This is a genomic window from Nostoc sp. 106C, from assembly GCF_002154725.1.
Lineage (GTDB): Bacteria > Cyanobacteriota > Cyanobacteriia > Cyanobacteriales > Nostocaceae > Aulosira.
On record NZ_MTAW01000106.1, the window covers coordinates 57,672 to 112,215 of the forward strand.

General features: G+C 41.4%; 41 protein-coding genes (1 of these 41 running past the window's edge). 10 read left to right on the plus strand and 31 right to left on the minus strand.

Features of this window, described 5'->3' with window-relative positions:
* The 20 genes from BV375_RS14580 to BV375_RS14675 form a co-directional block, all read right to left on the minus strand.
* Nucleotides 1–1,235 carry the 5' portion of a glucose-6-phosphate isomerase gene (locus BV375_RS14580; RefSeq protein ID WP_086761627.1) on the minus strand. It extends 196 nt beyond the left edge of the window, so 1,235 of the gene's 1,431 nt are visible here — the first part of the coding sequence; it begins with the start codon at nucleotides 1,233–1,235; its stop codon lies off the left edge, out of view.
* Nucleotides 1,236–1,367: 132 nt separating this feature from the next.
* Nucleotides 1,368–2,303 carry a glycosyltransferase family 2 protein gene (locus BV375_RS14585; protein ID WP_086761628.1) on the minus strand — a complete coding sequence of 312 codons (936 nt, stop codon included), beginning with the start codon at nucleotides 2,301–2,303 and terminating at the stop codon, nucleotides 1,368–1,370.
* On the minus strand, nucleotides 2,221–3,423 hold the full coding sequence (locus BV375_RS14590; protein WP_086761630.1) for a glycosyltransferase family 4 protein: 1,203 nt from the start codon (nucleotides 3,421–3,423) through the stop codon (nucleotides 2,221–2,223). The genes BV375_RS14585 and BV375_RS14590 overlap by 83 nt, the downstream gene beginning before the upstream one ends.
* A gap of 209 nt (nucleotides 3,424–3,632) precedes the next feature.
* The gene (locus BV375_RS14595) at nucleotides 3,633–4,589 is read right to left on the minus strand and encodes a glycosyltransferase family 2 protein (RefSeq protein WP_086761632.1); all 957 of its coding nucleotides are present in this window, start codon (nucleotides 4,587–4,589) and stop codon (nucleotides 3,633–3,635) included.
* A gap of 144 nt (nucleotides 4,590–4,733) precedes the next feature.
* Nucleotides 4,734–6,572: a heterocyst formation ABC transporter subunit HepA gene (gene hepA / locus BV375_RS14600; RefSeq protein ID WP_086761634.1), complete on the minus strand. Its 1,839-nt coding sequence runs from the start codon at nucleotides 6,570–6,572 to the stop codon at nucleotides 4,734–4,736.
* A gap of 63 nt (nucleotides 6,573–6,635) precedes the next feature.
* Nucleotides 6,636–7,580: a hypothetical protein gene (locus tag BV375_RS14605; protein ID WP_086761636.1), complete on the minus strand. Its 945-nt coding sequence runs from the start codon at nucleotides 7,578–7,580 to the stop codon at nucleotides 6,636–6,638.
* 108 nt (nucleotides 7,581–7,688) lie between these two features.
* Nucleotides 7,689–8,429: a heterocyst development glycosyltransferase HepC gene (gene hepC / locus BV375_RS14610; RefSeq protein WP_086761638.1), complete on the minus strand. Its 741-nt coding sequence runs from the start codon at nucleotides 8,427–8,429 to the stop codon at nucleotides 7,689–7,691.
* Between the two features lie 1,106 nt (nucleotides 8,430–9,535).
* Nucleotides 9,536–11,761 (minus strand): polysaccharide biosynthesis tyrosine autokinase, encoded by a 2,226-nt coding sequence (locus BV375_RS14615; protein WP_208095761.1) that lies wholly within the window; start codon nucleotides 11,759–11,761, stop codon nucleotides 9,536–9,538.
* A gap of 149 nt (nucleotides 11,762–11,910) precedes the next feature.
* The gene (locus BV375_RS14620; RefSeq protein ID WP_086761640.1) at nucleotides 11,911–13,011 is read right to left on the minus strand and encodes a glycosyltransferase; all 1,101 of its coding nucleotides are present in this window, start codon (nucleotides 13,009–13,011) and stop codon (nucleotides 11,911–11,913) included.
* Between the two features lie 266 nt (nucleotides 13,012–13,277).
* Nucleotides 13,278–14,591, minus strand: a complete 1,314-nt coding sequence (locus tag BV375_RS14625; protein WP_086761642.1) for a Gfo/Idh/MocA family oxidoreductase — start codon at nucleotides 14,589–14,591, stop codon at nucleotides 13,278–13,280.
* Between the two features lie 131 nt (nucleotides 14,592–14,722).
* Nucleotides 14,723–15,277 (minus strand): dTDP-4-dehydrorhamnose 3,5-epimerase, encoded by a 555-nt coding sequence (rfbC, locus tag BV375_RS14630; protein WP_086761644.1) that lies wholly within the window; start codon nucleotides 15,275–15,277, stop codon nucleotides 14,723–14,725.
* A gap of 54 nt (nucleotides 15,278–15,331) precedes the next feature.
* Nucleotides 15,332–16,183 carry a phytanoyl-CoA dioxygenase gene (locus tag BV375_RS14635; protein ID WP_086761646.1) on the minus strand — a complete coding sequence of 284 codons (852 nt, stop codon included), beginning with the start codon at nucleotides 16,181–16,183 and terminating at the stop codon, nucleotides 15,332–15,334.
* A gap of 43 nt (nucleotides 16,184–16,226) precedes the next feature.
* A complete protein-coding gene (locus BV375_RS14640; RefSeq protein ID WP_086761648.1) occupies nucleotides 16,227–17,243 on the minus strand; it encodes a glycosyltransferase family 2 protein in 1,017 nt (338 codons plus the stop codon).
* 207 nt (nucleotides 17,244–17,450) lie between these two features.
* On the minus strand, nucleotides 17,451–18,479 hold the full coding sequence (locus tag BV375_RS14645; protein ID WP_086761650.1) for an SDR family oxidoreductase: 1,029 nt from the start codon (nucleotides 18,477–18,479) through the stop codon (nucleotides 17,451–17,453).
* A gap of 78 nt (nucleotides 18,480–18,557) precedes the next feature.
* Nucleotides 18,558–19,499: a glycosyltransferase family 8 protein gene (locus tag BV375_RS14650; protein ID WP_086761652.1), complete on the minus strand. Its 942-nt coding sequence runs from the start codon at nucleotides 19,497–19,499 to the stop codon at nucleotides 18,558–18,560.
* Between the two features lie 200 nt (nucleotides 19,500–19,699).
* On the minus strand, nucleotides 19,700–20,911 hold the full coding sequence (gene lhgO / locus BV375_RS14655; RefSeq protein ID WP_086761654.1) for an L-2-hydroxyglutarate oxidase: 1,212 nt from the start codon (nucleotides 20,909–20,911) through the stop codon (nucleotides 19,700–19,702).
* 74 nt (nucleotides 20,912–20,985) lie between these two features.
* Nucleotides 20,986–21,759, minus strand: a complete 774-nt coding sequence (gene rfbF / locus BV375_RS14660) for a glucose-1-phosphate cytidylyltransferase (RefSeq protein ID WP_086761658.1) — start codon at nucleotides 21,757–21,759, stop codon at nucleotides 20,986–20,988.
* A gap of 597 nt (nucleotides 21,760–22,356) precedes the next feature.
* The gene (locus BV375_RS14665) at nucleotides 22,357–24,543 is read right to left on the minus strand and encodes a tetratricopeptide repeat protein (RefSeq protein WP_086761660.1); all 2,187 of its coding nucleotides are present in this window, start codon (nucleotides 24,541–24,543) and stop codon (nucleotides 22,357–22,359) included.
* A gap of 58 nt (nucleotides 24,544–24,601) precedes the next feature.
* Nucleotides 24,602–25,384, minus strand: a complete 783-nt coding sequence (locus BV375_RS14670; RefSeq protein WP_086761662.1) for a PP2C family serine/threonine-protein phosphatase — start codon at nucleotides 25,382–25,384, stop codon at nucleotides 24,602–24,604.
* Nucleotides 25,385–25,433: 49 nt separating this feature from the next.
* Entirely contained in the window at nucleotides 25,434–26,108 is a 675-nt protein-coding gene (locus tag BV375_RS14675) for a VWA domain-containing protein (RefSeq protein WP_086761667.1), read from the minus strand.
* Between the two features lie 725 nt (nucleotides 26,109–26,833).
* Here BV375_RS14675 and BV375_RS14680 point away from each other — a divergent pair.
* On the plus strand, nucleotides 26,834–28,237 hold the full coding sequence (locus BV375_RS14680; RefSeq protein WP_086761671.1) for a response regulator: 1,404 nt from the start codon (nucleotides 26,834–26,836) through the stop codon (nucleotides 28,235–28,237).
* A gap of 44 nt (nucleotides 28,238–28,281) precedes the next feature.
* Nucleotides 28,282–28,644, plus strand: coding sequence for a response regulator (locus BV375_RS14685; RefSeq protein WP_086686943.1), 363 nt, complete (start codon nucleotides 28,282–28,284; stop codon nucleotides 28,642–28,644).
* Nucleotides 28,645–28,712: 68 nt separating this feature from the next.
* Here the strand turns inward: BV375_RS14685 and BV375_RS14690 are convergent, their stop codons facing one another.
* The 3 genes from BV375_RS14690 to modA form a co-directional block, all read right to left on the minus strand.
* Nucleotides 28,713–30,014 (minus strand): response regulator, encoded by a 1,302-nt coding sequence (locus BV375_RS14690; protein ID WP_086761673.1) that lies wholly within the window; start codon nucleotides 30,012–30,014, stop codon nucleotides 28,713–28,715.
* Nucleotides 30,015–30,162: 148 nt separating this feature from the next.
* Complete coding sequence (locus BV375_RS14695) at nucleotides 30,163–32,652, minus strand: ATP-binding protein (protein WP_086761675.1); 2,490 nt, start codon at nucleotides 32,650–32,652, stop codon at nucleotides 30,163–30,165.
* Between the two features lie 16 nt (nucleotides 32,653–32,668).
* A complete protein-coding gene (gene modA / locus BV375_RS14700) occupies nucleotides 32,669–33,454 on the minus strand; it encodes a molybdate ABC transporter substrate-binding protein (RefSeq protein WP_086761677.1) in 786 nt (261 codons plus the stop codon).
* 102 nt (nucleotides 33,455–33,556) lie between these two features.
* Between modA and BV375_RS14705 the strand changes: the two genes are divergently transcribed.
* From BV375_RS14705 to BV375_RS14725, 5 genes are all read left to right on the plus strand, one after another.
* Nucleotides 33,557–34,603 carry a DUF6745 domain-containing protein gene (locus tag BV375_RS14705; protein WP_086761679.1) on the plus strand — a complete coding sequence of 349 codons (1,047 nt, stop codon included), beginning with the start codon at nucleotides 33,557–33,559 and terminating at the stop codon, nucleotides 34,601–34,603.
* A 216-nt stretch (nucleotides 34,604–34,819) separates the two neighbouring features.
* Nucleotides 34,820–37,255: a phenylalanine--tRNA ligase subunit beta gene (pheT, locus tag BV375_RS14710; RefSeq protein WP_086761681.1), complete on the plus strand. Its 2,436-nt coding sequence runs from the start codon at nucleotides 34,820–34,822 to the stop codon at nucleotides 37,253–37,255.
* Between the two features lie 352 nt (nucleotides 37,256–37,607).
* Nucleotides 37,608–38,717 carry a hypothetical protein gene (locus BV375_RS14715; RefSeq protein WP_086761683.1) on the plus strand — a complete coding sequence of 370 codons (1,110 nt, stop codon included), beginning with the start codon at nucleotides 37,608–37,610 and terminating at the stop codon, nucleotides 38,715–38,717.
* A gap of 395 nt (nucleotides 38,718–39,112) precedes the next feature.
* Nucleotides 39,113–39,382 (plus strand): YciI family protein, encoded by a 270-nt coding sequence (locus tag BV375_RS14720; protein WP_086761685.1) that lies wholly within the window; start codon nucleotides 39,113–39,115, stop codon nucleotides 39,380–39,382.
* A 230-nt stretch (nucleotides 39,383–39,612) separates the two neighbouring features.
* Nucleotides 39,613–40,023: a hypothetical protein gene (locus BV375_RS14725; protein ID WP_086761687.1), complete on the plus strand. Its 411-nt coding sequence runs from the start codon at nucleotides 39,613–39,615 to the stop codon at nucleotides 40,021–40,023.
* Nucleotides 40,024–40,165: 142 nt separating this feature from the next.
* Here the strand turns inward: BV375_RS14725 and BV375_RS14730 are convergent, their stop codons facing one another.
* Nucleotides 40,166–40,360: a hypothetical protein gene (locus BV375_RS14730; protein WP_086686953.1), complete on the minus strand. Its 195-nt coding sequence runs from the start codon at nucleotides 40,358–40,360 to the stop codon at nucleotides 40,166–40,168.
* Between the two features lie 503 nt (nucleotides 40,361–40,863).
* Between BV375_RS14730 and BV375_RS14735 the strand changes: the two genes are divergently transcribed.
* Nucleotides 40,864–43,392 carry a mannose-1-phosphate guanyltransferase gene (locus BV375_RS14735; protein ID WP_086761688.1) on the plus strand — a complete coding sequence of 843 codons (2,529 nt, stop codon included), beginning with the start codon at nucleotides 40,864–40,866 and terminating at the stop codon, nucleotides 43,390–43,392.
* A gap of 113 nt (nucleotides 43,393–43,505) precedes the next feature.
* On the opposite strand, the gene BV375_RS14740 is transcribed toward BV375_RS14735, so the two are convergent.
* From BV375_RS14740 to BV375_RS14755, 4 genes are all read right to left on the minus strand, one after another.
* The gene (locus tag BV375_RS14740; RefSeq protein ID WP_086761690.1) at nucleotides 43,506–44,651 is read right to left on the minus strand and encodes a metallophosphoesterase; all 1,146 of its coding nucleotides are present in this window, start codon (nucleotides 44,649–44,651) and stop codon (nucleotides 43,506–43,508) included.
* 627 nt (nucleotides 44,652–45,278) lie between these two features.
* Nucleotides 45,279–46,139: an alkaline phosphatase family protein gene (locus BV375_RS14745; RefSeq protein WP_086761692.1), complete on the minus strand. Its 861-nt coding sequence runs from the start codon at nucleotides 46,137–46,139 to the stop codon at nucleotides 45,279–45,281.
* A 380-nt stretch (nucleotides 46,140–46,519) separates the two neighbouring features.
* Complete coding sequence (gene cofG / locus BV375_RS14750) at nucleotides 46,520–47,491, minus strand: 7,8-didemethyl-8-hydroxy-5-deazariboflavin synthase subunit CofG (RefSeq protein WP_086761694.1); 972 nt, start codon at nucleotides 47,489–47,491, stop codon at nucleotides 46,520–46,522.
* A 174-nt stretch (nucleotides 47,492–47,665) separates the two neighbouring features.
* Complete coding sequence (locus tag BV375_RS14755) at nucleotides 47,666–48,313, minus strand: helix-turn-helix transcriptional regulator (RefSeq protein ID WP_086761696.1); 648 nt, start codon at nucleotides 48,311–48,313, stop codon at nucleotides 47,666–47,668.
* A gap of 282 nt (nucleotides 48,314–48,595) precedes the next feature.
* On the opposite strand from BV375_RS14755, the gene BV375_RS14760 reads away from it, so the two are divergent.
* Complete coding sequence (locus BV375_RS14760) at nucleotides 48,596–49,627, plus strand: hypothetical protein (protein ID WP_086761713.1); 1,032 nt, start codon at nucleotides 48,596–48,598, stop codon at nucleotides 49,625–49,627.
* A 22-nt stretch (nucleotides 49,628–49,649) separates the two neighbouring features.
* Nucleotides 49,650–50,435, plus strand: a complete 786-nt coding sequence (locus BV375_RS14765; RefSeq protein ID WP_086761698.1) for a hypothetical protein — start codon at nucleotides 49,650–49,652, stop codon at nucleotides 50,433–50,435.
* Nucleotides 50,436–50,486: 51 nt separating this feature from the next.
* On the opposite strand, the gene BV375_RS14770 is transcribed toward BV375_RS14765, so the two are convergent.
* The 3 genes from BV375_RS14770 to BV375_RS14780 all read right to left on the minus strand — a co-directional run bounded on the left by BV375_RS14770 (nucleotide 50,487) and on the right by BV375_RS14780 (nucleotide 54,444).
* Nucleotides 50,487–51,671 (minus strand): NAD(P)H-quinone oxidoreductase subunit H, encoded by a 1,185-nt coding sequence (locus BV375_RS14770; protein WP_086761700.1) that lies wholly within the window; start codon nucleotides 51,669–51,671, stop codon nucleotides 50,487–50,489.
* A 504-nt stretch (nucleotides 51,672–52,175) separates the two neighbouring features.
* Nucleotides 52,176–52,745 (minus strand): hypothetical protein, encoded by a 570-nt coding sequence (locus tag BV375_RS14775; RefSeq protein WP_086761702.1) that lies wholly within the window; start codon nucleotides 52,743–52,745, stop codon nucleotides 52,176–52,178.
* Nucleotides 52,746–52,860: 115 nt separating this feature from the next.
* A complete protein-coding gene (locus tag BV375_RS14780; RefSeq protein ID WP_086761704.1) occupies nucleotides 52,861–54,444 on the minus strand; it encodes a TrbI/VirB10 family protein in 1,584 nt (527 codons plus the stop codon).
* Between the last annotated feature and the right edge of the window lie 100 nt (nucleotides 54,445–54,544).

Below are 54,544 nucleotides of genomic sequence, written 5' to 3' on the forward strand. Positions count from 1 at the left end.
AACAAAATCAAACCGCCTAAATAAGGGATAGCGCCAAACCAGCCCAAGGTGAAAAACATATCTAAAACGCCACTGTCAATGACAAATACTTCAATTTGTCCTGTTTTTTCATTTACCTTCCAAATATTTCCTAAACCGTTACCTAGCCCATTAGAAAGAGCAACACTGAGATTTCTGTCATAACTTCCCGATCTATCTTTAAAGCTACTGTCTTTTTCTAGATTAGAAAAAGTTTCAAAACGAGTAGCCACAACTTTAGAAATAGGTTCGATAGTTATTAAGGGTACAACACAAAGTGCCATTACCAAAATAATGGTAATTAGACGTATTTGAATTCTAGCTTTGACTGAACCTAAAATGATAATTACTCCTAATAACCAGCCACCCCAATTAGTCCGGGCTTGTGCTAATAAGAATGATAAATAACCAACAGCTGAAGCAGGAAAAATTAAAAATCCAGTTCTGGTAAATAACAACAATAAACCAGCTTGCATCACAGAGCCAAAAGGCCCGACTGAGTGCAACGTACTCCAAACACGCATCCCAAACGGTACAGGATCTCCAGAACTGCTAAACATTTTTGACTCTATCAGCCAGTATCTGTCCCACTCTGGAGCTACTACAAATTGATAAACACCGTAAGCTCCAAGAATTAACACGCACCAAAGAAATGTGCGCTGAATATGATCGCGATAGCTAGGATAATCTCGCCAATTTGTGAATAAATGAAAAGCAAAAATAATCGGACTGAGCCAATCTAAAAGACCTCGTGCTACAGGAACAGGCGCATTATAAATTAGACCAACTAAAAAACCATAAAATACTCCAATAAAAGCTAAAAGAAAAGGTAAACCTCCTTGGCGTAGGGTACTAGGAAGGTAGCGTAAGAAGGTTCCTATAGTCACAAACACTACTAAATAGGGTGTAATCAGTATCTGGCGGGTTGCATCCCAGCCGACTCGGTAGTCTATTAAGCGAGAAACTAAGGGTGTGAGAAACCAAATCCACCAGGTAAACCCGATGTAGAGAATTGGATGGCGTAAATAGAGAAATAAACCTACTAGTAAAGCTGTTGCTGGAAAAACTAGGCGCAAAATTGCAGCTGCACCAGCAAAATAGCAAACTATTGTTAATAGTATGAAACCCAATATTACCATCCAAGCCTGTGCTGCTCGATCCTGGGGAGAAAAGTTTTGTTGTAAAACACTATTGAAGAGTATCTGCTTAGAAGTCATTCAATTTTAGATTTTGGATTTTTGATTATAGAAATTATTCTTTGCGCCTCTGCGTGAAATTCTTTTAAGCTTGTTGAATACACGAAAGAATTATGGAACCACAGATGAACACAGATGAATTGTAGTGAATTTTTAATTTTGACTTTTGAATTGCCGATGTGTTTGCCATCCCTGCCAACGACCGCGCAAAGATGCCCAGCATTTTTTACCTGCCAATTGACCTTGACTAGGCAAAAGTCTCAGCCATTGCACTAAGCCTAAGCTATCCCTTGTGCCTACTAATATTGCCCATAATAAAAAGACCACACGGCGTAAAAGCGGCAAATATTCTAATAAAACTAAAGTTTCATTATGAACTAAGTTAATAAAGGCAATTTCATTAAAATTATTGCGCTGGTCTTCATCAAAACGTTGTGCTGGGTAGTGATCTACTGCCACTTGTGGATCGTAAATTAGCTTCCAACCAGCCTGCTTTAACGCTAGGGTAAATGCCATTTCAAAATGTACTTGTGCCCCTGTACCGCGCATCCGTTCATCAAAACGCAATTGTGCGATTGCTTCTTGGCGAAAACTCATGTTCACGCCTTTGAGAACATCGACTTCACGAGGTTCTCCCACTCCTAGATGATGGTTACCTATCACCCGTCCAAACCATTGCAATTTACCAACTATCTGCCGGGAGTCATCTATTACCTTGTTTCCTTGATGTACCCAATCACGCCCACCAACACCACCAATGCGGCTATCTGAGATAAAATGAGCGTTGATTTTCTCTAACCAATCAGGATGGGGGGCTGCATCATCATCTGTAATGGAAACAATGTCTCCTTCTACTGCGGTTAGTCCGGCGTTGAGGGCTGCTACTACCCCAGGTTTGGTAACTTTGATGGTGTGCAGAGGTAGGTTGTGCGGTGGCGATTGGGCGAGGAATTCCCAAGTTTGAGCATCTGTATCGCGGACAACTACTATTACTTGATCGACTGGTTTAGTTTGCGCCTGTAGTGCTAAAAGGCAGCGAGATAGATCTAGAGGACGGCGATAGGTGGGGATGAGAACAGTGTTCTTCATTCTTGATTAACTCCTCAAATAGATCTACATAGGTTTGTGCCATCGTAGTCCAGCTATGTTGTTCAGCGACAGAACGAGCTGCTTTTCCCATTTGCTGCAACAAAGTGTCATCGTCTACTAAAGACAACAAGGCTGCTACTAAAGCATCGATATCATCTGAATCGGACAAAACTACCCCGCATTCTGGTGTCACCAATTCTGCACCCCCAGTGGCGGTGGCGGTAATGACAGGTAAACCAGAGGCGAGGGCTTCTAATAATACGAGGGTGCAAGCCTCATAACGGGAAGGAAATACAAATAAATCTGCAACCCGCATAATTGCGGCGATATCACGTCGATACCCTAAAAAATGCACTCGCTCACTTAACCCCAGAGAGGCTGTCAATTGAGGGAAGGGGCTACCCTCTGTGTTACCAACCACCGCTAAATGTAAATCGGGAACTTTTGCTAAGGCGTATAGTACTGTATCTAAGTTCTTTCTGGCGGTGCGAATATCGCCAGCAAACAGAGCTAGAGGAACATTTTCTGGTAAACCCCATGTTTGGCGGTCGTCTACACCAGGAGTAAATTCTTCTAAATCTACACCGTTGACAATTACCTGAATTCGAGAACGCGGTACGCCAATATTGACTAATTCCTGAGCTACTTTCTCAGATACGGCGATGACTACTTTCGCTTTTTGAAAAGCCTGTTTCTCCCAGTGAGCATTCAACGCAGTGTAAAGCCACTGATAAAATCCGTAAGCATCCCGACGAGTGCGGGAAATATGCACAGGCGATCGCAGCCAAGAACTGTGGACAAAATGTACAGCATTCACATCTGCTGATGTGTTGGTAATCGCGCCATTGACTTTGACTAAATCAATATCAGCGCGATTTTTTTGCAACCAATCTGCACTTTTTTTTGCAAATACGAAATTCCGAATAAATTCTGTAGGAAACTTTTGGACTGGAATCTCAATCCAGTTAACTTGGCTATTCTCTTTTAATTCAGGTGCTACTTCGCTTGCTAATAATGTGAGGTGATGACCACGACGGATTATTTCCTTGGCTACCTCATAATTGACTCGTCCTTGACCATCACCTTTTTTAACTGTGTGGGTAACAATGCAAAGTTTCACACACCACCTCCTTAATAAATTAGTTAATTAGTAGGCTTCTAATAAGTATCCAAGATAAAGATATTTGGAACCACAAATAAACATAGATAAACACAGATAATTTATTAGTGTAAACTTGTGTATTTCTATGATTTTTTCTCATAAAACAAAATTTTGTACGAGGCTTAATTCTAGAATTTAGCTCATTCTAGTAATTGCTTGACTAAGATTCAAATAATGAAACTGAGAGTCAGAGCAGCTAGAGTCCGCAAATTAAATTTCTGTTTGCTCAGTGCTTGCCAAAGATAAGGACGTGCTGCATCTGTCTGTTTATTTCGTATTAATCCAATCCCCAAAGTTGTATTAGCTTCTAACCATTTATTTTGAAAGTATGGCTTAAATTCTTGAAGTTTAGGATCTGCCATCAAGATTTGATAACAAAATAATTCGCTTTTAGCTTTACGAATTTTTGCTTGAACATCTTGAGAGCCACTGAGCATTGTATCAGTTTGCTCATGGGCACGATATCGCGTCAATCTTTCTGGAGAATAGTAAGCTGCATAACCAGATATACAGCAAAGATAGGTTAAATATAAATCCCACATTCCACCAGCTTCTGAAGGAATATTATCCCAATCCAAAAGATTATTGCGAATTACACAAGCTGCGGCTGTGGGTATACTTTTATCTACTAACCCAATCTTAGCGAAAGATTTATAAACACCTTTTACTAGTTTGTGACGCTTGAAACCTCGTGTATTTTCTTCTGTACCAGAATAATTAATATTGCCTTGAGCGTCTATTATATATTGGTCACAAAAAGCGATAATCAGTTCGGGATTTTCTTCTAATGGTGGTACAAGCTTGGCTAAAAAGTTTTCGTTCCACACATCATCATCATGCAAGCTAGCAACATATTTACCCCGCGCCATTTTAAAACCATGCATCTGATTAGCAATCATCCCTATATTTTGCGGATGTCGCCAAAATTGGATACGTGAATCTCCAAAAGATTCGACAATCGGTAGGGGATTTTCGGGACTACAATTATCAGAAACAATAATTTCAATATTTTGATAAGTCTGTTTAACCGCGCTGGCGATCGCTTGCTTAAGATACTCTGGTCGATTATAGGTAGGAATAATCACACTGACCAGAGGTTGTACTACTTCAGAGGTGCTAGACATAAGTTTAAGACATTAAATTTTCATGTCTGTAAATAGAATGGGTTGTCAAGATATCTGTCATTTGTCATTGGTCAATAGTCAATAGTTATTGGTCATTTCTCCCTTGTCCCATTTCTCCCCACACTCCCCATATCTCCCTTGTCCCTACTCTGCTTGGCCAATTTGGTACTGTGTCTGGTGATATCTCCACAGCTTGCCTTGACGAGCGAGTAATTCTTGATATTTGCCTTGTTCTACGATCCGCCCCTTTTCAATTACTACAACCTTATCTGCTTGAGCAATAGTTGAAAGACGGTGAGCAATAACAATCACTGTTCGTCCTACAGCAAAATTCTCTAAAACCTCTTGAATTGACTGCTGTGTGATTGCATCTAAAGCACTAGTGGCTTCATCTAAAATCAAAATTTCTGGTTTGCGCACCAAAGCACGCGCGATCGCAATTCGTTGTTGCTGTCCACCAGATAATTGAATGCCGTTAGCACCCAAAATTGTATTAAAACCCCCAGGCAATTTTTCGATAAATTCTAGTGCATTCGCTTGGCGGGCTGCTTCGTAAATTTCTGCTTCAGTGGCTTCAGGAGTACCGTAAGCAATATTATTCCGAATAGAGGTGTTGAAAATAAATGTCTTCTGACTAACTACAGCCATTTTGCGACGTAGCGAGTCAATGTCAAAATGGCACAAATCAACTCCATCTAAAAGAATTTGCCCTTCTACAGGATCGTGAAATCTGGGAATCAAATCAGCAAGTGTACTTTTACCGCCACCAGTTTCTCCTACTAGAGCGATCATTTTTCCCTGCTCCATACTCAGGGTAATATTGTGTAGCACTAGACTGCCAGGTTCATAGCCAAAATCTACAGATACTATATCAATTCCTTGTTGCAATCCAGGGAACCGGACTTTGCCATTATGGAAGTAATCTTTATCCTCAGTTCTTAATAACTGTTTGATATTTTCTACTGCTCCGGCTTGGGTACTTAAAAAGGCGATAACTCCATTTAAATCTTGAATCATCGGCACCAAACGAAACAGTACAAAGAAGAATGTCAACAATGAGGCAATCTTCATTAAGCCAGTTGTCAGCGCCACAATAATCATCGCTACAAGAATTACTGTGGAGATACTTTCAGCAATTGGCCTGACTATTAAAGACAACCAATAAACATTTTTCCAAGCATTAACTACATTATGGCTCGCTTGATAATACAGTTTTCGTTCAAAATCTATCGTAGAAAATGCATGAATTGTGCGGATGCCATCAATAAACTCTAGCGACCTAGAAGTAAAATTGTCGTTCGCTTTGGTGACAGCAAAACTGCGCTCACGAATATGTTTATTGAGAGTTGTCAGCCCTACAGCTAAAAAACTAAACAGTAAAATTGAAATTATTGAAAGCTGCCAAGAGAGGACAAATAAGGATAGAGAGTAGACTGCAATTGTTAAAGTTCTTGTGATCACAAAAGCCATCCCTCCAAAAATCTGCCTAATCCTCTCCATCTCACTAGTGAGGCTATTAATTATTTCACCTGAGTTTTTCTTGGCAAAATATTTTAGACTTTGAGCCTGTAGTTGTTCAAATATCTGTTTACGAAGATGATCTACTAAATTAATTTCGCTAAACTGAATACAAATTTGTGCTAAGTAGTTAAATCCTGCACGTATACAAGTTATAATTACAATTAATGTAGATACTCGAAATAATCTCTCATTAGCTGAACGGTTAATACCTAAAATAATAATATCAAACCATTCAATTCCGGTTTTTACTGGTTCAGCATCGGGAGTAGTCAGGCTTTGGAGAAATGCCAATAAAAACCCAAGCCCAAATCCCTCAAAGGTAACAGCAAAGAGGGATAAAACTATCGCTAAAATTGCAATACGAGGAAACTTTTTAAACTCTCGTAATATTAAGTAGTTATTTTGCCAAAAACTACTAGCTTGTAGAAATCTCCAAGTTGTTCGAGTGAGCTTGAAATACATAAAATGAGTTACAAGAGTCTTTCAATAAAACAAAGTCCAATCAAATTACACTGGAAAAGTGTCTTAAATTGGATGGCGATAGATGAAGCGACCAATAGCAGATCCACAAAGGATGGCAAATTGTTGTTGGAAAAATTTGGCTGAAGAATACAGTTGAATTGGTGTTTGACTGTGCCGCCAAAACAATTTATCTGTAATGGTAGGACGGCTACCTTCAAGAGCACTCATAATTAGTTTCTTGCGCCAGGGCTTAACGCTGGGTACGGTTGCATGAGACATAATCGTGCCACCAGGGACAAAATCCATACCATCAGGCCCCACCGTACTCAAGGGATGAGTAGACACCATGAGCGCTAAGTTAAGGTAAGTCTGATCTCCATAGAGATAGGGGTAATCATGAAAACTGTTCTGGGCATACAGATCGTCGAAATCTGAGTATCCTGCCATCTCACCTAGTTCTATAAGCTTTTGCCAAAGTAAAAGAATAGACTTGCAATTTTTATTCACACCAATAAAGCCACTATTAAAGTGGTAATCTAATTGGCGATCGCAAACTAAGCCGTTACTTTCTGCAAATTCCTTCCAAGCCAAGCGTCGAGGATGATTAGCTGGTACCTGATACCACGAGTCCCCACACAGCGCAATTCCCCGATTCACCCACTTCTCGTAAAAATCCCAGCTACACTTATTGACAATATCAGGGTCAAAGTAAAATAGCGCATCCACATCTGGGCAGTAACTTTCCCATAATAGGGACATAAAATCAGGCTTGTAAAAACCTAGATGCTTTCGGGTATTGAGTTTCACAAACCGAATTGCACAATCCTCAGCTATAGAAAACTCTTGATAGCCTTTGCCATCTTTTAAAGACTTAGCCCAAGGTGGTAATTCCCCACGATATCCTGCCCAAAACACACCACGAAAACCGTGATGATATAAAGAATTTGCCAAAACTCCCACACCATAGTGGTAGTCTTTTTCAAACACAGTACAGATAGCCGTATTCATAGTCCTAGCGATCGCGTTAAATTAAATAAGTTTTTAGCGCTCTTCTTTGCGCCTTTGCGCCTCTGCGCGAAATAAAAGCAAGATGACAGCCTCCTCCTGCCTTCTTTTCTAAGATCCAGCAGGCTTAAATGTAGCTTCTACCTGCCATGAACCGATAATTTCTGGGACTGAGAGGCCGTTCTCTGAACTTAAGCGCACCAGATCTTCTAAAGTCCAACAATGCGATCGCACTAATCTCCTGTCACCTTGCACTACATTCAATAACTGTGGGAAATTGTGTAGATTATATTTACCCATCCAACGCCCTAGAGGTGTAATGTTGTGCTCCTCAGTTGTGCGAAACTTGATTGCTCGAAACAGTTTACCGCGTTCTCCAACCTGCCACTCATAGGAGAAAAGTGAACCAGGCGAATCAACCTGCATCAGCAAAACCAGCCCCAGCATAACTGGACTTATCAACAGTAGCAACACTAAAGCAACAATCCAATCAATTACTCGCTGCAACTGTTTGCTAAAAGTGTTAGCTTGTTTTAGCCGCTGATTGCCAGAGGGTAAGCGTAGAAATATTGGCTTATTAGCTTGTTCGCAGGCCTCAGCCCAAAATCTCAGCCAAGCCTCATCCAGCTTTGAATCTATGCTCACCAATTTGATTGGGGAATGTTTTAAACAGTCTACTAACAATTCTTCGTTATATAGAGAAGGCAAATATGGCTGTTTTACTTGTCCGGGAGACTTCACCAACAGCTGATCTCGTCGCCACAAAAGTTTGCAGTATGGGGAGCGATGATCTTGGTCTTGCTCAGGTAGCGTGTAGTGATTCTGTAGAATCGGAATTATTGACGTAGTCATAGGTCTTGAGAATTTGTAGAGTAGTAGATTCTTGACCTGATATCAAAGGCTATCTCCGCCAAAAGCGCTAATCTAAATTATTTGTAGAAACATCTTGCAATGGCAAACTTAGTGAGGCGATCGCACATTTTAGATGTACAAAAAGCCATGATACTCAGTAGCTACGCAGAATATAGATATCACTAGCGAGGTTGGAGACAAGGGTAATTAAATCTGTGTAGAAAACATCTACCCTATCACTCCATATTTATTTATACTCAGCAGCTTCACGTTTTGATAAATCTGTCAAAATCAATCGACGCTTATCTTTTGGCTTTTGTGAAGGAGGTTTGATATCTAGAATATAAGAGACTTTAGAAATAAATCTTGGTCAGAGAAATTCTTTATTTAGTCTTTAAAGAGTACTTGATTTTCCCTGGCAATTATTAAGTTATCGTAAACTCGCTTTTCCACCGACACCCGCGCCTGGACTCACCGTAGAATGGTGCTGTCATTGCCCAAATCTCCCGCTTCGTTGTTATCTAGCCTTGGAATCAATTCCAAGGCTAATAGCTCAAGTCTACGGAAGTAGACTAATACCAATTTGAAAAATGATTGCGACAGATGGAAATCTAAAATCCAAAATGGTATAAGTTGCATATTTCAGTCCACTTAACGCTCTTTAATCACTCTCGTGAGATAAAAATCTACAACCCTTATTATGCCGAACTTTTATAAATTTAGGCGTAGGTTGGGTTGAGGAACGAAACCCAACATCCTTAAACCTTGATCTAGTTGGGTTTCACTGCGTTCAAACGCCACTTCACTCAAGTCGGGAAACCCGCCCACGTGAGTGGCTCCCCAACCTACTAGCGCGGCAAGTCTAAAATGTTGGGTTGAATCATCAGAGACTATTTTTATTGTTTGGGATTTTCTAGATTTTTTGAACCCAACGTTTTACGGTTGACGCGCTACTACATTTATTTTCTCTCCCCAAAGTGACGGAAGAGCGTTAAGTGGAGTTGGGCTATTAGCCCAGAACTTCAGTTCTGGGCGGAATGACGGTCAGTGCGATATCACTGTTACAAAAATTTGGGTAATCACAAGGACTGAGCCTGAGGGCTGTTCTATTTTTCTACAGCTTGTTGCAATGCAAACGTTTGTGACTTTGCATAGGGTACATATGTGCTGTGGGAGCTTGATACCCCATTGGCTACCACCCCAATCAAATTTAACTTGCTCAACATCGCTGTAGCTTGGGCAATTTGGCTACGAGTTACCCTTCCAATGCTTGCCACCATAACTACACTGCGGCAAGATGAGGCTGTTAGCATGGCATCTACTAAGCCAAGAACTGGAGAAGCATCCACGAGTATCAGATCGTAATTCTCTTCAAATGTTGCCATCAATTGCATCATGCGTGGGGAACTTAAGAGATTAGCTGCATCAGCAGGGATTGGTCCAGCAGTCAAAATATCGATGTAAGACGAGCCTGAGTACTGAATACTGATTTGATTCGGTAGGCTGCCTTCATTTGTTAGTAGAGTTGAGAGTCCCTGATCGTTAGGAAGATTTAGCTGATTATGGAGACTGGGAGCGCGTAAGTTGGCATCAATCAGTAGTACCTTTTTGTGTAACCGAGCAGCACTCATTGCTAAACCTAATGCCAAACCTGACTTACCCTCATCGGGTAAAGCTGAGGTGATCATCAAAGATTTCAAATTGGTAACAGAATTTAGTAGCTCAATATTTTTATAAATCAGATCTAGCGATTCCCAACGTGGTGGGGATTGCAATACCTGGATTGTCCCAGGAGCAGAAACTTCTGGCTTACCAAAAGGCAACTTAATTGTTGATTCTCTGGGTTTGGCAGGCGGTAACTTGGGAGTTATTCCCAACAATGGTAGAGCGACATGCTTTTCTAATTCCGCAGTGGTATGAACAGCATCATCAGATGCTTCTCGCATAAAGACAGCAATACCTCCCAACATTAACCCAACCACTGCACCCAACAAAAGATTCTGCTGGAGATTGGGACCCATTTGCAAACCTTTTTGAGGTTCTTCAACAACCTCCCAGTTAAATCCGCCTTTAGAAAGTTCTTGGCGCAACTGCTGTTCTGCTCTCAACAGTTGTTCCAATCTTTCACGGCTAAATTGTAACTGCGGTAATATGCGATTGTAATAAGCCAGCAAAGGCGGGAAGCGTTTGAGTTCAAACCGCAAGTCGTTCTCTTTTTGAGCCAAAGTTTGATCGCGAGCAGCTAATGCAACTATATTTGTCTGTGTTTCTACTAACTGACCAGCAAGGTTGAGGTCAATTTGGCCGAGTTGTCCTTGTTCTAGAAGATTTTCTCCAGCAACTGCACCAGCAGGTAGCCCACCTAAAGTTCTGCTAACTTCTTGTTGTAATAATTCCTTCTGTCCCTGAAGTTGTTCTTGCAACTTTTGCACGTTAGGAGTTTCGTCTGTAAAGCGCAAGCGTTCTTGGGATAGAGCTAGCTCCGTTTTTTGAATTTCGTTGAGTAAACCTTGATAGCGAGTAGATTGGCTCAGGCGAGAAGAAACGAGGGCATTCTGTGGAGAACGATTAAGTTGTTCTTGCAAAGATCGTTGACGAGCTAAAGCTTCTTCATATTGAGAACGAGTAGCGCGTCGTTCTTCTTGAAGTTTGTTTAAATTGTCTTCTAGTGCTTTTGCCTGTGTTTCAGGATCGATTAAATTCTGATTTCTGCGAAATCTTTGGAGATTAGTTTCAGAAGCATTCACTTCATCACTTGCCTTCTTTAACTGATCTCTAATAACTTGCAGACCTTTTTGTAAGCGTGAATCCTGTTGCTGCTTGTTATATTCCACATACACTTGGCGAATGGCAGCCAGAACTTTTTGCGTTTTGTCTGGGTCTTTACTGGTATATTCAACTTGGAAAATTTTAGTCAAGACATTATCTTCTTTTGTCTTGATTTGATTTAAAACTAAAGAACTTTTAATCTCAGCTACAGTTATGTCTGGATAGTCTTGCTGAAGTTTATCAACTGCTTTTTGCAAAAGTCCAGAACTCTGCATCACATTAAGCTGAGTCGCTGTGTCTATTTCAATGCTAGGTTCGGTAAATTGATTTTCTGTTGCTCCTGTTCCTGGTTTAACTTGATAGTTGGGTTCTATTAACAACTGCATTGAACTTTTGTAGGTAGGCTTTGTTTTTGTAGTGATCAAACCCGCAAAAGTTAGAGAAGTCAAAAATACAAGTAAAAACCAAGGAAATCTGCGTACAAGTACGGCAAACATCTGTCCGTAACCCACTTCATTGTCGGGAGCCGGATTGAGGCTGGGATTTAGACTAGCTTGAACCACGTTTATTATCCTTCTCCTAAGAAATTACCGAAACAGTTCTGAGTAATGAGTGCTGAGTGTTGAGTAATATGATGTCCGGTAAATTACCGTTAATATGTCATTGCGAAGTTATAGGGTTTTACTCGTTACTCATAACTCTCTAATCAGCACTACTGAATTGATTGATGCATTCTCCAAGCTTGGTCAATAATTTGCTCGACTTTACTAAAGAATGCGGTTTCTGAAAAATTTGTCACTGCATGATTACGGATATTTTGATAATCCCAAGTTATTTGTCCAGCTTCAAATAATGCAGCTTGTAAGGATTCGGGTGTTTGTCTTTTAAAAAATACTCCTGTTTCTCTAGGTACTTGAGTATCTAATACACCACCTGCTCCATAGGCAATGACTGGAGTACCACTAGCATTAGCTTCTACTGGAACTAGGCCGTAATCTTCTAGGGCTGCAACAATGACAGACTTAGCTTTAGAAAACAAGTCTTTACGTTGGCGATCGCTTACATGTCCTAAGAATTCAATATTATCTAATGCTTTGGATTTTAAGCGTTCTTGTTCTGGACCATCGCCTGATATTAATAATCGCCAACCCAGCCAATTAAAAGCTTCAATTATTATATCCAAACGTTTATAACTGATCATCCTAGCTGATGCCAGATAATATTCATCTTTGCTATCAGAAAAAACAAACTTACTGGTATCAATAGGGTAGTTGACAACAATTGCTTTCTTGTTGTAAATATCTTGAATGCGGCGAGAAACAATGCTGGAATTAGCAATATAAAGGTCTGGTTCCTGCGCGTATTGCAGGTCTACATCTCTCATTAATTGGAAGACTTTCTCAATTAATGGTGCAAAATATCGATAATCTCCATATTCCCGTAAATAAGTTTCTGTATCCCATAAGAAACGAGTGACATTATGACAAAAGCAAATGTGAAGTGCATCTGGATGTTTTCTTACTGCTTTAGCAAAACTAGTGCTACTACTAATGATTAGATCGTAGCCTTGTAAATTTAAAGCCCGAAAAGCGGGAAAATATAAGGGAGCTATCAATCGAAAATATCTGACTGCACCCGGAATTTTTTGTAAGAAAGTTGTATTAACTATCCGCTCACCCAAATCAATTGTTTTTTGATGATTATACAAAGAAGTATAAATATCGGCTTCTGGGTAGCGCTTACAAAGCAATTCAAATACGCGCTCTGCTCCACCGCGCTGGGTTAAGTAATCATGGACTAGAGCAATTTTCATAAGTTAAATTTCAAGTTCCTCTAAAGTTTGGTTGAATACTTCCCAGCAAGTTACTAGTAAAAACTTTAGTGTTTAGGAGTATAATCAGGACGATTTTTGAGCTTTTGGCTCTGTCGAATATTCCCCTACTCTGCGCAAAAAGAGGGGGAAGTTTTCTATATTAGATTCGTTTTGTTTTTGTGGGGATTACCCTAAATATTCGTTGTACTAAAAAATGGGTTTGAAAAGTACGTAGTAAGGACTTTAGTCCTTACTACAAACTTAATTTAGCCAATAGCAACTAGAGCTTTTTCTGTAGCGAAATAAGCGTTTTGCTCGGCTCGTAGTTGATCGCAAAGTCTGCCTGCGGGTAATTCTACATCATCGTAAGTTAGCACCTGATCCTTGGGAACATCGCGTTTGAGGCGACATCCTTCAGCTAATCCCATTGGTAGGAGGTTTTGCTGTTGAGCGATCGCAGAATTTTCACATTGACCGTATGTCATGTAGTGGCCAATACCATCCAAGGTTTCCCCGGCTTGCAAGTCAATTTTGGCAGTGGTGACTACATCTACTACTGGGCCTGCTAAGGGAGACATCACCGCATCTTGGAAGAGAACAGCACGAGCTACCGATAGCGGAACTTCAAAATGACACAGGTGATAGGGGGTGTAGAAGCTGTAAAGTGGCCCTTCACCTAGTTTGTATAAGTTGAGGTAGTGTTGTTGTTTGGGGTCTTCGTGAGTTGCAAAGACAAACACACCAGGCCCTGGTTTTGCGCCTACTACATAATCGACAATCCCGCCTAGTTGCTTAAGCTGTTCAACGTCATACATATTGGTCATCTCATCCACATGACCGCTGAAGTCATATCCCAGCATTCCCCGTTTAGCAACTTTCATTCCTGTGGCGTTTGCAACGATCGCCTGTTCAAAGGAAATTTTACTACCGTCAGCAAAGCTAGTTACCATGTGGGCTTTCTGACCCCAACGCTTGGCAAATGCTTCTTGGGTGGTGGGATTGCGATAAGGGTCTTGAAGTCCCTTAATGTTACCGCACAATAGTGGAGTCAGACCAATGCTTTTGACAAAACGGTAGAGGTTCATTTCTACCCCAGGCTGATCGCCGTCGCAAGCGCTAAGAATCACCCCTGCTTTGTCAGCATATACCTTGAGGATAGGGCCAATTGTGCCGTCGAGTTCGGCATTCATCATAATTACATGCTTGTGATGAGCGATCGCACTCATCACAATATGCGCGCCAAATTCCACCGCGCCTGTGACTTCGATTAAGGCTTCGATACCCTCAGCATGGCAGAGTAATTCCGCATCTTCTGTGACTGCATATTTACCCTGAGCGATCGCATCTTCGATTTCAGTAATATTTGCAACAATCTGAATATCTGCAATCCCTGCTTCTATATAAGCTTGCTTGGCAGCATCAATTTGGCGGTTGGAGATAGCAACTAACTCCATTCCGGGGACTGAGTTAATAATTTGATTTGCAATTCCTCGACCCATAAATCCTGCACCAATCATTCCTACTTTGATGGGTCTACCTAAGGCTGCGCGGGCTTGCAAAGCGCGATCAATAATAATCATGAGTTTTTAATTCCTTTATTAATTTTATGTCTTCTGTTGTGAGCGATCGCTGTTTAATAATTACTGTTTTGGCAAATGATTAATGACCAAGCACAGAGTTAACGAAAAATCTCACAACTCCCATCGGATTTTTATAAACTCGCACTCCCAACTGGCATCATGCTTAATAGGGGCCAATTTAAATCTTTCTCCGAAATTTCGGCAACTTCTAAAGGCCATTCAATGTTGAAAAATGGGTCATCATAACGTAGACCACGCTCATAACCCGGTGTGTAAAATTCACCAACTTGATAGACAACCTCAGCGTCATCTGTCAGCGCTTGATAGCCATGAGCAAACATTTCTGGAACATACAAGGCGCGGTGATTGCCTGCGGTTAGTTCCACACCAATATGTGATAAGAAGGTGGGAGACTCAGGACGCATATCAATAATCACGTCATAAATAGCGCCTTTCGTACAGCGAATTAATTTTGTTTCTGCTGCTGGAGAAAGTTGATAATGCATCCCCCGTAGTGTACCTTTTTTGTAATTGAAAGACACATTACACTGGGCGACTTTTGGCCTTAAACCGTGTGTCATAAATTCTTGAGCGCAAAAACTCCGGGCAAAAAAACCACGGCTATCTTGCTTTTTTTCTAATTCAATGATGAATGCGTCTTTCAGTTCGGTTTGGATGAAATTCATATACAACCTCAGAAGTAATTTTTATGTCAGCAGGAACTAGCTATTTTCTGATAGTTAGCTATGGGTTTGAACGAGATCTGGTGACGAGCTAAACTCTGGCTTGGGATAAGTATCATCCCAATATTGGGTACAAAGTTCTGGTCGTTCTGGAGGATTAGCGGTGTAACAGAAGAATAGAGTTACTCGTTCTTCTGTACGTACAGTTCCGTGATGCAAAACATTTTTTGTATCTGCCAAAATTACAGTGCCTGCTGGACCTTTACAAGTTTTCCAAGCTGATTTAGGTATGACTTTTTTTACTATTTCATCATCAATACCCATATAGCTCCCTTGCCAAAGTTTGTAATAAAGCCAATAATATTGCCATCTTAATAAAGAAGTTAAAGAGCGCGGAATGTACTCAAAAGGACCAGTTTTTTCTGTGGCATCTTTTAAGGAAAGAAAAATTTTGATAATCCGGCGGTCTTCAGCATCGCTATGCCATAGCAATGTCCCAAACTGATGTTCGCTAGGAAAATCTTTGCGTAAGTGTACACCGTGAAAAGTTACAGGAAGACCGATATAATTTTCAATGATATTAAGCAGTCTTGTTTCTGTTGCCCAAGCAGAAATTTCTGGGAAATCTGTAAGTGTATAAATTTGCGGCCATTTTTCATTTAGATGGTCGTTGTTGGCTTTTTCCATCTGGGATAATTGATGATAAGCAGCCTTAAGCATTTCTGAGGTGGAATTTAATCCTAAATCTGCAAGCGTTGTTACACAAACACCATCGCGTTTGAGAGTTTGAACAATTATGCGATCGCTCTCTTCCAGAATGGGTAAATTTTTTTTATGCTTCCATCTTTCTACTACACAAACTAAGTCAGAGTACAACGCATATACTTTGCGTTTAATACTGTTAAGCATGAATTCAATACCTCTTGATTATTAATTTAATACTATTAGCTATTTAATGGCTTATCTCTCTTTTTTTTTGCACTTGTTGAGTAGTAACTTTAGTTACTTCTGCTAGGGTGAACTCTTTACAAGCCATTACATCGAAAGCCGATAAACCAATTAAAGCTAAAAACGGAATTACTGTTTTAATGGCAGACACAGGCCATCTTCTTAAAGCACCTAAAAACACTTTGAAACTGACTTCTTTACCATTTTGCAAAAGCATTCTTCTACAAAATTGCTTAGAATATCCGCTCTGCTCTAGTTTCAAAATAACTTCGGGGATATGTTTGTATTGCATTAACAGTGCAGATCTTGGCTCTTTCTGCCAATAACTCACACCAACAATACATTCTAAAAAAGTCTCTTTAGTAACAATTACACTGCCATTAGCAGCACAATATCCCGCTAAATATGCCAGGGATATCCAATTATTTGCAGCATCTGGCCAAATTTGGAGAGCACGTTTTATAAGGTCAGTGCGGTAGACTGTAGCCGTAAGAAATATGACTGCACCAACACTTTTCGAGAAACAATGTTCAAATATCGCCTTGCCATTATCACAAGCATCTTCGCTATCAGCATCAAACCAGCGATTACCAACTATTGTTGGTGGATGAACTGGTTCGCCGGTAATTTTATTGCGACCAGAAAAGTTGAGAAATATTAATGACAAATCTTCGTACTGTTTAAGCTTATTGATGACATAAACAATGCTTCTTTCTTGAATTGGATCATCGTCACCAATTGTCCAAACATACTTTGTTGTCGCAGAATTTAGGCAATAAAGGATATTTTTCATTACGCCTAAATTTTCCAAATTCCGATTAGATTTAAATGTGATATTACTGAGTATATCTTGCCACTTTTTAATTACATCCTGAGTCTTATCTGTGGAACAATTATCAGAAACTAAAATTTCACATTCAGATTCAAAACCTGTAATAGCTTGAGACAACCAGGTTAATTGTTTATCAAGTAGCTCAGCCCGATTATAAGTAGGGATAGCAATAGTGAGTAATTTATTCATTTGATCGGTTGCGATCTAATTAATTGAAAAAATAAATTGTTGTAACTGATAATTCCCAAATAAAAATATTAATCCGGAGATTTTTACTATTTTCAAAGAAAATTCAGTTGTTTGAATGCCAGAAATAATTAATACCCAAAATTGACTCAAAAACCTGTGTATCAGGTTTTTGAGTTGAAGAGCTTAAATTACAATTGCTACTTATAACTATCTTTTATTCCAAAAGAAGTCTTTGTCAATTTGCTGTGTGCGAATTAGATACTCTAGCTGCTTTAACCGTGTAAATCCTCTAAACAAGAAAGTATCTTCAGTCATGTCAATTTGACTGAATAAATTAAATAGCTGCTGTGCACCAAGCTGGGCATTCCAATCACACTTAAATCCGGGTAGCATGGTGTTAATTTTATCGAAAGATACCCGATAGCTGCGGTTGTCTGCACCGTTGTCTCCAAAGGACAATTGACAACCTGTAAAAACTTCTGCAATGATTTCAGCGATTTCTTTAACTCGATAGTTGTTTGTAGTATCCCCGACGTTAAAGATTTGCTTGTGTACAATATCACGGGGAGCTTCAATGGCACAGACAATTGCTTTACATATATCTAATGCGTGAACTAATGGACGCCAAGGAGTACCATCACTGGTCATTTTGATTTCTTTGCTAGTCCATGCCAATCCAGCTAAGTTATTTAAAACAATATCAAATCGCATTCTTGGGGAAGCGCCAAAGGCTGTTGCATTTCGCATAAAGGTAGGAGAAAAATCATCATCAGCTAATGGCATTACATCTCGTTCTACCAGGGTTTTACATTCTGCATAAGCTGTTTGAGGATTTACAGGCGATTCTTCTGTGACATCACCCTCGGTAGCTACGCCATAGACGCTGCAAGAAGACATATAGATAAAACGACGTACACCTGCTTCTTTAGCTAGCTTAGCTAGGCGAACAGAACCTTGATGATTGATTTCGTAGGTAATATTAGGTGCCAATTGTCCGGTGGGGTCGTTGGAGAGTTCCGCCATGTGAACTATAGCTTCGACACCTTGTAAATCTTTGAGGATGATATTACGAATATCTTTGTTGAGAGTTTTAGCTGTCACTTCAGTACCGTTATACAGCCAACCAACTTTATAGAAGCCAGTATCTACACCAATAACTTCGTGTCCCCGTTCAATTAACAAAGCAGGTAATAATGAACCGAGATAACCTTCTGTTCCAGTTACCAATATTTTCATTGTTGTTCAAGCCTTTGTATTTGATTGATTTCTATTAGATGAAGTGTTAAGTAAGAGGAGATATGCCAAGGTTTATTTTTAGAGTTTCGATGTATTTATGAAAGTCATTTTCATAAATTTTCTACCCAGACGTCTCCACAGAGTATCTCGCCATCCTGACCAATCTGTCATGTCAAGATAGTGAAAGAATAAATCTTTTTTGGGATGTTCACATTCCACTCGCAATCCCGCATACCAGGGTTTGGGAGTATTAGTAAAGTGAATGATGCAAGGATGATGTAGCACATCTTGATAAATATCTTCTGGAAACGGACTATTTTTCCCAAATGAATCATCATATATCCTTGGCATCTGGTTCCATTTTGGGTGAAGTTCTCCCCATTTACCAGCCAAAATGGCATTTAGTCCATCTTGATCGTTAGGTAGATATTTTTGGTTTTGTTGAAGATATTCAATGATTCTGCTACCTATATTCTCAGTTCGCCACTTATGAATATTTATGACTAACAATCCAGCATTAAAGTATTTAGCATCTGGAGAGATGTCCAATTCTTGATAATTTTGTAAAGCTTCACACATTGATACATATAACTGGACATCATCCTGAACTGCTAATACATAATTATCTCCTATATCGATGTTCCATAAATCTGCTAAATCTCCTGTTACTACCATGTCGCTATCTAGATAAATTGCTTTATCAAAATGCTTTGGTAAAACTTGAGGTAGGAGTAGTCGATAATAGGTAGGAATTGTTACATGCCTATTCAATGCCAGATTTTCAAATAGTGCATTATTTAGCTGCACCCAAGAAATTTCAATTTGTTCTGAGTCAAGCGATTTAATAATCTTGTGTTTGTTGGTTTTACTAATTCCTCCATCAAGAATAAATAAGAACATCTTGCAATTACTGTTAAGATTGGCAAGTGCCGATCGCACTGTTACAGCAAGAGGCATTGCATAGTTATTATCAGCAGCGCAAACAACGGCAATTGGCTGAAAATCTGATATAACTCCCATAAATTTCACCTTAATAACTAGTTGGCTGATGTTGGGATTAAAAGGTTGGGATGTTATCAGCTACCCGGTGAAGTAAGAAATCGTGCCAGTGCTTCCAAATTCAACATAGCGGCTGGCAAATCACAGCAATTTTGAGCTAATTAAACTACAGCAAATGCAATGCTGGTCTTGCTGAGTTTAATCCTTGCAGCCTACTTAAATTAATTGACGGACACTGCTAAATGTGATAGTTCGGGTATTTGTGCCACAATTGCTTTGCCAATTTCTAAAGAAGAAGTGGCTGCTGGGGAAGGCGCATTGCAAACATGAATAGAGTTTTGACCTTGAACAATCAAAAAGTCATCTACGAGAGAGCCATCATTCTTCAAAGCTTGAGCACGGACTCCTGCATGGGTAGGAACTAAATCTTGTGCTTGCACTTCCGGAATAAGTTTTTGCAAACTTTTAACAAAGGCTGCTTTGCTAAAAGAACGAATAATTTCCTTGATTCCTTCATCAGCGTGTTTGGCTGCTAATTTCCAGAAACCGGGGTAAGTCATTACCTCAGCAAAATCTCGCAGGTCAAAGTCAGTTTTGAGATAACCTTCGCGTTTGAGACTCAGAACTGCATTTGGCCCTGCATGAACGCTACCATCAATCATCTTGGTAAAGTGAACACCAAGGAAGGGAAAATCTGGATTGGGAACCGGGTAGATGAGAGTTTTGACAAGATAGCGTTTTTCTTTTGTGAGTTCGTAGTATTCTCCCCGGAAAGGCACAATTTTCGCTTGCGGTTCAACTTGACCTAGTTTAGCAATGCGATCGCTATGCAAGCCGGCACAATTAATTACAATGCGAGTTTCAAAGCTACCGTTGTTTGTTTCCAGTACTTGATTCTTACCACTTGGGCGAATTTTCTCGACTTTGGTGTTGAGGCGTAAATCTCCACCCTGTTTTTGAATTAACTCAGCGTATTTGTTGCTAACTTGCTTGTAATTAACAATTCCTGTAGAACATACTCTGATTCCGCCTACACAACTGACATGGGGTTCAATTTCTCTGACTTCTTCAGGACTGATTCTCTGGACTGCTATCCCATTGTCTAAGCCGCGTTTGTAGAGATTTTCAAGGCGTGGTAGTTCTGCTTCTGAAGTTGCTACAATTACCTTGCCACAAACTTCATAATCAATTCCATGTTCTTGGCAGAATTCTACCATCGAGCGAGCACCATCACGGCAGAATTTAGCTTTAAAACTTCCTGGTTTGTAATAAATTCCTGAATGAATTACACCACTATTATTACCTGTTTGGTGAAATGCCCAATTGCTCTCTTTCTCTACTACTAAAATCCGTGCATTGGGATAGCATTTACCTAAAGCCATCGCTGTGGAAAGTCCGACTATTCCGCCACCGATAATTGCAAAATCATACATTATTATTGCACCTGCAACTAGAACTAAGTTAGTAGTTAGGAGCTAAATTACATTTATAACTCATAACTATGTTATTACCATACTTTCCAAGGAGCTTGACCATTTTTCCATAGCTCCTCCAGATAGTTTTTATCGCGTAATGTATCCATTGGCTGCCAAAAGCCACTATGTTTGTAAGCTGATAACTGTTCCATATCAGCTAGCTTTTCTAATGGTTCTTTCTCCCAAACAGTGGTGTCATCAGCAATAAAGTTGATCACTTCCGGTTCTAAAATAAAATAACCACCATTAATCCAAGCACCATCTCCTTCGGGTTTTTCTCGAAAACTAGTAATTTTAGTTTGTTCCTGTCCCAAAGAAATTGCACCAAAACGACCCGCAGGTTGCACGGCTGTGAGTGTAGCTAAGCTATTTTGTTCTTTATGCAACTTAATTAGTTCTGTGATATTTACATCACTCACACCATCACCATAGGTGAAGCAAAAAGTGTCATTGCCAAGATGCTCTCTAACTCGTTTTAAGCGTCCGCCTGTCATGGTGTTATCACCTGTATTAACTAAAGTGACACGCCAAGGTTCAGCGTAGCCAGAATGCACATTCATCTGGTTAAAACGCATATCAAAGGTAACATCTGACATATGCAAGAAGTAGTTAGCAAAATACTCCTTAATGATGTAACCTTTGTAACCGCAACAGATAATAAAATCATTAATACCGTGGGCAGAGTAACTCTTCATGATGTGCCACAAAATTGGCTTACCACCAATTTCTACCATCGGCTTAGGTCTGATACTGGTTTCTTCACTTAGGCGTGTACCCAGACCACCAGCCAAAATCACTGCTTTCATGCAATTACCTCAAAGATTTGCAGGTTGGTTAATATTTATTCACCTTGTTCAATTTACTTTCTGGTTAGTTATCAGAAAATAATTCAGGAATCAGAAACTAGTGCTTCACCGCATTAATGATGAGAGAAAAGTGAGTTCGTCACCAGGCATTTAGTCCTGAATTTTTAACTACACAAGTGCTTATTGCAAACCTATCAAACCCACCAAAGTTTTAATTTGATAGCCTACTTTCGGGAAAGCTTTACTTATTAGCTAAAGTCTGAATCTCTAGCTGAATATTTTCTGAATTCTGAATTCTTATCAAGATGAAGCGATGGCACCTGGAATTGAGAAAAATTTATTTTCTATCTATTTTTCTCCGTAAACAATCTAACGATATTTTTGCTATTGTTTGTGAAGGCAAGGTAAATAAAAATCTTTGATATGTAAAAAGTTTATGAATATGTTGAAAGTTAAAAATTTAATACTTAATTAAATAAAAATATACCTTATAAAAAAATAGGGTTAGCTCATGCTAACCCAGATAATGCAAGGTTTTCTACAATTGTCACTAACAAGTTACTAGTAATCAACTAGTTATAAAAATTACTTTTTTAGCTATTTTGTTTCTCCTGAATCCAAGATATTTGTACTTTGGAATAAAGCATCACATTTGTTTTCTACAACAATACAGAGGCTACTGAGTGCTTGTTGGTAATTTTCCATGTCTTCTTGCTCTAGAGAGACTTTGGCAGATGTCTGTAAATCGTCGATTGCTTTCAGACGATTTGCCTCTGAGTCTCGTCCACCATATTGCGCTAGTTCGTAGTGAATCATACCTCGTTTGAGGTATCCTTTACCCATTTTGGAATTGATGCTTAATGCTTGGTCAAAGTCAACGATCGCTTTGTTGTACTCTTGAACGTAATTACTGCTATATTGGGCTATTTGCGAATGAACAATACCCCGTTGAAAGTAGGCTTCTGCTTTCGATGCATTGAGATTAATCGCTTGCGTAAAATCATTGAGTGCTAGCTGATAATCTTGTTGAGAGTCGCCGCTATATTTAGCAACTTGGGAGCGGACAACACCCCGTCTGATGTAAGCTTCAACTTCTTTATTATTCAGGCGCAGTGCATTATTAAAATCGGCGATCGCTAGGGTATACTCGCGATCGGGATCGTTGCTGTATTCAGCAAGCATGTAGCGAACATTACCCCGATTTACAAAAGCTTTGATTTCTCGCGGATTGATTTGCAGAGCTTCGGTGTAGTCTGTGAGCGCTCCTTCATAGTCTTTCATGTTGTAGCGAGCATTACCTCGGTTAACATGAGCTTTGGCGTGATTGGGGTCTTTTTCTATAGCTTGGTTAAAATTCTCAATGGCTCGCGCATAATCTCGCACTTTGTAAGCAGCATGACCTTGTTTGTAGTAATCAGCAAAGTTGAGATTTTTGTTATTGTTTGTCTGACGAGACATTAAAGTTTGCTGAGAATAGGCATTTTGGGATACAAAGGGGCGAGTGAATTTCACCATGACATCCAAATAGCCTAATAACCCAAAACCCAGCAAGCACAAGACCACAGGGTAAAACTTCCGCTGCTTGAGCTGTTGATAAAAAGGAGTGTTTTGTTGGGGAACTCCTGGCTGCCAATGATAAGTTGGCAATGGAGCCGCTGGCTGCTGTGGTCTGTAAGTAGGTTGGTTATTGTAGCGCCTTTTCGCTGGAATCCGAGGCTTGAGATGTTCTCTAGCTGCTATTGCTTGATGTGATGGAAATGGATCGCGTCCACCTAAGCGCAAGGTACGTTCGCACCAAGGACATACATTCAGGTGGCTGTTGTAGTTATGCTGAGGGTTGACACTACAGGTAACAAGGCTTTCTTCGGCTTCAGCTATTGCCGATAGCCAGGTTTGAGCGCTAGGACGCAGATGCGAGTCTTGATGGCCATCTTCAAAACAACGCAAAAATAGTTCTTGCAAGGCGGGATGGAGAATTTCCCAAGCGGGTGCAACGGGAGTAGCAAGGTAGGGTACTTGCCGCCTTCTACTGTAAGTGAAATGACCAGCGGCAATGCGTGATTCGTAGGCTGGTGGCTCACCAGCACCTTGAAAAATTCCCGAAAATGGATGGGTGCCTTCCATTAAGAGTTGAAATATCAGCACCCCTAACCCAAATAAGTCATGGGTAATTTCGCGATCGTACTGGGAAAAAATCTTATTCTGGAGTTCTGGTGGCGTAAACTCTGGTTTTCCTACAGGACAACGGTAAACAACATTGCTATCTGGATCGATTACCTGGAAGGAGTCTGTGTCTACTAAGGTTACCAGTGCTGTGTCGCTAACTAGGATATTCGACTCATTGACATCGCCAATACAATATCCGCTACTATGCAAAGCAGCAAAAGCTGCTGCCAAATTTCGAGCTGTGCGCAGCAGGTACTGATAGTTAAATAAAGGACAATGTTGACGGCGGGTTCTTGGGTTGTAAAAGTCAATGATTGGACGCATTCCCCGAATGCGCGGCATTAAAAAGCCAATAATGCGATCGCTACCATCTACTGATCGTAATAGATCTTGGGGCCAAGCAATGGAAATATGCCCTAAACTCGCTGTAGGGTTTTCTGGCGGATTAGCCAGCATTGCTTGGAGTTTGTAAGCATGGGCGACTGTGGGTTTGTGATAAACCTTGGCCACTAAATTACTATGAGATGGCACCGCATAGATACAAGCCTCACCACCACGCCCTAAACTGACGTTAAGGTTGAGAATTTCTTGTTTAGGAAGACAACGTAGTACCTGCATGATAAAGTCACGGTTAACGGGGGTTACTGAAAAATGCTCAATCTGGCGGAATCGTTGCTTATGGTTTGCTGAGTGCCGCGATGATCAGTGTTAAATCGTCATCGGTACGCTGTGTGATCCGCTCAGACCCTAAGAATTTGACTAACTGTTCTTTGGCCACTGTTTTATCCTGGGTATTCGCCACAAAATCGAATAAAGGAAAAAAGAATGGTTTATGCGGTTCACCAACAACCATATTTAAAGCCAGCATTTGTAGTCCATCTGTGAGAACGCCAACATTGACTATGTCTTCACGCCATAATCTCATTTGCGCTGTTTCTAAAGCTCCAGGTGAAGTCAAAAAAGTGGTTTCGTTGATGTATTCACCACTGTCAGGCATGGTTAATGCTAGGAGGTTACCCATGCTATCCTTAGCTACTGCCAAGCCATCACCAATCTGGGACACGGCCACCACTTCTGGTGTGGCGACCATCAGAATTAAGGTAGTTGCTAAATCTTGAGGTTGTTTATCACAAGCAGCGGCTTCATCTTCCACTGCTTTTTTGGCGGCTAGTATCGCGTCTGTTAATAGCGATCGCACAATTGCATCATCAGCTAAGGCGTCGCGAGTAACTTCTTTAATAGATATGTTTTCTATCGCTGTTTCCACAGCAATCATCGCTCCGACTTTCCCTTGGCTGGCTGAACCTGCACCATCTGCTGCTGCTGCCACCAACACATTATCAGACAATAATTGCCAGTGGTGAGCATCTTGACACAGCTGTTTGGTTTTTAAATGGCTTGTACCACATACAGATGCAGCTACCACCCGCCATTGAGGTATCTGTTTTGACATATTCATAAATTTTCTTGCAACAGCTAGCTGTGTTAATATCAAGCTGCAACTTTTATTAAACAGTACCCCAGCCAATTGGCGGTAGTGCTACTTGTTCATCTACCTGAGAGTGCGAAACTGCTGACATACTAGCTGACAACCAAACAAACATCTCAATAAAATTGAGTCCTTTCAGTTTCAGCGGTGTACGCACAGCTATTTGATTTAAACGTGTCATGTTGGCATTTTCTACTCCCACAGTAAAAAATGCCACACGTTTGCTAGCTTCATCACCTTGTAAACGCTTGGTAGCTTGCTCTACCACGTGGTCTAGCTCGCCTTGTGGCTCGCCATCGGTAATCATAAATACCCAAGGGCGATAGTAAGCAATACCATTAGCACGATATTGAGATTTGCGCTCTTGGATCATGTCCAATGCTTTATGAATGCCAGAACCCATCGTTGTCAATCCTTGCGCTGTCAGGATTGGTGGGTTAAATTGATCGGCAGTCACAAAATCTTGGACTACATTAACATTGCTATCAAATGTGACGATTGCTACCTCTACTCGCCTAGCTGCTAAGGAGTTCTTAACTAATTCATCCTTTAAACTCAGCAAACCCTGATTTAAAGCCTCAATTGGATCTCCTTGCATAGAACCAGATGTGTCTAGTAATAATACGCAAGGACAACGTGGCTCTGGGTTTTCAGCAAATTCTACGACTTCATCAAGTCTTAAGGTATCATGCATAACTTTTCGTGTTATGTTATAATCCAAATTCTTCTTTCCTTTTACTCAAAGTATATAGTTTTCAGGGTTGCAAAAACTACATTTAACGCATTTTTTGGTAGATTCCTTAACCTTTATTAATAATAATATTCTTACTCAATTCTCTACATCTTCAAGAGAATCTTAACTAAGAGATAGTTGAGTAAAAAGGAAATTACCTAGTATTTACATTAACTTCATTAAAGCATCTATCAAACTTCATAGTTACCGTAAACCCACAATACAATAAATACCTACTTCTGCCTGCAAAAAAGTTTAAAGCTTTTGTGTAGAAACCCCCAATTTTATATGAAAAAAATAAATAGATCAGACTCAACAGTTATAGACATCAGAATTACCCTTAGGTAAATATGTCAACTACAAATCAAAAGCACCCTAAAAATCCCAGGCTTCAGTATGCAGTACAAAATTTAACAAACGAGCTATACTGTGGTGTTTATGGTTTATAAGGTATGCACATATAGAAATCTGGTTTGATTTTTGAAAAATTGACCTACTCCTCTAGCTCTCTTGTTTCCTGTTAAGAGTTGCCTACCCCTACTTTGTAAGTTCACAAATCAAATAGGAGTGCTACATATCCTAAAAATAATTTGTTTTTAGAGAAAAATTGAGAATAAAAAAATGCCTCATGACCATTATTTCAACTTTACCTAGATTCACGTTGATTTTCCGGAAAACTCGAGAATATGAATCTTTCAGGCACATTCACCAAACTAAGTCCCCAGAGTTTATTAAGTCAGTTATCTAAAAGTTCTGACAGTACTTGTTTGCAAGCATTGAGCAATTCAGTTTCTTGGTTTATTTACCTAGAACAGGGCAAAATAACCTATGCTACTCACTCAGTCGAACCATTTGATCGATTAGAACGCCATTTACGTCGTCTAAGTCATCAAATTCCCCTGCTCAACAGTCAAATTCGTGTCCAATTACGTCTGATGTTTGAAGTTGACTCCCCCAGTCAATTCATAGAACAGCATAGTAATTTGGCTACCGAGCCTCCTGAATACCAAGCTATTACTTGGCTGGTTGAACAAGGACATTTACACTCCACTCAAGCAGCAGTACTGATTCAAGAATTAGTTAAAGAAGTGATTGAATCATGGCTATTAATCAAAGTGGGTAATTTTGAATTAAGCAATTTACCTAATAATGTGCCAAAAATTTGCAGGCTGGACGTAGAAAAAATTATAGACCGTTGCCAAGCAAAATTACAGCGTTGGCAAGCTTTCGCGCCCCACATTTCTTCTCCTTATCAGCGTCCTTACCTGTTTATCAATAAATACATCCAGAATCCAACTTTCTTAGATCTCCAACCAAACTTAACTAACTGGATGAAAGGTTTTAGCCTGCGTCATCTTGCGGTAATTATGAACCAAGATGAAATTCAATTGGTTCAAAACTTATATCATTACATAGTAAATGGCGGGATTATATTACATGAAGCCGACCCACCATTTGATAAATTACCAAAGACATCCGGCGAATTTTCAACCTCTCCTCAATACATTACAGAACCAGCGAAACAAGAATTAGTTGATACAGTAGTAGAACCAAGTAGTACAGATGCTGAAGCCTCCCTAAACATTCCTTTAGATGATATAGCGCCTATTGAAGAATTACCATATATTTCTTCTCCTTCTCAAGACAATTTTCAGGAATTAACAATACCAAATAACATAAATTCTGCTGCTGAAAGAGTAACTACTGCTACTGCTACTGCTAAAAAAGTCTACAAAATCATTTCTGTAGATGATAGCCCTACCATTCTCAAAGAAATTAGTCGTTTCTTAGAAGATGAAAATTTTTCTGTAGTAACTATTGACGATCCATTAAAAGCTGTTATGTCGATTATTAGGCACAAACCAGACTTAATTTTACTGGATCTAAATATGGCAGGGATTGATGGTTATGAGTTGTGCCGAATTATACGTAATAATTCAATGTTCAAAAATACTCCCATTATATTTGTCACAGCGAATAAGGGACTTGTCGATAAAGTCAAGGCTAATTTAGTAGGAGCTTCTGGTTATCTCACTAAACCTTTTACCCGTGCAGAATTGCTGAAGCTTGTTTTCATGCATTTGGCTTGAATAACTCAAAATTATACTAATTTGAATTGCGATTCGGAATCAATATGGCTACAGTTTTAGTGGTTGAAGATACGCCTTCTCAGTTGGAATTAATTAACAGTTTTCTCAAAGATAGCGGCTACATTGTACTTAAAGCTTACGATGCTAAAGATGGTTTAGATCAGGCAGTCAATCACCACCCTGATGTGATTATTACCGATGTAGTCATGCCAGGACTGAGTGGATTTGAATTTTGTCGCCAACTGAAAAAAAATCCTGTAACAGAGAAAGTACCAATTATTATTTGTAGTTCTAAAAATAAAGAAATTGACCGGATTTGGGGCATGAAGCAAGGCGCAGATGTTTATTTGACTAAGCCTTTTACCAAACAACAATTACTACGTGCGCTGGAATCTGTTGTCGGGTAATTTTAGAAGACCAGGGAGATTGGGGAGAAATGGGACAAGGGAGAAATAACCAATGACAAGGGACAAATCTAACAAACAGCTTGCCGAACCGGAATTTCGATTGTAAATTCAGATCCCATACCCGGTGTGGACTGGCAATAGATTTTACCACCATGTTTTTGGGTAACAATCTGATAGCTTATGGAAAGCCCCAATCCAGTACCTTTGCCAATGGGTTTGGTAGTAAAAAATGGCTCAAACATTTGGGAACAGACATTTTCTTCAATGCCACAACCGTTATCGGCAATGCAGATGGCAATCGCCTCGTTTGGTATGTGTTCAGTACGAATAGTAATTTTGCTGGGATTGGCTCGGATCTGGTCAAGGCTGCGTTGTTGATCTCGCTGTTCCAAGGAATCAATGGCATTACCAAAAATATTCATGAATACCTGATTGAGTTGACTGGGATAGCATTCCACATGGAGCAGTTGTCCATAGTCTCGCACAACTTGAATGCCAGGATGTTCTGGTCTTGGTTTAAGACGATGTTGCAAGAGTAACAGGGTGCTTTCGATGCCTTCGTGCAAATCGACAACCTGAGTTCCTGATTCATCTAAGCGAGAAAAGTTACGTAGTGAGATAACGAGTTGCCGGATGCGAGCGCTCCCCAGTTTCAAAGAATCTATAAGCTTGGGCAAATCTGCTTGTAAATAGTCGATATCTACCTCTTCCATCCAGTCTTGAATTTTGGGATGGGGTTGAGGATGGCATTCTTGATATAACTCGATAAAATTTAGCAAATCCTTGATGTACTCTTTGGCGGGAGCAAGATTCGCATAAATAAAATTCACGGGATTGTTGATTTCATGGGCTACACCCGCCATCATTTGTCCAAGTGAAGACATTTTTTCGCTTTGCACTAACTGCACCTGTGCCTGCTTGAGGTTGTCTAGTGCCTGAGAGAGTTCTGTGGTCTGTTGTTGTAAGGATTTTTGGGACTCACGTAGTTGCAGGTGTACTCGGATACGTGCCAGGGCTTCTTCGTGTTGGATGGGCTTGGTAATGTAATCTACTGCACCCAGACTCAGCCCTTTGACTTTATCTACGGTGTCGGAGAGAGCAGTCATAAAAATTACCGGAATATCGCGGGTAGCGAAGTCAGCTTTGAGGCGTTGACAGGTTTCAAAGCCATCAATTCCAGGCATCATCACATCCAGCAGAATAATATCGGGATGGTAAGACTGTACGCGTTGTAGGGCGGCTTCTCCACTTTTGGCGATCGCCACCCGGTAACCGATCTCACTTAAGACATCAAACAACACTTGAATGTTAGTAGGGTTATCATCCACTACCAAAATGGTTCCTTTTGGGGCTGTAATGTCAGCGGGCATAGTTGAACTCCTAAAAAAATTTAAATAAGTAGGTCGGTGTGAATATTTATCGTTAAGAAAAGGCAGAGGGCAGAGGGCAGACGGCACAAGAAAAGAGAGTTTTAGTTAACTTTACTTTTCGTTACACACTGGATTTATTTGCACCGTTCTACTTATGCGCTTCTAATAAATTGAGAATGGCTTCATCGTCAAATTTCTGGCTCAGTTCCAGCAGCTTATTAGCAAAAGGTGCGTACTGGGGATTAAGTTGCTTGAGGCGGTTGGCTTCCTGTTGGATATCGCTCATAAAGCCATCCTGGGCTGCTTGGTAGATGGTGGTCAGTTCTGCTGGTGACGGCATCACCAGTTCCACCGGATTGGCAACGACAACAGACGATTCAGCCGCTTCCGGTGTGGTTTCGTAAATCCATTGCAACTCTAGGTGACGTTGCAATTCGCCCAGCAAGGCTGTAAACTCTATCGGCTTGGGAAAAAAGCTACTGCAACCCGCATTTATTGCCTCCTGCATATCCACTTGAGACAAGCTAGCAGGGGAAGCAATAATGGGTGTGACTAAAAAATCTGGCAGTTGACGCAAGCGCCGGGTCATTTCCAGCCCATTCATCTTTGACATCATCACATCGGTAATGATCAAATCTGGGCGCATCTGGAGTGCGCGATCCAATCCTGCTTGCCCATCATCTGCTTCCGCCAGTTTGAAGCCCAAGGGTGCCAGCATCCCCATCACCACAGCGCGGTTTTCTGGGCGATCATCAATCACCAAGATTTTGCGCCGTTCGCCTTGGTAGCCAATTACCTTTTGATTACTAGATCCACACTGATTCAGCCAATCGGCAGCAGCAAGTATTTCCACTTCAAACCAGAAGGTGCTGCCCTTACCCAGAGTGCTGTTGACCTGGATCGAACTGCCCATCATCTGCACAATTTGCTGACTAATTGCTAACCCCAATCCCGTACCTTCACTATTGCGATCGCGTTTTCCAGCCTGCTCAAAGGGTAAAAAGATAGATTGTAACTTTTCTGCTGGGATGCCAATACCTGTATCTTCGACTCGGAAGCGAATTCCCGTTGAGGGAGTATCTGCTGTTTCTTGATTTGCTACAGCTTCAACCGTAAATTTTACCGTGCCAAAATCAGTAAACTTAACTGCATTGCTGAGTAAGTTTAGTAACACCTGCCGCAGCCGTTTGTCATCCGCATGGACAGCAGTTGGTAGGTTAGCGGGATGGTAATGGAAAGCAATACCCTTTTGTTCGGCTTTGATGCGGCAGATTTCGACTGTGGTAGTGAGGAAGTTGGCAAAGTGGAAATCTTGAGGATAGAGATCCATTTTCTGCACTTCCAGTTTGGAGAGATCGAGAATGTCATTAATCAAGGTCAGCAGGTGGGAACCACATTGATAAATTACGCCTAATCCCTTCTGCTGCTTGGGGGTGGTGGTGGGGTCGCGCTGGAGAATCTGAGCGTAGCCCAGAATACCATTCAACGGAGTTCGCAGTTCGTGGTTCATGTTCGCGAGAAATTCGCTCTTGGCAAGGTTGGCAACTTCCGCCGCTTCTTTCGCCTTCAATATCTCTAGTTCTGCGTACTTGCGAGTGCTAACATCGCGGCAAACGATTACTCCGCCTATCAATGCACCACTTCGATCTTTAAGAGGTCTGCCACTAAATGTCACCCACAGACCCTCAGGAATTTTCCGATTTCGGATAAAAATTTCTACATTATCTACTTCCTCACCCCGAACAGCGCGAACTATGGGAAGCTGCTCTTGGGGTATCAAAGTCACTCGATCAGCTTGAAATAGTCCGTATTGCTGCGACCACTCTTCTGGCTGACCCTCTGGGACTTCTGTGTCAAACATCTGTTCAGCCGCAGGGTTAACAACCAAGAATTGATAATTTTCATCGGCAACAACCACTCCATCACTCATGCAGTTAAGGATTTGTTGCATCAGAATAGTTTGTTCTTGGAATTTCTGGTTACTTTGCTGGAGGTCGATTTCTGCCTGATTCCGTTTCCAGGTTTCTTTGCGAATTAAACAGTAAGTCCAGAGAATGATTGCCAAGTTAAAGAAAATGCCTACCAAAAACGTCCCTATTGCCTGAATAGTAGTGTTGGTGGCAGCTTGCTGTTTGTACCGCAACTCCACAGTTTCTGTGGTTTTTATATGCTGTATCAGCAACGTCGCTTCATCAAGTAGTTGCGTTGGCGAGCGGTCAATTGCCGCATCTAGTCCTTTGGTTTGCTTGAGTTCAATGCCTTGGCGCAGTTGTCGTAGACGTTGAATCGTGAATGCTTCTAAGCGATCGCCAGCTACTTGTTCGCCAGATCCTTTGTCGAGCAAGCTTTGCAATCGCCGCATTTGTTGATCGACATCGATCATACGAATACCAAATGCCCTGAAGGTTTGTTGATTGCCTGTCAGCAGGTATTGCCTCTGAAGATTTTCGGTATCTTTCAAAGCGCTGCTCACAGATTCTACAGCATTCAGAGTTTCCAAATCTTCGGCCATTTGCTGGTTGATTTCTAATGTTCGGTTGGCGCTCCAAAATGCTATGCCACTGACTGTTAACGCCACGAAGGTGGTTGTTGCCAAGCTCCCGGCAATAGTTCTCAGAAAGTTAGATTCTTGTTTCATCTCTGATTCCTTTTGCCTATGAGCGTAGAGGACGGAGTCCAAATTTCTGAAATACCGCTATTGCTTTGGGACTGCTTAAAAAATCTAGATAAGCCTGCATTTCCTGCCGATGGGGAGAGCCTTTCACAATAGCGATACCGGATCGGATTGGTTCGTAAAAATCTTTTGATGCGGTGGTTAACACCTGCACATCGGCAGAGCTTTTGGCTTCTGAGAGGAAAGTGATGCCCACCTCCGCCTCTTTTTGCTCAACGGCTCGTAAGACTTCCCTTACATCCACCTTGACCACAACTGCCTTTGACTCCACTGCCTGCTTAATACCCAACTTAGTAAGCAGGGTGGCGGTATATCGACCAACTGCGAGATTTTGGTCACCTATGGCTACAGTTTTAATGCGATCGTCCGCTAATTGCCGCAAATCGGAAACTTGCACGGAAGAATTAGCAGAAGCAATCAATACAACATCGGTACTCAGCAGTTCCTTGCGGCTTTCAGGCAGAATTAACCCCTTTGTTTGCAATTCATCAAGCGGTGGAATATCTGCCAATAAAATCCCATCAAAAGGTTCTCCCTGCTCAATTGCCTCTTTGACGACGCCAGACCCAGCAAAGATGGAGTAAAGCACAACATTGGGATGTTCCTGCTGATAGAGTTCTTCGATCTCTTGCAGTGCACCGCGCACCATACCCGCCGCAGCAAAATTTAAGCTCACCACTTTTGTTGGCGGGGGGGAGCAACTTCCTAGCCAAACAGCAAACATCAAGGCTATAAGACACCATGCCATCCACTGGAGGCATTTCATACTGAGTTCCTCAAGACTTGCTGTTTAGTATTCCCACTTAAGTAAACTACCTAACAAGAAACATTAGGTTACCGTACTTTCCCATAGTCAATTTAAAGCTGTATGGCACAGGCTCGCATTAAAAAACTCACCCCTGAACAAGAAGTACTCATACTTATTATTAGAGGTGAGTGGCTCAAGATTGCTTTAGATACTTCACCTACAGATAAACAAAAAGCAGAAGCAGCTATTTGCCTTGCTTATGAATGTGCTGGACTCAAGCCACCACAACAAATTTTGTGGTTTGATAATCCTTTAATAGCAGCTACTTGGATAGTTTCTCATCGAGATCAATTGGGATCTTATATGAAGAAGCATATCTTGCAAGATGAGGAGAAGAGTTTAATTAAGATTGTTGGAGAAAAATTTTGGAATTATGTTTGGGACAATTTTTCAAATCCTGTTGTAGAAAATCTAGGAGAAACCATAGATTTGACTGTTCAAGATACACTTTGGGTAACTGTTAAAGATGCAGTCTGGAAAGGAAAGTTTATTGATGAGACTACGCGGGAATTTCTTCATCTTAGAGAGGCTGGATGGCTTGCCTGTTGTATTTACTTTGACGCTATTGGTGTAGATTGCTCCAAGCTGAAAGGTTTGTGGGAAACTGCCAAACACTGTGGTTGGTGGTGGTCTTTTAAAGAAATTGCTGTAGTTACGCCTAAACCCTCAACAATTCGCTTTGACGCAGATAACAAATTGCACGCTGAAGGACTTCCTGCTATTGCTTATAAAGGGTTTAATGTCTACGCCTATCATGGTGTAAGATTGCCAGAAAAATATGGTCAATTACACCCGAATCAGTGGCAAGCACAATGGCTATTAGAAGAAGCTAACGCAGAACTGCGGCGAGTTTTAATTCAAGGTATTGGTTATGAAAAAATTACCTACGAATTGCAAGCTGTTGAATTAGATACTTGGCAAGAATACACGTTATTAAAGATAGATAAAGAAGTTGATATTGAACCAATTGTTTTATTAAAAATGACTTGCCCAAGTACAGGGTTTATTCATGTATTGCGAGTTCCGCCCAATATATTATCGGCAAGAGAAGCAATTCGGTGGGTCAATTGGGGAATAGATCCAGAAGATTTTAGTGTGCAAACTTGAATTAGATAACTCAAGTTGCGTTTGGGCGATCGCTCCTAACTATATAATAAACCCATCAAAACTAGGTGTAGAATCCAACTCGATCGCAATTTGCTCGAATCAACGTAGTAGGATCGTTCAAGTGAATGGGTAGACTTTGCCAGATGAGCCGCGATCGCTCACCAGCAAGCACCCTAAAATGAGAGCAAAAGACGATTCCTAAAACAAGCACACTCCATGCGTATTTCTCTAAACTGGCTGCGGGAACTAGTAGAAATCAAACTTAGCCCAGAAGAATTAGCCGAAACCCTGACAATGGCTGGGTTTGAAGTAGAAGATATTGAAGACCGCCGCACTTGGGCAAATGGCGTTGTTGTGGGGAGAGTGCTTGAGCGTCAACCCCACCCCAACGCTGATAAGTTGAGTGTTTGTCAAGTAGATATTGGTGCAGATGAGACTTTAAATATTGTCTGTGGTGCTGCTAACGTCCGGGCAGATATTTATGTACCAGTAGCTACTACAGGTACTTACTTACCTAATATTGATTTAAAAATTAAACCCGCAAAACTGCGCGGTGTCCCTTCTCAAGGAATGATCTGTTCCTTAAAAGAACTGGGTTTGACCACCGATGTTGATGGAATTCATATTTTTCCCCAAGAAAATCTAACCTTGGGTAGCGATGTGCGTCCTTTGTTGGGTCTAGATGATGTGATTTTAGATGTCACTGCGACTGCAAATCGCGCTGATGCCCTGAGTATGGTAGGTATAGCGCGGGAAGTAGCCGCTTTAACAGAAGGCAACCTCAGTATTCCCGAACCTAATGAGGTGTCGATTAGCCAAAGTGGGGGAAATTTAGCGTTAAGTATTTCTGAAACCCAAGCTTGTCCTGCTTATATTGGCACAGTTATTGAACAGGTAAAAATTGCCCCTTCACCTGGGTGGTTGCAAAAACGCCTGCAAGCTGCTGGAGTACGTCCCATTAATAATGTCGTGGATATTACTAACTATGTGTTGTTGGAATGGGGACAACCTTTACACGCCTTTGACCGCGATCGCCTCAAGTCGGTTGCGGGGACTGACAATTTAACTATCGGCGTTCGCTTCGCCAATGCTGGGGAATCCTTCAAAACCCTGGATGGACAAACTCGCACCCTCTCACCCCAAAATTTGTTGATTACCGCTAACGATAAACCTGTCGCGATCGCGGGAGTTATGGGTGGGGAAGAAACGGAAGTTCATGAAGGTACTCAAAGCCTAGTATTAGAAACAGCGTTATTTGATTCCGTAGCCATTCGCCGTTCTTCCCGCAGCGTCGGTTTAAGAAGTGAGTGCTCTGGCAGATACGAACGGGGCGTCAACCGGGCTGAATTGGAAGTAGCCTGTCGTCGTGCTTTGTCGCTGCTAACCGAATTGGCTAGTGGCGTAATTGTACAGCAGGAAATTGCCGACACCCGCCCCGACCCATCCACCTGGACACGTTCGATTGCTCTGCGTTTAGACCGAGTTAATCAAGTGCTAGGGCCAGTTGATTTGGGTGAGGACACAGGAGAACTGGAAGGAAAGGACGTTGAGCGAATTTTGACTGCATTGGGTTGTCAACTTACCGCCTCTGGAGAACGTTCCTGGAAAGTTTCTGTACCACCCTACCGTTACCGCGACTTAGAACGGGAAATTGACCTGATTGAAGAAATTGCCCGTCTCTATGGCTATGACAAATTTTGTGATACTTTACCGCAAAAAGCAGAAGCAGGCTATTTGCCTTTAGATCAGGAACTAATCCGCAAAGTAAGAGCTTTCTTCCGAGCAGAAGGACTGACAGAATTAATTCAATACTCTTTGGTGAAACCAGGGGAAGACAAACAAATAGTACTGTCAAACCCTCTGTTTGTAGAGTATTCCGCACTGCGAACCGATTTATTATCTGGATTGATTGATGCTTTTCAATACAATTTAGAACAAGGAAACGGCGCGCTTAACGGCTTTGAAGTCGGGCGGATTTTCTCGCGAGAAGAAGACGGTTTGCAAGAAGCCGAAGCGATCGCCGGAATTATGGGTGGCGATCGCACCGTTAGCAAGTGGACAAGAAGCGGTCGCGAACAGCCTCTTACCTGGTATGAAGCCAAAGGTATTTTAGATGGTGTATTTCGCCAACTCGATTTGCCAGTAGAATATCAACCCGATCGCCGCGATGAGCGCTTGCATCCAGGGCGCACCGCTTCTCTGTGGATTAGAGGTAACAGACTCGGCATTTTTGGACAACTCCATCCCCAATTGCGGCGGGAAAAGGGTTTACCAGATTCGGTCTACCTATTTCAGTTAGATGCTGATGTACTGTTGGATGCTCTGGATCAAGATGATACTCTGGCACCAGTATTTCACCCCTATTCCACTTATCCAGCAAGCGATCGCGATATCGCCTTCTTTGCGCCCGTAAAGGTGACAGTTGCGGAAATCGAAAGAGCAATTAACAAAGCTGGTAAAGACTTACTAGAATCTGTGGAATTGTTTGATGAGTATCGCGGTGAAAATGTACCAGCCGGACAACGCAGTTTGGCATTTCGCTTAATTTATCGCGCCAGCGATCGCACCCTCACCGATGCCGAAGTCGAACCAGTACACAACAAAGTCCGCGAAGCTTTGGTGGAAAAATTCGGTGTTAGCCTGAGAAGTTAAAAATGGGGAACAGGAGCAGGGAATAAACCAGGCAAATGCTCAATGCCCAATACCCGATTCCCTGTCCCTTTTTCATTGGAATTGCCTTCACAGTAAGTTCACGAGTTAAATAGCATTACCCTAGTGTTTTTATGTAAATAAATTCACTAATATGGCTGTTATTACAAGCTTTGTACTGTTTTTTCATCTAATTAAATAACGTAGTTTTTACTTAAGTAAAATGCTCATTGAATAAACTTTACTTAAAGTTATCAGAAACTCTTACAATAAAGTATTACAAGATATTAAACTGAGATAATTAAACCGCTTTAAGAAACATAATCGTCATACATAAATTTAAAAATAAAATTTTATGCAAACTAATTCACATACTGATATAGAAATAGTTTCCCAGATAGGAACTAAGAGTAATGTGGAGTCTTTAGCCCAACAGTGGGCTAAAAAGTATGTGCAGAACCTTCAAGCTGATAGTAGCGTTACAGAAAGTGACAAAACACTGAATTTAGCCCAAATAGTTTCACCAGCAGGTCGAGAGAAAACTACTCAAAAAATCATAGAATCTTTACGCAGTGTCAGTGCCAAAGCTTGGAATCAAACAGAAGCGCTGTTATCAGAACAAGTTAAGTTACATTCCATAGACCCCAGCGTTATTAATCCGTGGGAGATAGCAGCAGATTCGTTCAATATTTATCAAAAAGCTTTGGAGGTATACACCCAAAAAGCAACGCTGCGGCCTTTAGCGTTGGTGGTGCAACTAGCACAAGAGGGTAATCTGCTTTATGAGCAAGCATTGGAAGTTTATACTGAACAAGTTGCGCCTAACCAGCTAGCTACAGTAGTTGGTGCAGATATAGGAGCAATCAGAAAAAAATATACGAGTAAAGATCCCAGAGTTATTGGCTTTGTGACAATGCAGTTTCATTACACAAGCCAAATGCTTCTGCAACAGCTTGATCCGATAGAGCGATCGCTTATTGGTGCATACTTTAAAGTTATTGACGACCACCTATATATGCCACTGCAACGTGCTTATGAAGCAGCCGCGGAGCATGATTATAACTCAACGGTAATGTCCGCGGTGCGAAAGCTGTTACCAGTTAGTACACAAATTGCTAAGAATATTTGCCAAAAAATAATTGAACTCTATCCAACTTACCGTTCTATCTCTGGTGTGTTGAGTGACCCAGTGGTCAAAATCTCTAGCATTCGAGATGTAGAAATGTTTCAGGTATATTTGTGGGTGTGTGCCTTAGAAGGAAACATCGCGGCTGTTCAACAAGAGTTATTTCCTCTGTGTGTAATGCTCTATCCTAGATTAAACGTGCAATGGGAAATCATTCGCCAAATGCTGCTGTTACTAAAGCAAGAAGTAGAAACTTACATAACACCTGAGCAAAATCAGACGCTAATTCCGTATTCTCAAGCATTGTGGAACATGTTCTCTACAGAAGTCATTGGTTAAGCGAGGAAGGGTGTAAGAGTATGGCGGTTTAGGGGAACGAAACAGAAAAAGCAAAGGTTAGAGATTAAATCTGACTTTTTTAAACCTCATCTATCTTGAAAATGGGGAACAGGGGAAAAAAGATTTTCATCCCTTGGTTGTGGAATTTGCCCGTGATTGACTATCTGAAAAACTATAGTTTTTTTGTAATGAGACTAAAGCACAGAACAAAAGCCTAAAACTCCAGGTTTCAAAATTGGCTGAGTTTAATTAGGAATTAATAATTATCAATTACGAATTGAGATTAATATATTCATGCGGCATAAATTCTAGAAAATACTACAGGTTTGAAAAATGCCGTTTAATTTTTGTTGATTCTCACCAAGCCAATTCTGTAACTAGATCTAAAAGTTGTTATGCCCAAATACATCATGTGGGGAACTTACTGCGAAGACGTTCTAGAAAAACGCACCCCTTATCGTCAAGCCCACTTAGACGGATTAGCAAAACAAAAAGAATCTGGTGTGCTGATTACCATTGGCCCCACCAAAGATGTTACAAAAGTTTTTGGAATTTACGAAGCTGATGATGAAGCCACTGTTCGTCAGTTAATTGAAAACGACCCCTACTGGCAAAATAGCATCTGGACTGAATATTTTGTTAAAGAGTGGATTCAGGCCATTTAGGCAATAGTCATTTGTCCTTTGTCATCAGTTCTCTCATTTCTTCTTCCCTGTTCCCCCCTGTCTCAGTAACTTCCCGCTTTCAGCAGATGCGATCGCATTGGTGTAAATGCGAGGATCGGTATTCCTCCCATAGTCAACCGTCGATGTTGTCTAGAATAAAGATAAATTGATCTGTAAATACAACAACTTCGGTTTGCTATCGTCTTTTGATGTTTTGAGAAAGTATCACTATGAATCTCAACTTAAAACGCACACTTCTACCCGGCTTGATGGCTGCAAGTTTAGCCGGCGGTACCTTAGTCCCTGCTAAACCCGCTGCTGCTGATATGTTACGAGATATCGGTATTGGAGCAGGTGCAGGTGTAGTAACTGGTGCTGTTAGAGGAAATGGTGCCGTAATCAACAATGCCATCAAAGGTGCTGCCGCCGGCGCTGCTGTCCATGCTGTACACGGTACTAGAAAGCAGGCACGTAATCGCAGAGTCGGTAACCTAGGTCAAGATGTCGGAGTTGGTGCCGCAGCTAGCACAGCTACAGGTCTCATTCTTCATGGCACCAAAAATCCTGGAGGCGATGCGATCGATGGTGCAGCTGCGGGTGCCGCGATCAATGTCCTGACCAATGGACATAGAAATAGATAGTTTGCGATCCATAATTTGTAAATGATAGGTTAATTACGAATTATGGATTGTGAATTCTTCAAGTAAATTCCCTAGCTTTGCTAGGGAATTTTAATAACAAAGCTCAAAAGCTGAGAAAAAGTATGAAAAATTTTGCTTAGTATTACTGGCCTTTTAGCGCTTTTTTAAAGTTGCGACGATAGGACTTATTAGTAACAAATAAAGCAGGCCACAACAGAGCTAAACCAACACGATTAGGCAAACTTGGGGTAAAGTTAGTCCGCTCAAAGCCAGTCCAAAACTTCCAAGCGCCATATAGATAACCTGCGATTAACCCAAGAATAATTAAATTAGTCATTTTTATAACTCCCAGAGCAACAGACAAAATTCGAGTTAAGTATTTCTACACTAATTAGCCACGCGATCGCTGAAACCAAAAAAATATGACTAAACTATTCAGTCTTTCGGTAAGCGAGTTACTTAACAATACATTCTCTGATTCCAGTTTAGAGTAGCCTCCTATATCGTAGCTAGTAGCGATCGCACAATTCAAAATAGCCTAGCGGAAGTTACCTTGCTGGCGTATACGGGTTTCCCTTCGCGATAGCCTGCGGCAATAATGCCGAGGCACAAAGGAAACTCATTAAGTGGAAATTGATAGAGAATTGGAATTAGAGGCTAATCTACTTTTGCTACTCTGTAGTACATTTAGCTACAAACGTATATACATTGTATTTTATTCAGATGCATCTTGTGGGAGTTCCTCAAATCTCAACATCCATAGGAGACTAGAGTATGAAGAACACAACATATATTGCGGGTGTTGACGCAGCAAATGCTGCAAATAGCTAAGGAGGATTTATGCGTGCAGTGCTGATGGCAGGCGGTTCGGGAACGCGGCTTCGCCCGTTAACTTGCGATCTGCCCAAACCGATGGTGCCTATCTTAAATCGACCGATTGCCGAACATATCATCAATCTTCTCAAACGCCATCAAATCACAGAAGTAATTGCGACACTGCATTATTTACCTGATGTCCTGCGAGACTACTTTCAAGATGGTAGTGATTTTGGTGTGCAGATGACCTATGCCGTAGAAGAAGATCAACCCTTGGGTACGGCAGGTTGTGTCAAAAATATTGCGGAACTCTTAGATGAAACCTTTTTAGTAATTAGTGGTGATAGCATAACAGATTTCGATTTAACAGCAGCAATTGAATTTCACAAACAAAAACAGTCAAAAGCTACTTTAATTTTGACCCGTGTCCCTAACCCAATTGAATTTGGAGTAGTGATTACTGATGAGGAAGGTCGAATTAATCGATTTTTAGAAAAACCCTCTTCTAGTGAAATTTTCTCCGATACAGTCAATACAGGTACTTACATTCTCGAACCTGAAGTTTTAGACTACCTGCCAGAAAACACAGAAACCGACTTTTCCAAAGACTTATTTCCCTTATTACTAGCAAAAAATGAGCCAATATATGGCTACATTGCTCAAGGTTATTGGTGCGATGTTGGTCATTTAGATGCCTATCGCGAAGCTCAATATGATGCTTTAGACAGCAAGGTAAAACTCGACTTTGCTTATAACGAAATTTCTCCAGGTATATGGAAAGGTCAAAATACTTATATTGACCCAACAGCTGTTATTGAAACCCCAGTTGTTATTGGTGACAATTGTCGAATTGGGGCAAGAGTACAAATTGAAGCTGGAACTGTAATTGGCGACAATGTTACTATTGGCGCTGATGCTAATCTCAAGCGCCCAATTGTTTGGAATGGTGCGATTTTGGGCGAGGAAGCACAACTTTCAGCTTGTGTAATATCGCGCGGTACTCGTGTAGATCGCCGCGCTCATGTATTAGAAGCATCTGTAGTAGGTTCGCTTTCTACTGTGGGAGAAGAAGCCCAAATCAGCCCTGGGGTAAGAGTGTGGCCTAGTAAGAAGATTGAATCTGGTGCAATTTTAAACATCAACTTGATTTGGGGGAATACCGCCCAAAGAAATTTATTTGGGCAACGTGGTGTACAGGGATTAGCAAATATTGATATTACCCCTGAATTTGCGGTGAAGTTGGGAGCTGCTTACGGTTCTACCTTAAAACCAGGCTCTAAAGTAACGGTTTCTCGCGATCAGCGCAATGTATCGCGGATGGTAACGCGATCGCTCATTGCTGGTTTAATGTCAGTAGGTGTTGATATTCAAAACCTCGATGCCACAGCTGTGCCCATAGCTCGGACAGTTATACCCACAATGTCGGTAGCTGGTGGTATTCATGTGCGAGTACACCCCGACCGCCCTGACTATATCCTGATTGAATTCATGGATAACAAAGGAATTAATATCTCCAAAGCCCAAGAAAAGAAAATTGAGGGGGCTTACTTTAAGGAAGATATGCGACGGGCGCAAGTTCACGAAATTGGTGATGTTGCATATCCCAGCCAAGTCAATGACCGTTACTGCACAGCCTTTGAGAAACTATTGCATGTTGCCACTCTCCGCAACAGTCGGGCAAAAGTGGTGATTGACTACGTTTATTCTGTAACTGGGGCAGTGCTACCCCAAATGTTAGATAAATTTGGTGCAGATGCCGTAGTTTTAAATGCCAGTTTGAATAAACACGCTGTTTCAACAGCTGAACGTGAAGGACTGTTAACTCAGCTAGGTCATGTAGTTGAGGCGTTGAAGGCTAACTTTGGCGTCCAAGTATCTGCTAATGGCGAACAGATGATTTTAGTAGATGAATCAGGGATACCAATTCGTGGGGAAATGTTAACATCTCTGATGGTGGACATGATTTTAACCTCTAACCCTAGAGGGACAGTAGTTGTGCCAGTTCATGCTTCCAGTGCTGTGGAACAAGTCGCCCGCCGCCACGATGGCAAGGTGATCCGCACCAAAGCCAACCCGACAGCTTTAATGGAGGCTTCACAGAAATATCCCAATGTGGTGTTGGCTGGGAGTGGAGATACAGGTTTTATCTTCCCTCACCTGCATCCGGGGTTTGATGCGATGTTCTGTATTGCCAAGCTGATCGAGATGCTGACTATCCAAGAGCGATCGCTGGCTACTGTTCGCGCCGAATTACCCCGTGTAGTTCATAGATCTCATACAGTACGTTGCCCTTGGAGTGCTAAGGGTGCGCTGATGCGTTATTTGGTCGAAACTCACCCCGCCCAAAACCTGGAACTAATCGATGGAGTAAAAATTGGTCAGCCCCACGATGACAGTTGGCTATTAGTTTTGCCCGATGCTAGCGAACCTGTAGTACATTTGTTTGCAAACAGCAATGATCGCGATTGGGTAGATGAAACCTTAAGAAACTATCGCACCCGTGTGCAAATGTTTGTGGAAAGGCAACAAGAACAACATCCTGCGGAAGTTTAATTAGTATAGAGTCCAAAGTCAACCATTTAAGTTTGGTTGACTTTGGAGTTTGAGTGAAAATTAAATCAGTGAACAATTATATTGCTATAATCCCTTGAACCTGAACCATGTCGTCAAATCTTTGGCTGCACGCGCTCCCAGGTGAAGGGTCCGAAGGCATTCTGGTCTGTGGCGTTGTTTGCCTGCGGGTCGATCGTCAACTTCAGCCATTCAAGTGGGAAGGTACTACCATGCACGACGATGCGGTGGAAGTTGGGCACATCGAAGCCGGGGTGCAGGTAGTTGAGCGGATCTGAAAGCGAGAGGGGATTGTCCGACAGATACTCGTGCGAGTCCCCGTTGAAAAGCAGGACAGGCTTGCCGAATTCCTGAGTCTTCTTAGCGATCTTATCGACAAATGGGTTGTACGCCGTGAGGTGAGACGAAGGCTTGCCATCTAAATCCCACATGTTGGCCTGCGTGGCGATCAGAACAGCCTGCACACCGTCTGCCTTAGCCTGTGCAAATGCCGCATCGAGCCAGCGCAGGTCAGCGTCCGTCCGCTCTTGGATCTCCTGCTGCTGTGCGGCGCTCTGGGCGGACTTACCGTACCAGATGTCGTTGTCGTTGTTCGAGCCACCAGGAATGTTCACGGTCACGAAAAGAACCTTCGACTGCTCCCAGATGACATTCTCGACGTACTTTGCGTCTGATGGGTGTGCTGGGTCGAAAACTTGCGCCTGGGAGATAACCTGCTTCTTACGCCCGCCGAGCGTGACGCCAGGGTTGGAGAAGAAGATCGAGCGGATGAGGTCAAGGTTGGCGATTGGATCGCCGTTCGCGTAGTCAACGGGGTTGCCTTTTGCGTCGAGCACGCCGCCGCCCTCGCCGGACTTGTGGCAGTCTGTCCACTCATTGTCGCCTGGGGTGTAGACGAGTGGATCTTTAAACTGCTTCCAGAGGTCGAAGACAGCCTGGTCGTAGGCCTGTGTGCAGTACTGCTTGCCAGAGTGGATGTCGCCAACATGCAGGACGAGATCGACTTTCGGATCGCTATTGATTGAGTCGATGAAAGTCGGCGACGCGTAGAACTCTACATTGTCAGTGGGTGTCGTCCCGTATGGGGAGTCACCGTAGACGGCGAGTGTGAGGACGTTCGCCGAACCTTGGTTGATGGGGGTACCGTTACCAGCCAGCACAACCTTGCTGGTTGCCAGTGCAAGCGCGAGGGTTGTTACAAGCGCGAGGAACTTGCGCTTGCCTTCCTTTCTTATTTCCATTGGTTCAACTGTCTTAGGGCTTAGGTATGGGATACAAGTATCATTGCCACAGAAAATCGAGATAAGAAGTATTACACGAATACTACAAAAATTTTTAGGTGCTGAAACTCTTGATTTCTCGTTCAGCGATTACTTAGTGGTTATTCAAGTAAGTTACTATAACCTTCAGTAAAAGCCTTATATCGTAAAGCTTTCAAGCTTAATGCGATTTTCTGCTCTAATGACTTTCATACCCCAAATAGTGATAGAAGGTTAAAGTTTAGTTAATAATTATTTAAGGGTATTGGGAAAATATTCATCAGCATTTCACATTAAAAACCGCTGCATTTAGGGGTATTGTTATGGAAGCTGTCACTAGGGACAAACTAGCTTTAAAGTCTATTAAAAGCATTTAAAAGTTTTTCGCGCCAAACATACACCGAAGCTTCTGGTATCATCAGCGAAATCTGGCAGACTGCTCTTGCCCACTAAAAACAAGCAGATACTATATAATATTTAGCAAAACTAGGTTAAGTACTACCAAGATAGGGAATCAGCTATTAGAAAATGGCAAGATAATGATCGCTTGCCATTTCTATTTTAATTCATTCCACTTCCCCCAATAAAAACAGCATAAGGGCTAAAAATTTATTGCCAGGAATCAGTAATTGGGGTTGCATTAGCGGCATTATTCAATCCAGGTAATCCATAGCTTGCTTCAATAGTGCGCAACACATTGTAGTGATTTATATTCTCACTATAGTTTCCTGGTTTAACATGAGCGCCAACAAAGATAGTAGCAATACGATTGCTGGTTGTTCCATTATCTTCATCAAAGGTCAGAATCAGCAAACTATTGTGAGTTTTAGCCCATTGTGCATAGGCATCCAGATTATTTTTCAGCCAGGTATCACCTTTTTGAATTGTGCCATCGTGCATATCATTTTGTTCGTTGGGAACCACAACTGAGACAGTGGGCAGATTGGCAAATGTCGTAGGAAAACTTGTAAATGGTTGATTTAAAGAACTGACAACATTAGTGAAATCAACCCAAGGATTATGCTTGCGATAGTACAAACTATTGTAAGAACAACCTGTATAACCAGCACTGGGCATACTTTCTGAATAACCTGTAAAAGTCTTGCCAATACCCGATAACTGGGTAGACAGATTAGCTCCGCTAAATGTCAATGGACAATTGTCATTTGTTACACCTTGTGTAGAGCCACTAAATAAGGCTAAGTAGTTGGGTTGGCTTGGGTGTGTCACACCGTGGGAATTTGTGAAGAGAGCGCCTTGCGTTGCTAATGAATTGATATATGGAGCGCTACTAGAACCGATAATTTGTGAATACCCGTGGTTTTCTTCAATGACGATGACGATGTGATCGAAAGTTGGCACTGTAGCTGCTAATGCTGCTTGGCTGTTTATAGCGATACTCGTTAATACTGCTAGTCCACTACTAATCCCGCCAACCCATTGCCAAGAAGATCTAATTGGTCTCAACATACACGCTCCTTTTCTAAACTTTCTCGGTAGATAATTAACTCTTTTTTAAGGACTAACTAAAGTTATGTCACCAGTTTTAAGTTGCCACTAATTCCATTTCTTTTTTTTTGAAGAAGAGCAACCCTTGTAAGATAGATTTTTAAATTTAAGATGAAATTAAGTAGCCATTAATTTTTACTGGTTGAGTTATACAGGAATGTAGCTGTAGCGGACTGGAATGCTAATCGCTCAAGTCTGCAATCAAGACATTTTTAAAATAGGCATTTGCGTTAGCAAATGCCTAGTGGGGTTTTAGTGGAAGTGATGGTAATTGAGAAGATTAAATGTATATCTCTATGTTGTTGACTAGGTAAGCATTGTTTTATACAAACAGCCTATATTCAACTTATCTCAAAAGTCTTTCTCCATCGCTTCACCGCCGCTTGCAATTCTTCTGACAACCAATGATCAAACTGCGGATAAACAGGTAAACGCGGCACTAATTCCCACCCCGCAGGCTGTAAAATTTCTCTCAATTCTTGCTCTTGAACATGGGGATAATCAGGATTTACTTCATCTTTTGGCCCAATTCCGCCTAAATCTCTCGCACCAGCTGCTATACAAGCGAGTAACCATTGATCATCATTTACTAAATTCGGCGGAATTTGAATTGTAATTTCTGGTGGTAAAATCTGACGTGCTGTGGCAATTACTTTTGGTAATTGATGGGGGTCAAAAGGTGGTGCGTCAAAGCTTTGCTGATTTCCTGGGCTATGGGGTTGTAAGATAACTTCTTGAATGTGATGATAATGCTGATGTATATGTGATATAGCTATTAAAGTTTCCCAGCAATCATCAATTGTTTCCCCAATTCCTAATAGTAGCCCTGTGGTAAAGGGAATCTGTAATTCTCCTGCCCATTCTAATTGTTGTAATCGCACTTCTGGTAATTTACTTGGTGCTTGTCGATGCACGGTATTTAATAATTTTGGAGTTAATTGCTCTAACATCAACCCCATTGAAACATTAATATTCTTCAGCTTTTGCATCTCCGCAAAGCTGAGTGGACCTGCATTAGTGTGGGGAAGAAATCCCATTGAGAATGCTAATTGGCACAAATCATATATTCTTTGAAACCACTCCTTTCGCTTTGGTGAATTAGGATGTACTTCGCCGCTGAGAATGAGAATTTCACAAACATTTTCGCTTTGAAGTTGTTTTAAAATGCTTTCTGTTGCTGATAGAGTCATCCAAGAACTTTTACCTGGATCGGTGCGAAAGTTACAGTAAGTACAGCGATTAAAGCATTCATAAGTAGGGACAATTGTATAAGCTGGGCTATAGGTTACAATCGGAGAATTATCAGTTGGCATAGAGCAAGGAAGTACCAAAAATTAAATTATCCAATTTTCATAGGGTACGTTAATGAAGTGTAACGCACTCTCTTTATCTACAAATAGCGGTGGTTGAGTCTACTTAAGCCGAATTTAGATTCCCAGCTTCTTAAAGAAGTCGGGAATTTGGGCAGATGCTTTTGCACTTTTTATCTAGGCAATTTTATATTCATTCATATTATTGTTTTCCTGTTGTTTAGCATGAATATTTTTGAGATGCTTTTTAACTGTGTTAATAGTAATGTAAAGCTGATTGGCAATTTCTCTATAAGAAAGGTTAGCGCGTCGTAGTTGCCAAACTTCTATCTCTCTATCTGTTAAATTGTATTTTTTAGCATCTGCGATCGCAATACTTCTGCTATACAAATTGCAATCTTCTACAGTCACTAATAAAAAATTATGTTTACTGGCGCATAGCTCTAACCATCTAGCTCTTAGCCGTAATTTAACTGTGGGTTTTGGTGCAATTTCAGATTCGATAATTATTTTCTCGTCTGGAAATAACTCACGACTTTCAATTAAGGATTGACAAACACGCCAGATCTCTTCTGGTACTGTGTTACTAGCAGCTTCTTTTGGCATTAACTCACGAGAAATAGAACGAGCAAACTCATTTGTATGAATTAACTTGCCTTCAGTTGTTACTATAAAGATGCCGTCCACAAAGCTTTCAATAATAGCTTGTAGTAAATTGATTTTTGGTACAAACTGCAACTCATCGTCTTTGGCAGTTTTTTTGCTAGATTTATCTCCTGCGGTAGCTGCAAAATCTAAATTTTTTTTGTCATCTGGAAATAACATTGTTACTTTCCTCCAAAACTCAGCATTAAAGTCAAACAGGGATACATCTGATTGATATAAGATGTATAGCTGAATTTTGATTTTCGAGATTCTGTCTATGCAATGAGTAAGCTGTAAGTACAGTAATGCTGTTGAGGTAAAATCTTGTGAGTTAAAGTTTGCGGAATTTACCTGAAGCAGGGTGAAGTTTTTCTGAAGTTGATGGGTGCAGTAAGTAACAGCAAAATGTTCGGTTGAAACCGCTGATGCTGCGCCAGCTGGAATCAGGAGTCTTGCTATATGATAAATCCGCAGAGTATTCACCAATGGTTTTCTGTTGAGCAACAGCGTAAATATGTTGCTCAATTGCAAGGGCGAGTTGGGATAACACGCCGTCGAGCAGAATATTTTGTCAAGCTGTGGGCTTATTTACTACTCAAACAACGGCAAGAATTAGGTCAGCATTTAAAGCAACCTTTAAGAGAATTAGAGTTACCCAGTGGGTTTGTTCCTTGTACCCATCGAGAAGCGCAAGAAGTTTTTTATGGTGACGACGACCGAGGAAGCGATCGCTCGGCGGGTATGATGATTGATAAGCTCGTGGCTTTAGGGCTAATTGAAAAAGACTTTGATGGCAATAGTACCTGTATTCGCATTCGGTCTTTATTACCCAATCCCCAAGACTCTAGTAAAGCCAAAGCAACGATAAAGTTTTTCCCAGACTACTTCAATCCTCGAACTGACGCTATCCCCGTTGCGAGTTTTTTAGCTCGCAACTACAACTGGATGAATAAAAAAGCTACTGCTTTACCCCACAGAATTGTCAGAATCCTACGTGGTTGGGCAGAACAATATCCCACCGGAATGCGGGTTTTGCGTCGCAGCGATACCCAAGATGCTGTGGGTTTTTATATTTTGTATCCGGTAGCGAGAGAATTTGAAGCGAATTTCTTTCTCTCACCGCGCAATAGTCTGCACCTGAGTGCAACTTGGGACGATGATCCATTTCAAATTGCCCTCAGAGGCGATCGCAATTGTACTTCGATTTTTGTCCGCAGTTGGCAAATAGATTTACCTTACAAGCAGTCAATTAACGTCTGTGAATTTTTAAAGGATGTTCAAAAAACATTAGTTAATATCCAAGCTGATTTTCCTAACCTATGCGATATCTATACCTTAGTTATCCATCCAACTGATGAACAACTAGTATCAGCATTAGGTTTTCAAAAGACTAACCAAGACCCACAACTATCTCTCAATTGGATGTATCTGCCACTAGATAAATATTTAAGCTTGGATATTGAGCAAGCCGTGTCAGGATTGCAATTTGATTAAAAATATTCAGGACAATTTAACTATGTCCCAACCCAGTATCGAGGGTTTTATTCAACTAATAACTCTCTACCGCCCTAACTTTCCTGGCGAAATTCAAGGGGCTTCTTCAGCACAGGTCGATGCTTTTGCTGAACTTGTATATCAAGTTTCAGCGCTGACTTTGCCATCAGACTACCGCGATTTTCTATTCAAAATGGGTATAGCTGCACCTGGGTTCATTGCGGACACTTCTCAACCGGGTTGGGGTGAGCGTGTACCTTGGTCTGCTTTTGTCAAGGATGCTTCACCCAATCTGGAGAGTTTGCACGAATACTATAGTTATTTGTTGGAAGATGGAGAAAGCCCGCCGCCTCAATGTTTAGTTGTGGGAGTTTTTGGGGTGCATTGCGAAGAGGTTTTCTTAGAATGTCAACGAGGAATAGCTGGCCGAGTGTTCAGCGAAAAGTCTAACTCTAGAGCGATCTGGGCGGACAGTTGGATTGGACATCTCTACAAGCAAGGATTCCGTTACATCATCAGCAAGCATATGGAGATAAAAGCCCAGAATGCTATCACTCGGGAAGCAGCATCGCAACTAGCTAATTTAGCGATCGCTTATGGCTTGGAAGTTCAATGGTTTAGCGATGCACTCGACTTTTGCGCTGCCAGTTCCGACTGGGAGGTACTATTCTACATTTCAGATTATACAATCTCCCCTTTCTTTTATTTAGCAGGAAAAAAACAATCTTGGTCGTGGATTTCAGGCGATCGCACTAATTCCAAGGCTGCTGATTTTTTACAGTTCCTAAAGCGTTCATCCATGAATTAGTACAGATGTAAGCGTCACCAAAATATTGACGCTTACACCCAGCAAATCTACTTATCTGTCTACAGAACCCATAATCACGTCGATGCTGCCTAGAATTACCACAATATCTGCCACCTTCATCCCCCGGAGTAAGTGAGGAAGAATTTGCAGGTTGTTGAAATCGGCTGGGCGAATCTTCCATCTTGCGGGGAAGACGTTATCATCACCAACTAGATAAATGCCCAGTTCACCTTTACCGCTTTCTACACGAGCGTAAATCTCTCCTTTGGGAATCTTAAAGGAAGGAGAAACTTTTTTGCCGATGTACTGGTAATCAAAAGCATCCCATTCTGATTTTTTTCCAGCCGCTAAACGCTTGGCTTCTAGGTTTTCATAAGGGCCGCCGGGAAGTCCTTTAATTGCTTGACGAATAATCTTCACAGATTCGCGCATTTCCCGCATCCGCACCACGTAACGGGCAAAGCAATCGCCAGCAGTTTCCCACTGCACATCCCAATCAAAGTCATCGTAACATTCGTAGTGGTCAACTTTCCGCAAGTCCCACTTCACGCCAGAAGCACGTAACATGGGACCAGAAAGACCCCAGTTAATTGCTTCTTCGCGAGTGATTGTGCCAATACCCTCAATCCGACGGCGGAAGATCGGGTTATTAGTAACCAATTTTTCGTACTCGTCTATTTTGGGTAGCAAGTAGTCGCAGAATTCTGAGCACTTATCTACCCAACCGTAAGGTAAATCAACTGCCACGCCACCAACGCGGAAGTAATTGTTATTTACCATCCGATAACCGGTAGCAGCTTCCCACAAATCGTAAATCATCTCCCGTTCGCGGAACTGGTAGAAGAAGGGAGTCTGAGCGCCCACGTCAGCCAGAAATGGACCAAACCACAGCAGATGGTTGGCGATGCGGTTCAATTCCAGCATGATGACGCGGATGTAGCTGGCGCGTTTGGGTACAGCGACACCTGCCAGTTTTTCTGGGGCGTTGACAGTAACGGCTTCGTTGAACATCCCCGCTGCGTAGTCCCACCGACTCACATAGGGGACGTACATGATCGTGGTGCGGTTTTCCGCAATTTTTTCCATTCCCCGGTGCAGGTAGCCAATTACTGGTTCACAATCAATGACATCCTCGCCATCCAGGGTAACAATTAACCGCAGAACCCCGTGCATTGAGGGATGGTGCGGTCCCATATTGAGCACCATAGGTTCAGTGCGGGTTTCTATTCTTGCCATAGATTACAGTGTTCTCCCGTTCATGAAAATTTAGAATTGGACCGCGTAGATGCCAACCAGACCCAATTTATCGTTTCTGCCACAATAAGACTCTTCAGGGCAATGGGTGAGGTTGGAGAGAAGATGGCAGCCGAGGGACTTTGGTTGATGTTTCATTTTGTTGCACTTCTTCAATTATTATATGGAAGCTCGATATGCAAATAATTGAAGTGCAAGAATTTTTTCATCTGCCAATGTAGAGCTAGGGGATAATTCAGCAATTTCCCCTTAGTTACAAATTTTACTACCACTCAGAGAGCCAATTTCCTAAGGCTACATTAGAGATGGCAGAAGTAGGATAATTTTATACACGAATCAAAAGTCAATAATTAGGCGATCGCGAATTAATAAGTTGAATTTATCTAGCAACTAATTTAATTATATTCAAACTGGGCATGGGGAATTGGCAAAAAGGCAGTAGGCAATAGTCATGAATGATTTCTCCTCATCTCCCTTGTCCCTTCGCTACTGAGGAACTCTCACACAAGGTGTGGAACTCTGAGAGGGAGTATCAGGAAAAACTGCTAAAGTATGATATTCTGGATTTCCGTTTCCATAGATGATGCGGAAAGTATACAACTTGCTTTTTGCTTGACCCTCGGTAATTACTGTTAAAAGCGTATTTTTAGTATCGGGTACACCAGGAATTGCCAGTTTTTTAATTCGTCTAAGTTGAATTACGTTTGCTGAAGAGTTTTGGCAATCTCCTGTACCATTACCTCCTTGACCGAACTGCATACACATCGGCCCGTCAAAATCAATAGTTACCTGGGACGGGTCATTTAACCAAACTTTTTTGATTTTTTCGCCAGATGGAATGAAGCTTAAGTTTGTACCTTGTTGATACCAAATTTTGATGGTAGGTACTACTCCGCTTAAACCTTGAGCTTGGCAGGAGAAAATCGAGCGAAGAACGGCGTTTTCAGCTACAGCACGTCCAGCTAGCAAAACTATAGCTACAAAACTTAGAGAAACCAGAGGCAGAAAATAAGAATTATTTAAGATATTTACCGGAAAAAGCATATTTTTTTTCATGGCTGTAACTGGGGACTGGAAGGAGGACAAGGAAGAAATAACCAAGAAAAAAGGACTAATGACTAAATCATAGAGGATGAAGCATTTTCATACTTCATTCCTCAATCACTGATGCTTAAAACTCCATTGCTTGATTGACATAGATTTCTACTTCTGTGCCTGCTGGTAAAAACCACACGTTAGTTCGCTGCATCATGTCGGACATTGCCTGTTGATTGCGTTGTGCAATTTGAGGAACTATAGTGTTCATCCCACCTTCTAAGACTCCCGCCAAAAGGTTGCGTTGAGGGTTAGTATTGCTAACGACAGTACCGCCAGCATTAGTAGTCACAACTTGAGATTCACTACGATTTAACAACTCTGCGGCTTTACCCAGACCACCCAAGACAAACAGTCCCATATCCATGCCGGCAATAGATGATCCTCGGTTAGGATATTGCCTTGCTACCAAAGGTTTACCTTGGGAACCGCGAATAACCAGGGCGTTTGGCGGTAAGCTATTCTCAGTAGTTCCGCTTTGATCTTTTGCGATCGCTTTCACTACATTTAGCTGTAGTAAACCTTGTTCGGAAAGAGAACGAATTTCTGTCAATAATTCAGTACCCGCAGGGATGGCAATGTTTCCATCTACACCTTTTAAAGGTTCTTGTAACTTGACTACAAATGTATTGTTTTGACCATCGTTGCCATTGTTAGAAGAAGAATTAGCAGTTTCTCCAAATACAGCTGTTGCCAACACAGCTTTAACACTACTTCCTACGGCGATGGATTTTGAACTCTGCTTTGCTTCTTTGTTTGCCGTCATTGGCTTGTCTGTTTTGCTTGCAGTCAGAGTTTCTGGTGTTGGCGTTTCTGGTGTGGGTGTTGTTGGGTTAGGCTCAGGGTTGGCCGCCTGTTGCTCTACATTGGGATTATTGGGATTGCTTGCTGTTTCAGAAGTATTGATATTCCCTGGAGATTGGTCGTTAACATTCACCTGACCGTAGCTGCCTAACTTGGCTAAATTTGACCACATCTGATATGGGTCTAATTTAGGTGGCGGAGTGACATTGAGCGGTGGTGATGGAATGTCCGGCTTGACAGCTACCATCTGGGGTGGTGGTAAAGGCTGAGAGTAGGCAGTTGTATGTGGAGGACGTGGTACGTCATCGATACGCTCAACTGTAACTATCCTAGGTACGTTGCTTTTTGGAATAGGTTTTGCGGCTATTGAAACTTGTTTAATCTGTGTATTTCTTAGCTGTTGTTGTGCTAGTTTCACAGCTTCTGCTTGTTCAGTAAGAGCTAATTTTGTTTTGAGAGTTTCTATTTCTAGCTCTTGTGGTACAGATTCATCTACTACTGGCGATTTAATTTCGGGGGAAATATTCTTCTTTTTTGGCTTTTGATTACTGCCACTCATAATCTGGGTCAAAAACCCACCAGCAAACAAAACTACTGCCAAACTTGCAGTACCAACTAAACCTAACTTAGCAAAGGGATTAGATGAGAGAGATTGCTCAGTTTTAACTTCTGATGGTTGAGAAAGTGACGGTTCCAAAGCCGCTGATTCTTCTATTGCTTCGGCACTTACAGAAGATAAGTCTTCACTTTCTAAGCCAACTAATTTGGCCATTCGTAATTCCCAATCTAGAGAATCTAGTTCTAGTTGGTAATTATCATTTACAGAACTTCTTGCTGAACTTGAATAGGGAGTCATATTACATCTTAGGGTGAACTTTCAGAACAACTTTTATCCTTTATGTCACAAATTTTATAGATTTGCAGATGAGCTTCAGCAATGCGGTGAGCAGCCAAAT

What these genes read in the sequence shown, in the direction of transcription:
- BV375_RS14585 (WP_086761628.1), bottom strand. Translation starts at nt 2,303, where the DNA reads ATGAAGAACACTGTTCTCATCCCCACCTATCGCCGTCCTCTAGATCTA.
- BV375_RS14595 (WP_086761632.1), bottom strand. Translation starts at nt 4,589, where the DNA reads ATGTCTAGCACCTCTGAAGTAGTACAACCTCTGGTCAGTGTGATTATT.
- hepA (WP_086761634.1), bottom strand. Translation starts at nt 6,572, where the DNA reads ATGTATTTCAAGCTCACTCGAACAACTTGGAGATTTCTACAAGCTAGT.
- BV375_RS14605 (WP_086761636.1), bottom strand. Translation starts at nt 7,580, where the DNA reads ATGAATACGGCTATCTGTACTGTGTTTGAAAAAGACTACCACTATGGT.
- hepC (WP_086761638.1), bottom strand. Translation starts at nt 8,429, where the DNA reads ATGACTACGTCAATAATTCCGATTCTACAGAATCACTACACGCTACCT.
- BV375_RS14620 (WP_086761640.1), bottom strand. Translation starts at nt 13,011, where the DNA reads ATGAAAATTGCTCTAGTCCATGATTACTTAACCCAGCGCGGTGGAGCA.
- BV375_RS14625 (WP_086761642.1), bottom strand. Translation starts at nt 14,591, where the DNA reads ATGATTATTATTGATCGCGCTTTGCAAGCCCGCGCAGCCTTAGGTAGA.
- rfbC (WP_086761644.1), bottom strand. Translation starts at nt 15,277, where the DNA reads ATGAATTTCATCCAAACCGAACTGAAAGACGCATTCATCATTGAATTA.
- BV375_RS14635 (WP_086761646.1), bottom strand. Translation starts at nt 16,183, where the DNA reads ATGCTTAACAGTATTAAACGCAAAGTATATGCGTTGTACTCTGACTTA.
- BV375_RS14640 (WP_086761648.1), bottom strand. Translation starts at nt 17,243, where the DNA reads ATGAATAAATTACTCACTATTGCTATCCCTACTTATAATCGGGCTGAG.
- BV375_RS14645 (WP_086761650.1), bottom strand. Translation starts at nt 18,479, where the DNA reads ATGAAAATATTGGTAACTGGAACAGAAGGTTATCTCGGTTCATTATTA.
- BV375_RS14650 (WP_086761652.1), bottom strand. Translation starts at nt 19,499, where the DNA reads ATGGGAGTTATATCAGATTTTCAGCCAATTGCCGTTGTTTGCGCTGCT.
- lhgO (WP_086761654.1), bottom strand. Translation starts at nt 20,911, where the DNA reads ATGTATGATTTTGCAATTATCGGTGGCGGAATAGTCGGACTTTCCACA.
- rfbF (WP_086761658.1), bottom strand. Translation starts at nt 21,759, where the DNA reads ATGAAAGCAGTGATTTTGGCTGGTGGTCTGGGTACACGCCTAAGTGAA.
- BV375_RS14665 (WP_086761660.1), bottom strand. Translation starts at nt 24,543, where the DNA reads ATGCAGGTACTACGTTGTCTTCCTAAACAAGAAATTCTCAACCTTAAC.
- BV375_RS14670 (WP_086761662.1), bottom strand. Translation starts at nt 25,384, where the DNA reads ATGAATATGTCAAAACAGATACCTCAATGGCGGGTGGTAGCTGCATCT.
- BV375_RS14675 (WP_086761667.1), bottom strand. Translation starts at nt 26,108, where the DNA reads ATGCATGATACCTTAAGACTTGATGAAGTCGTAGAATTTGCTGAAAAC.
- BV375_RS14680 (WP_086761671.1), top strand. Translation starts at nt 26,834, where the DNA reads ATGAATCTTTCAGGCACATTCACCAAACTAAGTCCCCAGAGTTTATTA.
- BV375_RS14685 (WP_086686943.1), top strand. Translation starts at nt 28,282, where the DNA reads ATGGCTACAGTTTTAGTGGTTGAAGATACGCCTTCTCAGTTGGAATTA.
- BV375_RS14690 (WP_086761673.1), bottom strand. Translation starts at nt 30,014, where the DNA reads ATGCCCGCTGACATTACAGCCCCAAAAGGAACCATTTTGGTAGTGGAT.
- BV375_RS14695 (WP_086761675.1), bottom strand. Translation starts at nt 32,652, where the DNA reads ATGAAACAAGAATCTAACTTTCTGAGAACTATTGCCGGGAGCTTGGCA.
- modA (WP_086761677.1), bottom strand. Translation starts at nt 33,454, where the DNA reads ATGAAATGCCTCCAGTGGATGGCATGGTGTCTTATAGCCTTGATGTTT.
- BV375_RS14705 (WP_086761679.1), top strand. Translation starts at nt 33,557, where the DNA reads ATGGCACAGGCTCGCATTAAAAAACTCACCCCTGAACAAGAAGTACTC.
- pheT (WP_086761681.1), top strand. Translation starts at nt 34,820, where the DNA reads ATGCGTATTTCTCTAAACTGGCTGCGGGAACTAGTAGAAATCAAACTT.
- BV375_RS14715 (WP_086761683.1), top strand. Translation starts at nt 37,608, where the DNA reads ATGCAAACTAATTCACATACTGATATAGAAATAGTTTCCCAGATAGGA.
- BV375_RS14720 (WP_086761685.1), top strand. Translation starts at nt 39,113, where the DNA reads ATGCCCAAATACATCATGTGGGGAACTTACTGCGAAGACGTTCTAGAA.
- BV375_RS14725 (WP_086761687.1), top strand. Translation starts at nt 39,613, where the DNA reads ATGAATCTCAACTTAAAACGCACACTTCTACCCGGCTTGATGGCTGCA.
- BV375_RS14730 (WP_086686953.1), bottom strand. Translation starts at nt 40,360, where the DNA reads ATGACTAATTTAATTATTCTTGGGTTAATCGCAGGTTATCTATATGGC.
- BV375_RS14735 (WP_086761688.1), top strand. Translation starts at nt 40,864, where the DNA reads ATGCGTGCAGTGCTGATGGCAGGCGGTTCGGGAACGCGGCTTCGCCCG.
- BV375_RS14740 (WP_086761690.1), bottom strand. Translation starts at nt 44,651, where the DNA reads ATGGAAATAAGAAAGGAAGGCAAGCGCAAGTTCCTCGCGCTTGTAACA.
- BV375_RS14745 (WP_086761692.1), bottom strand. Translation starts at nt 46,139, where the DNA reads ATGTTGAGACCAATTAGATCTTCTTGGCAATGGGTTGGCGGGATTAGT.
- cofG (WP_086761694.1), bottom strand. Translation starts at nt 47,491, where the DNA reads ATGCCAACTGATAATTCTCCGATTGTAACCTATAGCCCAGCTTATACA.
- BV375_RS14755 (WP_086761696.1), bottom strand. Translation starts at nt 48,313, where the DNA reads ATGTTATTTCCAGATGACAAAAAAAATTTAGATTTTGCAGCTACCGCA.
- BV375_RS14765 (WP_086761698.1), top strand. Translation starts at nt 49,650, where the DNA reads ATGTCCCAACCCAGTATCGAGGGTTTTATTCAACTAATAACTCTCTAC.
- BV375_RS14770 (WP_086761700.1), bottom strand. Translation starts at nt 51,671, where the DNA reads ATGGCAAGAATAGAAACCCGCACTGAACCTATGGTGCTCAATATGGGA.
- BV375_RS14775 (WP_086761702.1), bottom strand. Translation starts at nt 52,745, where the DNA reads ATGAAAAAAAATATGCTTTTTCCGGTAAATATCTTAAATAATTCTTAT.
- BV375_RS14780 (WP_086761704.1), bottom strand. Translation starts at nt 54,444, where the DNA reads ATGACTCCCTATTCAAGTTCAGCAAGAAGTTCTGTAAATGATAATTAC.